We start from the raw sequence: 55,354 nt of genomic DNA, 5'->3' as shown, positions 1-55,354 counted from the left end.
CGCCCGGACGGGGGAGCCGGGCCGCCCCGCCGCTCACCCGCCGGCGGCGGCCATTCCGGCCGGCACCCCGGCGGGCCGGGGGGAGGGGGCCTGCGGGGCCGGGCCGTCGTCGGGGGAGGCCGGTTCCAGGGCGACGTCGAGCACGTCGACCATCCGGCGCAGCTTCTGCTGGACGCGCACGGCCTCGGGCCCCGGGACGCGGACGACGGCCCGCGCCGAGGCCGGGGCCACGGCGCTGAAGGCGAGGTCCAGGACCCGGTGGTTGTTGAGGGTGGAGGCGAGCCGGGCGAGCGTCCCGGTGGTGGGGCGCAGGGTGACGGTGAGCCGGGTGTGTTCCATGGCGACGGTCCTGTCTGTGGGTGGGACTGGCGGGCCGGAAAAACAGAAAGACCCCTCGCGGAGCGCGAGAGGTCTGCGTGCGGGCGGTGGGCCGGGGAGGGTCACTCCTCCCGGCGCGGTGCCGGCACGCGGCCGCTGGTAATCAGCTGCTGCTGCATGCCCCGCATGCTGGCAGAAAGCCGCCGGGGCGGGACGGGGCGTCTCAGACTGCGGGACGCGGGCGGGGCGGCCGGCCCGCCCGGCCCGCCCGGTCCGTCAACCGGCTCGTCAACCGACCCGTCAACCGGCCCGGCCGGTAAATCGGTTGGCCGGGCGCGCCGCCGGCTGCTACCGTCTGCGCAGCCGTGTAGAGAACGCAAGGAGGTGACACCCATGAAGGCTGTATCCGTGTGGGTGCTCCTCCTTTCCGCCACGGCGGGCGATTGACGCAGTGTCGCCCGGGAGCGCCTCAGACCAGGCACTCCCGAGAGGCAACACCATGAACGCTTTGCATTCCCCCTGTTCCCAGCAGTCCCCGCAGCCCCCGCACGGCGCCCCGGGCACCGACGACCCCGCGGTCGTGGTCACCCGGATCTCGGACACCGCGTGGCAGGCCGTCCAGGACGACCGCGTGGTCGGCTCCGGCGACGCCTCGCGCCGCCCCGACGGACGGCTGTTCGTCAGCGCCGACGCCTGGCACGGCCCGGTCTTCGACCGCCTCGTCGCCGCGATGGCCGCCGACCTGCCGGAACCGCTGCACACCGTCACCGACGAGACCGACCACGACACCACGGCCGCCTGGCAGCGGGCCGGCTTCACGACCGTACGCCGCGAGTGGGGCTACCTCCTGCCCACCGACCCGCAGGCCACCGGGCTCGGCCCGGTACGGCCCCCGGCGGGCGTGACGATCGTGCCCGCCGGCGAGGCCGAGGAGGGCCCGCTGCGCGCCCTGGACCGCGTCATCCACGCGGAGGTCGAGGCCGGCATCGGCTGGCCGGCGATGCCGGCCCAGGTGCTGCCCTGCCCGGCGGGCACCACCGTGCTCGACCCCACCCGCTACGCGGTGGCCCGCCGGGGCGACCACTACGTCGGGCTGCTGCGGGTGGCCCCGGTGCGCCGCCCGCGGATCGGACTGCTCGCCGTGCGCGCCGACCACCAGCGCCTCGGCATCGCCCGGGCCCTGCTGGCCCATGCACTGGAATCGATGCACCGCGGCGGCACCACCACGGCCTGGGCCGACGTGGCGGAGTCCAACACGGCCGCCACCGCCCTGGTCGAGGGCATCGGCGCCCGCCGCGCGGGTGCCACCCTCGAACTCGTCCGCCACTGACGCCCCACCATCGAACGGAGAGGTGAGAGACATGACCAAGACAACGAACGGCATCGAAGTCGAAGGCACCGTCATCGAGTGCCTGCGCAATGCCAACTTCAAGGTGGAACTCCCCAACGGGCACGTCGTGCTCGCCCACATCAGCGGCAAGGTCCGCAAGAACCACATCAAGATCCTCCCGCACGACCGGGTCCTGGTGGAGCTCAGCCCCTACGACCTCACCCGCGGCCGGATCCGCTACCGCTACCGGTCATAGCCGCCGCACCGGCGCGCGGGGCGGCCCGCGCGCCCTCCCGCGGCCCGCGTGCCCCGGGGCGGTGCAGTCATCCGTCCGTCACCCGTGCGGTGACCGGGCGTCAAGTGACCGATGTGCGTGATCGCCGGCCGGGGCCACAGTGGGTGGTGCCGGCCGCCGGTCCGCGCGGCCGGCCCACGCGAGCTGCACCACGGAGGAACGAGCATGATCGACAGGCGCACCTTCACCAGGGCCGTCGGGCTCGGGGCGGGCGCGGGCGCGCTGTCCCTGGCCGCCCTTCCGGCGTCCGCGGAGGCCACTCCCGCCGCCCCCGCCGCCCCCGCGCCGCAGGCCGGGCCGGCCGGCGCCGCCGGGCGGACCGGCTTCGCCCGGCTGGCGCAGGTCCGCGCCGGAGTGCTGGACATCGGCTACGCCGAGGACGGCCCGGCCGACGGCCCGGTGGTCATCTGCCTGCACGGCTGGCCGTACGACATCCACAGCTACGTCGACGTCGCCCCGCTGCTCGCCGCGCAGGGCTACCGCGTCATCGTCCCCTACCTGCGCGGGCACGGCCCGACGCGCTTCCTGAACGCCCGTACGCCGCGCAACGCGCAGCAGGCGGCGGTCGCGGCGGACGTCGTCGCCCTGATGGACGCGCTGGGGATCGGGCGGGCGGTGCTGGCCGGCTTCGACTGGGGCTCGCGCACGGCCGACATCGTCGCCGCGCTGTGGCCCGAGCGGGTCAGGGCGCTGGTGTCGGTCAGCGGGTACCTCGTCACCGACGTCGAGATGCAGAAGGAGCCGCTGGCGGCCGCCGCCGAGCACACCTGGTGGTACCAGTTCTACTTCGCCACCGAGCGCGGGCGCCTGGCCATGGAGGACCGGGACAAGCGGCGCGCCCTGTGTCGCCTGGTGTGGGAGACCGTCTCCCCGACCTGGGCCTTCGACGACGCCGTCTTCGAGCGCACCGCCGCAGCCTTCGACAACCCCGACTACGCGGCGATCGTCATCCACAACTACCGCTGGCGCCTGGGCCTGGCCGACGGCGAGCGCCGCTACGACCGGCTGGAGCAGCGGCTCGCCGCGCGGCCGCGCATCGCCGTCCCCACCGTCACCCTCGACGCCGGGCGCGACCCCTTCACCGCCCCCGGCGACGGCTCCGGCTACCGGCAGTACTTCACCGGCCCCTACCTCCACCGCACGCTCGCCGACGTCGGCCACAACCTGCCCCAGGAGGCGCCCGCCGACTTCGCCCGGGCGGTCCTCGACGCCGACCGGCTCTGACGCGTCCCCCGGCCCTGCCGGAGCACAACGCCGAGCCCGGCTCCCCGGAACGCCCGCGGGGAGCCGGCGGCGGCCATTGCAGACCTGTTGCACGGCGAGTGGCCCGGCTCACAGCCGTGCGGGTGCGAAGCGTGATCGACTCGGCCGATGCGCCAGTCCGAGAAGCCCGCCACCGCACTGACGGCCCGTCGGCCCGCCGCGGCCCTCACCCTCGCCGCGGTCGCCGCCCTGCTCACCGGCTGCGGCTCCCAACCGGCCGGCTCCCACCCGGCCGCAGCCGAGGCGGCCGGAGCCGGCGCACCGACGGCATCCGGCGGCGCCGCGCCGTGCGCAACGCCCCGGCCGACGCCCGCCGGCGGCACCCCGGCGCCCTCCCGGCCCGCCCGGGACGGGGTGCGGATCACCGCCGTCGGCCCGGCCTGCGCGCAGTACGAGGTGACCAACCCGAACGCCGAACCGTACGACGTCACCGTGGTGTTCAGCCGCTCCCCGGGGGCCGTCGGCGGCGCGCCGGAGAACGTGACCCGGACCGTCACGGCGCTCGCGCCCGGAGCCACCGCCACCGGGCAGCTCGACCTCCCCGGCCCCACCCCGGCCCGGCCCGGCACCACACCGCAGGTGGAGATCGTCAAGGTCCGCAGCGTGCCCAGCGTCGAGGCCCCGCAGCCCGGCGGCCCCTGCCCGCCCTCCGGCCTGCGGCTGTACGCCGACGACGGCGACGCCGCGATGGGCCTGCGCGCGGTCGGCCTGCACCTGCGCAACTGCGGCACCGCCACCGTGAACCTCGACGGCTACCCCGCACTGCAGCTGCTCGACGCCGAACACCGGCCCGTCGACGGGGTGCGGCTGCTCTCCGGCGGCGCCGGGATCGCCACCGGCACCGGCGCGGACACCCCGCCGCAGAAGATCGCGCTGCGCCCCGGCGAAGGCGCCCGCGCCACCCTGGTGTGGCGCAACACCACCGGGGACGGCGCCCCGGTGAACGCCCCCTACGCCCGGGTCCGCGCCACCGCGGACGCGGCCCCGGTGATGGTCACCCCGGAACTCGACCTGGGCACCACCGGCCGCCTGGGCATCGGCGCCTGGGCCCGCGAGGACGCCGCAGCGCAGCCCCCCGCCACCAGGCCCCCGGCCGGGGCCGGCTGACCGGCCGCCCCCACCGGGCGCGGGAGGGGCCGCGGGCGGGGGCCGTTTCCGGCCGTTCCCCGGCCCGCCGGGGTGCCCCGTCCGTCCCGGGGGCACCGCCGCGCCCCAGGACTGCGGGGGAGCGGGGGAAAGAGCGCTGCCCCCGGGCGGTGCGGTGGGTTTCCCGCCGTCATATGCGCACGGGGCGGGCGGATCCCTAGAGTCGCCGCAGCGCCGACGGACACGGTCGGCGGCCCGGCGCGACGGCACGTCACCCCGGCCACTTCGACCCCGAGGGCGGACCCACTGTGAGCACCCGGACCAGGAGCAGGATCGCCGGCTTCCTCGTGACGGCGGCCGCCGCCGCGGCCCTGGGCGTCGCGGCCCCGGCCGCCCAGGCGCAGAGCGCCGCGCCGGCCGCCGTGCTGAGCGTCAACTGCAGCACCGGCACGTTCGGCAGCGACGGCACCCAGCAGTACTTCACCATCTCCTGCTCGGCCACCGGCACCACCAAGTGGTGGGTGAACGTGAGCTGTTCGAACAACACCACGCGGACGGCCGGCCCGTACACGACCTTCCAGAACGTGCGGGTGTACTGCCCGCCGAACACCACCGCCCTGCGGGGCTGGGTCAGTTACGTCTGACCCGGCGCCGCTCCACGGCCGGGGGCCCGGCACGCTCCCCCGTGGCGTGCCGGGCCCCACGGTCCGTCGCGGTCCCGCGCGGGGCGGCCGACGGCGGCACGCCGCCGGTGTCCACCCGTGGAGGATGCCAGGGCGCGGCGCGGCCGCGTTGGCGCTGCGTCGACAGTTCCTTGGCACTGCGTCGACGGCACTGTGTCGACTCGCCGGCCACCCGTCCGCCCGGCTACCCGTCCGGCCGGTGGTTTCCGGTCCGGTGGCCTCAGCCGCCCGCGCGCCCGGACAGCGCGCGGTGGCGGTGCTCGCTGGGGGAGAGCCCGTACGCGGCGCGGAAGGCGCGGCTGAGGTCGGAGGGGCGGGTGATGCCGCAGCGCGCGGCGACGGCGTGCACCGGCAGGGCGCGCAGTGCCGGGTCCGCGAGGTCGCGGTGGGCCTTCTCCAGCCGCCGGCCGCGGATCCACGCGGCGACCGTCTCGCCCTGCGTGTGCTGGCTGAAGACGCGGTGGAGGTAGCTGACGGAGATGTGGTGCGCGGCGGCGATCACGGACGGGGTCAGCCCGGGGTCGTGGAGGTTGCGCCGGATGAAGGCGCGCACGTGCTCGACGATGGCGCGCCGGCGGGCGTCGTCGGGCACCGCCGCCTCGGCGTCCAGCTCCCGCGCCAGCCAGGCGGACACCAGGTCGACCACGACGGTCCCCAGCCGGGGCGCCTCGGCCGGTCCCAGGAGGGTGGCCTGCCGGTCCAGGCCGACGAGGAAGTCGGCGAGCAGGGCCGGGGTGCCCTCGCGCCGGGAGAAGCCGCGCCCCATCAGTTCGCGCGCGCGGTCGGGCGGCACCGGCAGCGCGGAGACGGGGAAGTCGACGCCCAGCGCCTCGACCCGGCGGGGCCCCCGGCCGGCGGTGCGCGCACCCAGGCCCCGGACGTCGTACGGCTGCGAGCTGTCGAGCGCGTACAGCTCGCCGGGGCCGAACACGGCCGTCGGGCCGCGGTCGTCGCGGGCCAGCGACAGGCCGCCGTCGAGCACCAGGGTCAGGTGGTAGACCTCCGGGTCGGACCGCCGCACCCTGGCGGCGGTGCGCCGGAACCGCGCGGGCGGGAACGAGGACCTCAGCAGGGTCACCTGGCCCAGCTCCAGGCGCCGCATCTCCGCCTGGAAGTCGGCGGCGTGCGCACTGGTCATCTCGCTGTCCCGGGTCCGCCCGATCAGCTCCCGCCAGCAGTCGAACCGCTCCTTCGCGGGCACCTCCTCGCCCCGGAACACGCCCGCCGTCCCCGTGCCCGCCGTCCCCGCGCCCACGCTCCCGCTCCCTCCTGCGCGCCCGTCGTCCGGCCCGTCCGCGAGGCCCCCGGCCCGAGGGCACCGGGCCTCGTGGCGGCTGGCCCGAGCGTAAGGGGGCGGTGACGGTGCGACGAGTGCGGGGTGGGCGGGGGAGGGCGGGGGAGGGCGGCCGGGAGGGGGCCGGCCGCCGGTTTTCCTTTTCCGATCATGAGCTGGTAACTTCTTCCTCGTCAGCAGGACAAGATCGCGAAAGCGGTCGGGATCCTGCCGGGACATGCGTCGGTGGTGCAGCGGTAGCACGCCCGCTTTCAGCGGGAGGGGTTCGTTCGATTCGGGCCCGGCGCTCCGAGGAGCAGGGGCGGAAGTCGTTTTCGACTTCCGCCCCTGCTCGTTGTGCGGGGCCTTCTCACGGCAGCGCGTCGTAGGTGTAGACCGAGGAGATGTCGAGCACGGACCCGGGCGTCGCGGAGGGGCCGAGCGGGGAGACGATCGGGTCGCCGATCCGCTCGCCCCGGTAGGTGGCCGCGGGGAAGGTCATGTCGGGCGCGTAGAGCCGGCCGTAGCGGTTCATCCAGCCCTCCCAGATCCGGTCGACGTTGCAGTGGTGCAGGAAGAACACCGGGTCGTTGGGCGAGGTGCCGGGCGCCATGTCGCCGCCGATCCAGACGTGGACCTGGTTGTGCATGTGGACCGGGCGGACGGGATCGCGCGGGATCCAGCCTTCGAGCAGGTTGCGGAAGCCCCGGGAGGAGGAGTCGAAGCCGGGGGTGTCGTAGCGGTCGGTCGGGTGGGCGGCGGGCGCCGCGGGCTGGTAGGCGAGCGTGCTCTTGACCTCGTCGCCGGTCGGCAGGGTGGGCCAGTCGGTGGCGAAGGAGCGGCGCAGGCCGCGCGGCGGGTCGCTCTGGACGGGCATCCCGTCGAGGTCGCTCTCGATGCGGACGGTGAAGGCGGCCGGATCGTCCGGGCGGTGCGCGAACGCGCCGGTGGAGACCGGGTCGCCGTCGCCGCCGAGGTAGGCCGCGGTGAAGACGGTGGCGTCCTTGGGCGAGCCGAGGTCGCCGTCGGCGGACCAGTCCCAGTAGGGGAGGGCGAAGTCGGGCTTGCCCAGGATCTGCTGGATCCTGGTCTCCAGCAGGCCGAGCATCACGCGGTGCCACGGCAGGAAGACCGGTCCGCGGTGGGCGGCGTTGCGCTTGCGGGGGCTGCCGCCCGGCGGGACGGGGGTCATCATCGTCCAGCAGTGCCAGATCACGAACTGGTCGTAGGTGAACACCGGTGCGGAGGGCCCGGGGACGCCGAGTCGGTCGGTGGTGAAGGCGGTCCGCTCCTGCTTGAGCGCGAGGACGCCCGCGAGGTAGTCGTCGCGCGCGGTCGCGTCGGCGAGGATGTTCTTCCGGACGACGGGCATCTCAGCGGCCCTCCCGGAAGCGGCCCGGGAAGTGGCGGATCAGCGCCTTCACGGTGTCCACCGCGGAGTAGAACTGGTAGGCGGGCAGGCCGTGGCAGGACAGCACGCCGTCGTCGTCCACGTCGAGCCCGGCGGGCAGCGGGTGGTCGTCCACGGTGATGTCGTAGGTGGTGACGATCCTGATCCGGTGGCCCTCGTACTCCGCGGTGCGGACGGACGAGGAACGGCCGGGGTGGTGGTCGGTGCCCATGTGGCCGGGGGCGGGGGCGATGCCCGCGAGGTAGGTGCCGAAGGTGTGCGGGTCGGCTGCGGCGGCCAGGTCGGCCGGGGTGAGGCTCGGGTCCATGTCTGCGTCCCGGGGTCGCGGCGCCGGCGCGCCGCCGGACTGCGGGCGCCGTCCGTCTCCCACCTTCCCGCCGCGGCCGGGCCCGTGCAGCTCGGCGGGCCGGCGGGCACGCAGCGCGACGGGGCGGCCGGTCAGGAGCGCCGGGGTGTACGGACGGTGACCCCGCCCCGGCCCGGCCGCCGGGGCCCGGCTGCCCTGCCCGGACGGCGGGGCCCGGACGGCGGGTCAGCCGGGTGCGGGTGGGCCGGTGCGGGGCGGCCGGGTGCGGACCGGCCGGGCGCGGGTCAGTTCGCGCGGGTGGCGGCGGCCAGGCGGGCGGCGGCCTCGGCGAGTTCGGCGGGCTCGGCCGCGGCGGCGAAGCCGAGGCGCAGGTGGGCCGCGGGCGGCTCGGCCGGGAAGTGCGGCCGGCCGGGGTTGACGGACACCCCGTGGGCCGGGGCCGCGCTCGTGACGTCCGCCTCCGAGAGGTGGGCGGGCAGCCGCAGCCACAGGTGCAGACCGCCCTCCGGGACCCGGTGGAGCGTCCAGTCGGGCAGCTCGCGGGCCAGCGCGTCGGCCAGCACGGCGCAGCGCTGCTGCAGCGCGCCCGACAGGGTGCGCAGGTGGCGCTCCCACGCGGGGGTGCTGAGCAGCTCGACGGCCGCCTCCTGCAGCGGGCGGGCGATGAAGAAGTCGTCGACGCGCCGCATCCCGAGCAGCCGCCGCATGACCGGGCCCCGGGCGATGACGGCGCCGATCCGCAGGCTGGGCGAGGCGGGCTTGGTCAGCGAGCCGAGGTGGACGACGGTGCCGTCGCCGTCGTCGGCGACCAGCGGGCGCGGCACGGGCCGGCCGTGGCCGAGCAGCCGGGCGAAGTCGTCCTCGACCAGGAAGGCCCCGGCGGCGCGCGCCACGTCCACGACCTGCCGGCGCCGCTCGGGGGCGAGGACGGTGCCGGTGGGGTTGTGGAAGGTGGGCTGGCAGTAGAGCAGGCGGGCGCCGGTCATCGCGAAGGCGTCGGCGAGCAGGTCCGGGCGCAGCCCCCGGTCGTCCATCGGCACGGGCACCGGGCGCAGCCCCGCGGAGCGGGCCGCGGCCAGCGCGCCGGGGTAGGTCGGCGACTCGACCAGCACCGGGTCGCCCGGTGCGGCGACGGCGCGGAACAGCATGGACAGCGCCCCCTGCCCGCCGCCGGTGACCAGGACGTCCTCGGGGCCGACGTCGCCGCCCACCTGCCGGGCGAAGAGCGTGCGCAGCGTCGACAGGCCCGCCGCCGGGGCGCGGTGCCAGGCGTCCGGTCGGCGGGCCGCCCGGGCCAGGGCGCCGCCGAGCAGCCGGGTGGGCTGCAGGCTCTCGTGCAGGTACCCGCCGGACAGCGCGACGGTGCCGGGCGGCAGGCGCTCCGGCTGCTCGTCGGGCGCGGCCGGCGGGACGTGACGGCCCGCCAGGGCCACCTCCTGCCAGGAGGTGTCCGGCTCGCCGCCGGCCGGGCGGGGCCGGCGCGCGGCGACGTAGGTGCCGCTGCCGGGGCGGGTGACCACCGCGCCCTCGGCGGCCAGCAGGGCGATGGCGCGGGAGACCGTGACCGGGCCGACGCCGTGACGGGCGATCAGGTCCCGGCTGCTGGGCAGGCGGTCGCCGGGGGACAGGCGGGCGACCTCGCCCCGGAGGATCGCCACCAGCGTCTCGATACTGCTACCGTCAGACATGAAGGATGACAATAGCGCTTTCGTCGGAAGTCCGGAACCGCTCCCCGGCCGTGCGGAGCCGCTCCCCGGCAGTGCGGAGCCGCTCCCCGGCAGTGCGGGCCCCCTCCTCGACATCGCCGCCCTGCGGGCCGACACCCCCGGCTGCGAGACCGTGATCCACTTCAACAACGCCGGCTGCGGACTGACGGCCCGTCCGGTCCTGCAGGCGATGCTCGACCACCTGCACCTGGAAGCCGCCGTCGGCGGCTACGAGGCCGCCGCCGCCCGCGCCGCCGAGACCGCCGACTTCCACGCCTCGCTCGCCGAACTCCTGAACACCCGCCCCGCCAACATCGCCTTCGCCGCCAGCGCGACCCACGCCTACAGCAAGGCCCTGTCCTCGATCGACTTCCGCCCCGGCGACACCGTCCTCACCACCCGCAACGACTTCGTCTCCAACCAGATCGCCTTCCTCTCCCTGCGCAAGCGCCACGGCGTGAAGATCGTGCACGCCCCCGACCACGCCGACGGCAGCGGCGTCGACGTCGACGCCATGGCCGCGCTGATGCGCACCCACCGACCCCGCCTGGTCGCCGCCACCCACGTGCCCACCAACTCCGGACTCGTCCAGCCGGTCGCCGAGATCGGCCGCCACTGCCGCGAACTCGACCTCCTCTACCTCGTCGACGCCTGCCAGTCCGTCGGCCAACTCCCCGTCGACGTCCAGGAGATCGGCTGCGACCTGCTCACCGCCACCTGCCGCAAGTTCCTGCGCGGCCCGCGCGGCTCCGGCTTCCTCTACGTCTCCGACCGCGTCCTCACGGCCGGCCACGAACCGCTCCACATCGACATGCACGGCGCCCGCTGGGTCGCCCCCGGCCACTACCGGCCGGTCGACACCGCCGCCCGCTTCGAGGAATGGGAGTTCCCGTACGCCACCGTGCTCGGCTGCGCCGCCGCCGTCCGCTACGCCCTGCGGGTCGGGCCGCAGGCCGTCGCCCGGCGCACCCCCGCCCTGGCCGCGCGGCTACGCGGGCACCTGGCCGCCCTGCCCGGCGTACGGACCCTCGACCGGGGGCCCGCCCCGGCCGCGCTGGTCACCTTCGCCGTCGAGGGCCGGCAGGCCGATCCGTTCAAGGCCGCCCTGGACGCCCGCGGCATCAACTCCGCCCTCAGCTACCGGGAGTTCGCCCAGTACGACTTCGCCGACAAGGAGGTGGAGTGGTGCCTGCGGCTGTCGCCGCACTACTACAACACCGAGGACGAGGTCGACGCGGTGGCCGCGGCCGTCGCCGAACTCGCCGGGAGCACCCGGTGACCGAGACCTCCGCCGCCGCGGCGAACGCGGGGCCGTACGACGGCGAGGCCGCCGGCTCCGTCCGGGCGGCCGGCTCCGTCGCCGGCTCCGTCGCGGAAAAGCTTGCCCTGCCCGGACTGTGGCACAACGCCGACTTCCTGCGGTTCTGGCTGGGCGAGACTGTCTCCCTGCTCGGCACCCAGGTCACCAACCTCGCACTCCCGCTGACCGCCATCGGCGCCTTCGGCGCGAGCGACGAACAGGTCGGCCTGCTGCGCTTCCTGCAGCTCGTCCCCTACCTCGGGCTCGCCCTGCTGATCGGCGTCTGGACCGACCGGGCCCGGCGCCGGCCGGTCATGCTCGGCGCCAACCTGGTGCGGCTGCTCCTGCTCACCCTCGTCCCGCTGCTCTACTGGTGGCACGCGCTCACCCTGCCCGTGCTGATGGCGATCGCCTGCGCGGTCGGCACCGCCTCGGTGGTGTTCGACGTCAGCTGGATGTCGTACGTGCCGGTGCTGGTCAGGAGCCCCGAGCACTACGTCGAGGCGGGCGCGAAGATGAGCGCCGCCTCCTCGGCCGCCGACGTGGCCGGGCCCGGGCTGGCCGGTGTCCTGGTGTCGGCCCTCGGCGCCCCGGTGGCCCTGGTCGTCGACGCCTGCTCGTACGCGGTGTCCGTCCTGTCCCTGCTGCTGATCCGCACCCCCGAGCCGCGCCCCGCACCGGCCGCCCGACGGCACCTGTGGCGCGAACTGCGCGAGGGCCTCGACTGGGTCCTGCGGGACCGGGTGCTGCGGGCGTTGGCCCTGGTCGGCTTCTGCTGCAACTTCTCGATGGTCACGGTGTGGACGATGTTCCTGCTCTACGGCACCCACGACCTGCACCTCGGCTCGACCGCCCTCGGCACCGTCCTCGCGACGGCCTCCGTCGGCGGACTGATCGGCGCCCTGGTCTCCCGGCGGGTCATCGCGCGCTTCCCGCTCGGCCGGGTCTACCTGACCGCCCAGACCGCGCTGCTGCTCGGCCCGGGCCTGATCCCCGCCGCCGCCGGGCCCCGGCCGGTGATGCTCGCGATGTTCGTGCTGTCCTTCTTCACCACCTACCTGGGCCTCGGCGTGGCCGGGGTCGTCATCGTCAGCCTCCGCCAGGCCGTCACCCCGCAGTCGATGATGGGCCGGATGACCGCGGCCTTCCGCACCCTGCTGTACGGCGGCGGCGCCCTCGGCGGGCTGTCGGCCGGCCTGCTCACCGGCCGGCTCGGCGCCCGGGGCGCCCTGACGGTGGCCGCGGTCGGCTCCGCGGCCGTCGTCGTCGCCCTGGTGCTCTCGCCGGTCAGCCGGCTGCGCAGCCTGCCGGCGGCGGCGCGGCGGCCGACGGGCACCTGAGCGCCGCGCCCGGAACACCCGGGGCCGGCCGGTCGCGCACCGGCCCGGCCCCGGCGGTTCCCGGACCGTCAGGCCGGCCAGTCCAGGCAGTACTCGTGCATCTGCCCGCCGAGGTGGTTGCGGGCGTGGGCGTGCATCCGGCGCAGGTACACCGGGTCGGCGGCGAGCGCGGAGTAGCCCCGGCCGCGGCGCACCGGCAGGCCGGCGGTGTCGGCGAGGTACACGTCCAGGCCCGGGTACATCAGCTCGATGCAGGGCAGGTCGTCGACGTCCAGCGCGAACACCGGGTACTCGCCGTGCTCGTCGGCCGCCCCGGTGGCCAGCACCCGGCGCGAGTCCGAGCCGCCGGGCAGCAGGAAGCACTCGTCGAAGCGCTCCGACAGCGCCCCGAACGGCAGGCCCCAGCCCTCGCCGAACTCCGCGGCCGCGATCTCGCCGAGCGGACGCGGCGTGAACACCAGGCCGTCCCCGCTGCGCTCGCCGTTCCCGCTGCCCCCGCCGCTCCCGCCGTCCTCGGCGAACCAGCCGAAGCGCCGCAGCAGCCCGGAGTCGAACGCCAGCCACCGCCGCAGGCTCGGCGGCAGCGGCCGCCCGCTCGGGAACACCGCCCCCGCCAGCACCCCGGGCGGCACCGGCCGCGGCTGCCCGTCCACCCACGGGCCGGCGAAGCGGTCGTGATCGAGAACGGGGCGCTGCGGATCGGCCAGGACGGCGGCGATGGCACGCTCGGTCAGGGCGACGCCGTGCTCGGCGGCGGAGGTCATCACGGTCTCCGGGGAGTGCGGTGAGTGCTGCGGCGGGCGGGGACGAGGACAACGTACGCGCCGCCTCCGACAGCCGGTGGGTCCGGCCGCGACCCCGCCCGGGGCCCTCAGCCGGCCGGCAGGGCGCAGACGAAGTCCTCCTCGACCGCCCGCAGGTGGGCCGGCAGCTCCGGGGCGACCCTCTCGTCGACTCCATCCGGGCCCGTCCCGCCCGGACGGGCCCTCGGGCGGGTGGCCCCGTCAGGCGGGCGGGGCGCCGAGGGCGAGGGTGAAGCTGAAGCGGTCGCCGCGGTAGAGGGCGCGTACCTGCTCCAGCGGGCGGCCGGCGGCGTCGAGGCTGCGACGGTGGAGCAGGAGCATCGGCAGCGCGGGCGGGGTGCCGATGAGCAGTGCCTCGCGCGGGGTGGCGAGGACGGTCTCGATGCGCTCGTCCGCGGCGCCGAGGTGGACGCCGTGGTCGCGCAGGTAGCCGTAGAAGGAGCCCTCGGGGTCGAAGTCCCGGTCCAGGTCCGGGACCCGGGCGACGGGCACGTAGGTGGACTCCAGCCCGACGCGCTCCTCGTCGGCGCGCAGCACGCGCTCCAGGTGCCACAGCGGCGCGCCCTCGGCGACGTCCAGGCGTTCGGCCAGCGCCGGGTCGGCGGGCAGGCGGTCCAGGGCGACGAGGGTGCGGCCGGGGCGCAGACCCTGGCGGGTGACGCCCTCGGTGTAGCTGGTCAGAGCCAGCGGCTGCTCGATCTTCGGCCCGGCGACGACCGTGCCGCGGCCCTGGCGGCGCAGCCGGCCCTCCAGCAGCAGCTCGCGCAGGGCCTGACGGACCGTGGCGCGGGCGACGCCGTGACGCTGCGCCAGATCGGCCTCGGTGGGCAGCCGGCCACCCGGGCCCAGGTCGGCGATGAGCTCTTCGAGCCGGGCCTTGACCAGGTAGTACTTGGGCACCCGGCCGTGCTCGGGCACGCCGGCGCGGGCGGGTTCGGCACCGGCCCGGGGGGTGGGGTGGTTCACCGCGCAAGCCTACCGAGCGGCCCGTGGACCGGCCGCGCCCGGGCGAAAGGTCACGGAACGATAACCGGTCTGGACTGAATTTCGGCGGTTGTTCATACAACCGTGGATTCGGAGAGGGCCCCGCCTCGCCCGGCCGCCCCATCCTCGGTGCCGGTGCAACTGCACCGACCCGCCGCCCAGTTGGGAGCCCCCGTTGCGCACCTCCCGCTCCACCCGCACCGCTGCCGCCATCGCGACCGTCGCCGCCACCGTCGCCGCGCTGATCCCGCTGTCCGCCGCCGCCTCGGCCGCCACCACCACCTCCGCGGCCGCGGACGGCTCGTACCAGGGCCTGCCGAACGGCACCAAGCAGGCCAAGACCCTGGTCATCGGCATCGACGGCACCCGCTACGACAAGCTGCTCACTGCCGACGCGCCCAACCTCAAGGCCCTGATGGCCGCCGGCACGACCGCCACCAGCAACCTCTACGCCAACCCGCTGGCGCCCACCCTGTCCGGCCCCGGCTGGTCGACCATCGCCACCGGCGCCTGGCCCGACAAGCACCAGGTCAAGGACAACACCTTCACCGGCGCCCGCTTCGACCTCTACCCCGACTTCGCCACCCGCCTGGAGAACGCCGACCCCGCCGCCTCCACCCTGGTCATCGGCTCCTGGAACCCCATCACCGCCAACGTCTTCAACGGCCGCGCCGACCTGCGCATCCCGGAGAGCGAGAACGACCCCAAGACCGCCTCCGACGCCGCCGACTACCTCGCCCACGGCAACCCGGACACCACCTTCCTGCACTTCGACGAGGTCGACGAGGCCGGCCACGCCCACGGCGGCGCCAGCGCCGACTACCTGGCCGCCATCCACTCCGTCGACGCCCTCGTCGGCCAGGTCGTCCAGGCCGTCAAGTCCCGCCCCACGTACGGCGACGAGGACTGGCTGATCCTCGTCACCACCGACCACGGCCACACCGACGCCGGCGGCCACGGCGGCAACAGCGCCAACGAGCGCCAGACCTTCCTGATCGCCGACGGCACCGGCTACACCCCCGGCTCGCGCCGCTACGACGTCAAGCCGGTCGACATCGCCCCCACCGTCCTCAAGCACGAGGGCGCCGCCATCGACCCCGCCTGGCAGCTCGACGGCAAGCCCATCGACGAGATCACCCCCGACGCCTTCGACGCGCTGCGCCCCAGCCTGCAGACCCGCGTCGACGAGAGCGGCATCCCGGCCACCGTGAAGGGCTGGACCCACACCCCGCCGGCCGGCTGGAGCATCGACAACTCCCGGATGCCCAGCGGCGGCGTCACCGAGTGGCGCGGCTGGGCCTTCGCCACCGACGAGTTCTGGACCGCCACCCAGCTCGGCCAGTCCCGCGAGACCAACGTGCGCGCCCGCAACGTCTTCGCCGTCGCCGACTCCGACGAGTGGGACGACAAGGCGCACGGCGCCGGCCAGTTCGACTCCACCCTGGTCAGCCCCGCCTACCCGGTGGCCGGCCCCGGCCGCGGCACGCTCTCCTTCGCGACGGACTACAAGGTCGACGGCCCGCAGACCGGCGACGTGTACGTGGTCTTCGACAACGGCGCCCCGCAGCTGGTGAAGTCCTACCGCAGCGACCTCAACACCGTCGAGCACCTGCCCGTCACCGTCCCGGCCGGCGCCACCACTGCCCGCTTCCAGTTCCGCTACACCGGCACCAACAGCGCCTTCTGGACCGTCGACCAGGTCACCTTCACCACCTCCTGACCCGGTACGGCCCACGGGCGGGGCGCGCCGGACCCGGTGCGCCCCGCCCGCCCCGGAGGTTCAGTGGAAGGACGTCGGGCCGGAGAACGTACCGGGGCACAGGGGGTGGGCGGACCCCGCGGTGCAGACGACGTGGGTGGGATAGCCGCTGGGCACCCAGCCCGGCTCCGGGGCCTGATGATCGGGGACCTGATGACCGGGGACCTGCGGGCCCGGGGACGTCAGCGGCGCCGGAGCGTCCGCCTCACCGTGCACGCCCCGGAGACCGGCGACGGCGCAGAGCACCCCGACGGCGACGACCACCAGGCCGGCGACGGCCCCCGCGACCAGGGGAGCGGTGACCCCGGACGGGTGCCGGTCGGTGGTCACCACGCGCTGCGGCCGCTCGGGCAGGTACCGCACCGGCACCCGGTCGCCCACCACGCGAAGGGCGCCGGGACGGTCCCGGAACCGGACGTCCCGGCCGTCCGCGGTGCGGAACCCCATGATCACGTGCCGTTCGGTGGACGTGTGCCGCTCGGAGCCCGTTCCCCACGTCTCCGTCGTCAGAAAGGTCTCCAGGCACCGGGCCTGGGCCGTCAGCCCCTGCGCCAGGATCCGCGCCCGCAGTCTGACCCGGAGCACCACCGCGGCCAGGGCCGCCACTCCCGCGGCCGACCCGACGACACCGAGCACCGACCAGACGACGCCGCCGTCCGACATGTCCACCCCCCGTGGAAACCGTTTGCCGTGGCTACGAACCACCGCCTGGGAGACGGTGATCGGCTCCCCGCGGTTCCGCCGGCGGAGCGGGCGCGGATGCGGGCGCGGATGCCGCCCGCCCGTCAGCCCGTCCCGTCAGCCCTCGGGCAGGTGGTCGGCGACGAGGACGGCGAAGTCGTCGGGGGTGACGATGCGGATGCCGAGCTCCTCGGCCTTGGCCCGCTTGGAGCCGGCCTTCTCGCCCGCGACCAGCAGGGTGGTGCGCTTGGAGACCGACGAGGACGCCTTGCCGCCGGCGCGCTCGATCAGCTCGTTCATCTCGTTGCGGGACAGCGCGGCGAGCACGCCGGTCATGCTGCCGGTGACGACGACGGCCTCGCCCGCGAGCGGCCCGGGCTGCGCCGCGCCCTCCTCAGCCGCGCCCTCCTCAGCCGCGCGCTCCTCCGCCGGGCCCCCGCCGGCCGGGCCCGGCACGGCCGGAGCCTGCGGCGCGCTGACGGCGGTGCCCACGCCTTGGGCTGCGAGGCGGTCCAGCAGCGGTGCGAGCTCGGCGAGTTCGGCGACGACGACCCGGGCCTTCTCCGGGCCGATGCCGTCCACCAGCGCCAGCGTCTCGGCGTCGGCGGCGCGGATCGCGGCCATCGAACCGAAGTGGGCGGCGATCCGGCGGGACATGGTGCGCCCGGTGCCGCGCACGCCGAGCGCGCAGAACACCCGGTTGAGCGGCTGCGTGCGGGCGGTCTCGATCGCGCCGAGCAGGTTGTCGGTGCTGGTGTCGCCCATCCGCTCCAGGCCGAGCAGCTGCTCGCGGGTGAGCGAGAACAGGTCGGCGACGTCGGCGACCAGGCCGGACTCGACAAGCTGGACGGCGCGGGTGCCGCCCAGGCCCTCGATGTCGAGCTGGTCACGGCCGGCCGCGTAGATCACCGAGGCGACGGCCTGGCAGTTGCGCCCCCGGGCGCAGCGCCAGCGCTGCTCGCCGGTGTCGATGGCGTCCCCGCAGCGCGGACAGGCCTCGGGGAAGACGATCGGCCGCTCCTCGCCGGTGCGCTCCTCGACCAGCGGCGCCTCGACGCGCGGGATGACGTCGCCGGCGCGGTAGACGAACACCCGGTCGCCGAGCATCAGCCCGCGGCGGGTGATGTCGGCCGGGTTGTGGAGCGTGGCGTAGGTGACGGTCACACCGTCGATGACCACCGGCTCCAGGACGGCGCGCGGGGCGATGATGCCGGTGCGCCCGACGTTCCACTCGACGTCGAGCAGACGGGTGACCTTGTGCTCGGCGGCGAGCTTGCGGGCCACGGCCCAGCGCGGCGCGCGGGAGCCGGACCCCGCCTCCTGCCGGTCCGCCGCGGCGTCGGCCTTGACCACGACGCCGTCGATGCCGAACGGCAGCTCGGCGCGGAGCGCGGCGATCTCGTCGATCCGCTGCCGGGCCTCCTCCAGCGTCGCGCAGCGCGCCGGGCGGGCGGCGGTGGTGGCGGCGGTGTTGGCCCCGAGGGCGGCCAGGCGCTCCAGCAGGGCGCTGTGGGTGAGGCCCTCGTCGAGGCCGACCGCGCCGTAACCGAAGAAGGTCAGCTCGATGCGGTACGGGCGGTCCTTGGCGCGCAGGGTGCCGGCCGCGCCGTTGCGCGGGTTGGCGAACGGGACGGCGCCGTGCGCGGTGCGCACCTCGTTGGCGTGCTCGAACTGCTCGCGGGTGAGCAGGACCTCCCCGCGCAGCTCGACGTCGACCGGCTCGGCGAGTTCGGCGGGCAGGCCCAGCACGGCGTCGGCGGCGTGACTGATGTCCTCGCCCGCGAGGCCGTCGCCGCGGGTGATCAGCCGCTCCAGGCGCCCGGCGCGGTAACGGGCGGCCACCGCCAGCCCGTCCAGCTTGGGCTCCACGCACCACGCGGCCGCCGGACGGCCCAGGCGGCGCTCCAGCCCGGCCGCCCAGTCCGCCAGCTCCTCCGCCGAGAAGACGTTGTCCAGCGACAGCATCGGCACGCTGTGCGGCACGTCGCCCCCGACCGCGCCGCCGGCGACCTTCCCGGTGGGGGAGTCGGGCAGCACCTCGCCCGGGTGCGCCTCCTCGTAGGCCGCGACGGCGCGCAGCAGGGCGTCGTACTCGTCGTCGCCGAGCGGCGTGGCGCCGTCGGTGTAGTAGGCGGCGGCCGCCCGGACGGCGGTGGCAACGGCGTCGGCGTAGTCGCCGGAGGTGAGCAGAGCGGCGTCGTTCATGGACGGCATCATCGCCGCCGGCACTGACAACCGACGCTGGAACAGGTGTCCGACCGGCCCTGCGTGCCACCGGCTCCCGCCCGGAGGGCCCGGCGGGGCGGCCGGTCCTCCGGGCGGGGTCGGATCAGGGGAGGTAGCGCTCCAGGGCGGCGGCGCCCTTGCGCTCGATCTCCTGCCGCGCCCATTCGAGCCGGCTGGGCGTGACGTCGCGGCCCGACGCCATCACGAGGTCCTCGGGGTCGAAGGGACGCTCCCCTCCGCTGTAGAGCTGCCGCTGCATCCCGGACGCCGACTCCGGCACGCCCTCGTTCATCGGTTCGCGCATGTCCATCACCTCATCGCTGGTGCCCGTACGCACGGTCCTTCGATGGTCGTTCCCGCGGCCGGACCGTGGCGGGTGGAGTACGACCAAGTTACTCCGTCCGGGTGAAACCGCCCCCCCGGGCGGACCGAGAACCGGGGAGCCGGCTCGCCCGCGCACCGGGGATCCGGGCCGTCAGCGGGGCGCTCAGAGCGGCTTGTGCGCGACGGCGGCGAACATCGTCACCGACAGGTGGAAGGCGCCCTGCCCGGCGGCCTCCTCCAGACCGGCCAGGAGCCGGTCGCGCTGCGCCCCGGTGATCAGGCCCCGCCCGGCGGCCGCGTCGGCGAGCCCGAGGACGATCGGCCGGCTGACGGTGCGGGGGTCGTGCAGCAGGACGTCGGCGCCGAGCGCGTCGACGGTCAGGCCCGCCGCGGCCAGCCAGCCCGTCAGGCGGCGCCCGGCGTCCGGGGTGGCGGCGGTGGCCAGGGCGACGGCGGCCAGCGCGGGGCGGACCTCCGGGTCGGCCGGGTGCAGGACGAAGGTGGACCAGTCGGTGTCGAGCAGGGCCACCCGGCCGCCCGGGCGCAGCACCCGGGCGATCTCCGCGACGGCCCGCGCCGGGTCGTCCAGGTGCTGCAGGACGCGCTCGCACCGGACCGCGTCCACCCCGGCGTCGGGCAGCGGCAGCGCGAGCGCGTCGCCGTCCAGGAACCGGGCCGCACTGCCCGCCTCGGCGGCGCGCCGCTCGGCGACGGCGCGCAGGCCGGGGTGGGGTTCGAGTCCGGTCGCTGCGCCGTCCGGGGCGACCGCCGCCGCGAGCACCACGGTCTCCGAGCCGGTGCCGCAGCCGACGTCCAGCGCCCGCTCGCCGGGGCGCGCGGCCAGCTGCGCGTGCGCCCACTCGCGCAGCCGCCGCACCCCGGCCGAGGCGGCCAGGACGTCCAGCACGGCGACCAGGCGGTCGGTGAGCGCGGGATCGGCGTTGGCCGCGCGGAAGGCCGAGGTGGGGCCCGGGTCGCTCATGGCGCTCACTATAGGCAGTTGCTCGGACACTCTCCGTGTCGAGCCGCCCCGGCCGCTGTTCGTGGTCGTGCGTCCGGCCGTGCTCGTGCCGGGCGGCGCGGGGTTCAGCGCAGGCCGGGCAGGGCGCGGAGCTCGGCGACGCGCAGGAGCCGGGCGAGGAGGAGGAACAGCAGGGCCATGGTGAGGGCGCCCGCCGCCGTCGGCAGGAGCGCGGCAAGCTGCGCGGACGCCGGGGCGTCGGGGACGCCGCGGGCGACGAGCCAGCCGGCCGTCCCGGCGAGCGCCGCGGCCGCGGTCAGCTTGCCGTAGGTGCGGCAGATCCGCCGCCCGTCCAGCAGCCCGCCGGTGCGCCGGCGCAGCCGCAGCGCGGTCAGCAGCAGCCCGACGCCGTAGGACAGCGCGTACGCGGCCGCCATGCCGGTGACCGCCCAGCGGGGCGGGAGCAGCAGGTGGCAGGCGGCGGCGAGGGCGACGTTCGTGCCGGCGATCCACAGGGCCAGGACGAAGGGCGTGCGGGTGTCGTCGAAGGCGTAGAAGCCGCGCAGCAGGAGGTACTGGGCGGAGAAGGGGATCAGCCCGAGTCCGAAGGCCTGGAGCATGTGGCCCAGCGGCAGGACGGCCGCGGCGTCGGTGCTGCCGTGGGCGAACAGCAGCCGGGCGATCCCGGGGCCGAGGGCGACGAACGCGAACGCGGCCGGGACGATGACGACGCCGCTGGTGCGCAGCGCGCGGGACAGGTCGGCCCGCAGGTCGCCGACGCGGTCGTCGAGGACGGCCCGGCTCATCCGCGGCAGGAGCGCGGTGACCAGGGTGACCGTCACGACGGCCTGCGGCATCGACCAGATCTGCTGGGCGTAGCTGTAGGCGGTGTAGCCGACGCCGTCGTGCGGCAGCGCGGCGTCGGCCGCGGAGGCGAAGCGGGTCACGAGCGTGCCGGCCGCCAGGTTGGTGAGGACGAACAGCAGGGTCCAGCGGGCCGCGCCGACGCTCCGGCGCAGGCCCGTGCCGCGCCAGTCGAAGCGCGGGCGCAGCCGGAACCCGGCGGCGTGGGCGTACGGGACCAGGGACAGCGCCTGCAGCGCCAGGGCCAGGGTGGTGCCGGCGCCCAGCAGGGTGACCTGCTCGGGGGTGACGGCGTCGACCCGGTCGGGGGCGTTCAGCAGGCCGAGGTAGAGGCCGAACACCGCGATGAGGACGACGTTGTTCAGGACCGGGGTCCACATCATCGCCCCGAACCGGTTCCGGGCGTTGAGGACCTGGCCGAAGATGCCGAAGAGGCCGTAGAAGAAGATCTGCGGGAGCAGGTAGCGGGCGAAGACGACGGTCAGCTCGAACGCGGCGTGCGTGCCGGGGGTGTCGTCCTGGTAGAGGCGGATGACGTCCGGGGCGGCCCACACCGCCAGGGCCGTCCCGGCGGCCAGGAGGCACAGCACGAGGGTGACCAGGCGCTGCTCGAACGCGGCGCCGCCGTCGGGGTGTGCGCTGCGCGCGCGCACCAGCTGCGGCACCAGGACGGAGTTGAGCGCGCCGCCGATCAGCAGGAAGTAGAGGCTGGTGGGGACGGTGTTGGCCTGGTTGTAGGTGGTGGCCAGCAGCCCGGTGCCCAGCGCGGCGCCCTGCAGCACCTGCCGGATCAGCCCGGTGAGCCGCGAGAGCACCGTCCCCGCCGCCATCAGCACGGACGGGTGGAGGCGCGGGCCCGTACCGGCCCTGTTCGTACCGGCCCTGTTCGTACCGGGGGCTGCCGGGTCGGCTCCGTCGGCGTCGGCCCTGCGTGCGCCGGGCACGTCCGCACCGGCCCCGCCCGTACCGGCCCCGCGCCTGCGGGCCGCGTGGCGGCCCCGTTTCCGTGTCGTCCCCTCGATCATGATCCACAATCTACGTTCCCCGGGCCGCAGTTGAGGCCCGATCAGCCGCTTCCGCATCCGGCGGGCGGGCGGGGGCTGGCGGGCTGGCGGGCGGGCCGGCGCGGTCCGGTGGGCGCTCAGACCGGGGCGAAGGTGCGGCGCAGGTGGGCCACCAGGCGGGCCGGGTCGGCGGCGGGCAGGCGGGCGGCGAGGTAGCCGTCGGGGCGGACGAGCAGGGCCTCACCGTCGCCGACCCGGTAGGCGGCGTGGAAGGCGGCGCCGGTGTCGCGGACGACGGGCAGGCGCAGGCCGTCGGCCACCGCCGGGGAGGCGGGGGATTCCTGGGCGAGGACGGCGTACACGTCGAGCAGGCCGTGGGCGGCGGCGTGGGCGGCGGCCGCGCAGGCGTGCAGGGTCTGCGCGTCGGTGGCGGGGCCCGCGGCGAGCAGCAGGGTGTGGCGGGTGCCGCGCAGCAGTTCGTGCAGGCGCTGCGGGTAGGCGGTCAGGGGGCGGGTGAGGCCGGCGCAGTCGGGGGCGCGGTCGCCGGGGGCGGGGCGGGTGCCCGGGGCGGGCTCGGTCAGCGGGCCGTCGCGGTAGCCGACCAGGAGCTGGGCCTCGCGCAGGACCGGGGCGGCGGGGTCCTCGGGGTCGCTGTCGAAGCCCGCGCGGGCGTGGCGCACGGTGCGGGAGACGACCTCCTCGCCGACGGGGTGGCGCTCGGCCTGGTAGCTGTCGAGGAGGGTGTCGGTGGCGGCGCCGCGGACGGTCAGGGCGAGCTTCCAGGCGAGGTTCCAGGCGTCCTGGATGCCGGTGTTCATGCCCTGGGCGCCGGTGGGCGGGTGGATGTGGGCGGCGTCGCCGGCCAGCAGCAGGCGCCCGGCGCGGTAGCGGTCGGCGAGGCGGTGGCTGATCCGGAACACCGAGGACCAGCGCAGCGCGGAGGCGGTGGCGGGCCGCGGGGAGAGACGGTCCAGGACCTGCTGGATGTGCCGCAGTTCGGGGGCGCGGCCGCCCTCCAGCCCGTGCGCGACCCCGGCGGCGGGGGCGGTGGCGAGCTCGGGCGGGACGTTCATGGACACCCGGTAGCGGCCGCGCCCGGGCAGCGGGACGCACACCAGCGCGTCGGTGCCGCCGTCGGCGGTCCGGCGGGTCGAGCGCACGACGTAGCCGGGCGGCAGGTCCCAGTCGAGCTCGACGTCGCCGAGCATGTACTGCTCGGGGAAGGCGTCGCCGCCGAAGCCGATCCCGGCGGCGTGGCGCACCGTGCTGTGGGCGCCGTCGCAGCCCACGACCCAGCGGGCGGTCAGCTCGCGCGGCCCCGCGGGCGTGGCCAGGGTGACGCGCACGACCTCGTCGTCCTGCTCCAGGCCGAGCACCTCGGTGCCCCGCTCGACGGCGCCGCCGCACCCGGCCAGGTGCTCGGCGAGCAGCCGCTCGGTGGTGTCCTGGGGCAGCGCGGCGAAGCGGTACGGCACCTCGGCGGGCAGGTCGAGGTCGAGGCGCGGGCCGGGTTCGCCGTCGACGAAGGCGAGCTGGCCCAGCAGCGGCACCGCCTCGTCCAGGACCCGGCCCACCAGCCCCATCGCGTCCCAGAGCTCCAGGGTGCGGGGCTGGATCCCCACCGCCTTGGCGTAGGGCTGCGGGGCGTCCAGCCGGTCGACGACCCGGCAGCGCACGCCGCGCCGGCACAGCTCGGCGGCCGCGGTCAGGCCGACCGGGCCGGCGCCCACGACCAGTACGTCGGTGTCGTCCATGCCCGCTCCTCGGCTGCCCGGCACCGGCGGTGCCGCCCGTACTCCCAGGCTGCCCTCCGCCCCGGCGTCCCGCCCGGCGGAGGCGGTGGGACGTCCCGGCGGCCGCGGCGTGCGGGTTCGGCGTGCGGGTTCGGGGCCCGGGGCCGGCGTGCGGGCCGGGGCCCGGGGCCGGCGGGAAGGTCCCCCGTACAGGTACTGCTGGTTTGCGAACGGTTGACGCCGGGCACGTCCGCTCCACAGGTCCGCAGCCTCTACGACACCTACCGTTCGCCCAACGTTCTTGTACGGTCCCTACATTCGGGCCACTGCCGGTGATCGGCCGTCGGCGGTGCGTATCCGCCCGGCCCCGTCCGGCGCGCGTCCGCACCTGAGGAAAGGCCGCCCGATGGCCCCCCGCCTGTCCGTCGTCGTCCCGATCTACAACGTCGAGCGTTACCTCGCGGAATGCCTCGACTCGATCGCGGCCCAGACCTTCCAGGACTTCGAATGCGTCCTGGTCGACGACGGCTCCACCGACGGCGGCCCCGCCATCGCCGAGGAGTACGCCGGCCGCGACCCGCGCTTCCGCCTGGTCCGCCAGGAGAACCAGGGCCTCGGCGCCGCCCGCAACACCGGCTGGCGCCACCTGACCCCCGGCACCGAGTACCTGGCCTTCGTCGACAGCGACGACACCCTGCCGCCGCACGCCTACCAGCTGATGATCAGCACGCTGGACGAGACCGGATCCGACTTCGTCACCGGCAACGCGCTGCGCCTGCGCACCAGCGGCCTCACCCCCTCGCACGGCCACCGCCGCGCCTTCCGCGAGACCCGGCTGCGCACCCACGTCAGCGAGGTGCCCGCCCTGGTCACCGACCGCACCGCCTGGAACAAGGTCTACCGGCGCTCCTTCTTCGACGCCGCGGGCATCCTCTACCCCGAGGGCATCCTGTACGAGGACGCCCCGGTCAGCGTGCCCCACCACTTCCTCGCCGAGCGGGTCGACGTGCTCGCCGAGCCGATCTACCACTGGCGGGTGCGCGAGGACGGCGACCTGTCCATCACCCAGAAGAAGACCGACCCGCGCGGCGTGGTCGACCGGGTCCGCTCGATGGAACTGGTCCGGGAATGGCTGCTCGCCCGCCCCGAGCCGGAGTTCGCCGAGCACCTGCGCGCCTACGACCACAACTGCCTGGTCGAGGAGATCCCGATGTTCTTCTGGTCCGTCCCGGACGGCGACCGCGCCTACCGGGAGGCCTACCAGCAGCACGTCAGCCGACTGCTGCGGGCCATCGGCCCCGAGCGGCTTGCCGCCCTGGGCAGCCGGCTGCGGCTCAAGTACCGCCTGACGCTGGCCGACCGGATGCACCGCTTCGTCGCCGTCCAGCGCCTGCACCGCCTCGCCCGCCGCACCCGCCAGGTCGCCACCCGGAGCTGACACCGGGCCGCCACCCGGGGCCGGCGCCGGGCCGCCACCCGGGGCCGGCGCCCGGGGCCGCCACCCGGGGCCGGCGCCCGGGGCCAGGGCCGGGCCGCCACCCGGGGCCGGCGCCGGGGCCCTCGGGCCGGAACGGCCACCGCCCGTCCTGCTCCTGCTCCTGCTCCTGCCTTTTGCTCCTGCTCGGGGTGCGGCCCCGGCTTCGGCCCGGTGCCGAGCGTGCGCAGGGTGCGCAGGAACAGGTCCGCCTCGGCCGGTGCGAGCAGCGCGAGGAAGCGGCCCTCGGCCGCCACGCGCACGCGCTCGGCCCGCGCCGGCAGCTCCCGCCCCTGCGGGGTGAGCCGGACGACGTTCCGGCGGCGGTCCTCGGGGCCGCGGGCCCCAGCCGAACCACCCGCCCAGCCGGTCACCTTCGGCATCAAGACCACCCCCGTGCGCGCCCCCTACGCCGACGTCCTCCGCGTCCGGCAGGAAGCCGACGACCTCCCCGACCTCGCCGACGCCTGGTCATGGGACCACCTCATGCCCATCGCCGACCCCGAGGACGACGTCCCGGAAGTCCGGACCCTCCTCAGCGCCCTCGCCACCTCCACCCGCCGGCTGCGCCCCGGCCTCCTGGTCACCAGCAACCGGTTCCGCCACCCCGCCCGAGCTCGTCCCGCCGGGACCAGGCGGCGGCACCCCACCAGCCGCCCGGAGCCGGCGGCACCGCCGGGCCGAACCCCGCCGCCGCCGAATACGCCGGACACGGCCTGAGCCTCGTCCCGCCCCGGCGAGGGCATCGACCGCCTCGCCGAGACCCTCACCGTGCTGCGCGGCCTGTGGACCCAGGACGTCTTCGACTTCGACGGGCGCCACAACTCCCTCCACGGGAACCGCCACCACCCCGAACCCGTCCAGCCGCCGGGCCCGCCGATCCTCATCGGCGGCCGGGGAACATGCCTGCTGCGCCTGGTGTCCGCCTGTTCGGCGACCAGGCGGCCACCAGGACCGTCCCCGGCCCGCCCCACGACACCGTCGACCACGTCCGCGAACGCAGCCGCGTCCTCGACGCCCACTGCGCGCGATCGGCCGCGACCCGCGCACGATCACCCGCTCCGTCCACTACGTCGTCTCCTGCGACGACCCGGCCCGGGACCGGGCCGTCCTCGCCGAACCGATCGCCGCGGGCTTCACCCCCCTCGTCCTCAGCCTGCGCAGCCCCGACCCGCCGGGCGTGGCGCGGTGGCTGGTCGACGAGATCGTCGGCCCGCTGCGCCACGGCTGACCCGGGGGAGCCCCGGCCGCCGTCCGGTCGTGTGGCGCGCGGTGAGGCGGTGCCCGGTCAGGTGGTGCCCGGTCGTGCGGTGCGCGGCCCGGCGGCGTCGAGCGCGGCGAGCAGCCGGGCGCGTACGGCGGCGGCGGCCTCGCGGGTGACCGGGTCCTCGCTCTCCAGCTGCGGGGCGATCAGCTCCACGGCCGCGGCCAGGAGCGGGAGGGGCACCTCGGCGGTGCGCAGGTGGAGGAGCTGCGACGCCGCGCGCTCGCCGGGCGTGGGCGGGGTGGGGGCGCCGGGGATGAGGGCGGTGATGCCCCGGGGGAGCTGGCTGTCGGTCACCCGTCCATTCTCCCGCCTGCGCACCCGTGGAGATCACCGGGCGCAGCCGTGCGGCGGGGTAAAGGACGTGCCGCCGGGCGGCCGGGGGCGGGAGGATGACCGCCATGAGTGCGATCATCAGCTTGGATCTGGCCGGCTTCGTCCCACGCGAGGACGGGAACGGCACCGGGGGCGGAGACCGGGTGTGGGACGACCCACAGGGGATGGTCCTGTCCGTCCACGACTTCGCGCTCGTGCCGGACCTGGTGGCCCCGCTCGACGCGGGCGAGCGGCTGCTGCGCGAACTGGCCCGCCACACCGCGCGGAGCGGGGCCGCGCTGATCGAGGCGCAGGTGCGCGACCTGGGCGGGGTGCCGGGCCTGTGGCAGCTCGTCAAGGTGCCCAGGGCGACCGGCCGCGGGCAGGTCTTCATCGGGGCGTGGACGGTACCGCGCGACCGGTGCAGCGTGGTGCTGAAGGTGCAGGCCGCCGAAGGCCCGGTCAGCGGCATGCGCGAGGCGGTGGTCGCCGACCGGGTCGGCTTCGACGCCTACGTCCGCCCCCACCCCTACGACCCCGACCTGCGCGGCCCGCTGCCGTACCACGCGGCCGACCTCCCGGAGTGGGACGCCCACTTCCCCACCCACCCGCTGACCCTGGTCCGGCAGACGCTGGCCCGGGTCGGCGCGAGCGCGGTGCTCGACGACCGCTTCCGGGCCCTGCCCCCGTTCCCCGGCCCCGCACCCGACGGCGGCGCATCCGGCGGCGGTGCGTCCGGCGACGGCGCCGGCGACGTCCCGGCCGCCCCCGCCCCTGCCCCGGCGGAGGCGCCGCGCCGCCGGTGGTGGCGAGGACGCTGACGGGGCCGCCCGGCCCGCGCACGGGAAGTCGAACCGGCCGACTTCCCGTGCAGCGACACCGCTCCGCGCCGCCGACTCCCAGGATCGGTGCACCACGGGGTGCCCTGCCGATCGGCAGGGCACAACACCCGCGGAGAGCAGGACTTTTATGCCGATCGGCACATGTGCGCGAGGGGGTGCGGCGGCCACGCTTGGGGACATCGAGACGGCGGCCGCCCGGGCCGTCGGAGGGAGGGAAACCCACCGTGTTCCGCATTCGTACCCGCATCCGTAGCCGCGCCTCTGCCCGCGCCTGCGCCCGCGCCTGTGTCAGTGCCCGTGCCGCCCGGGGCGTCGCCGCGGCCGGGCTGGCGCTCGTGGCGCTCACGGGCGTCGCCCCGGCCTCCGCCACCGGCGCCGCGTCCGCCACCGCTCCGTCCGCCGAGCAGGACGGCCGGGCCGCGCGCCCGGCGAGCGTCAGCGGCACGGCCCGGATCTCGTACGCCTTCTCCCCGGACGACGAGATCCGGTTCACCGTCGACGCCCTGGCGGCCCCGTACACCCACCGCTTCCCGGGCACCGGTGCGGCCGAAGGCCTGCCCACCGACGCGCGGGGCACCGTCCGCTACTCCCACCGCACGGCCGACACCGGGAAGGTCTACAGCGCCGAGGCCCAGGTGGACTGCCTGAGCACCGGTGGCCCGGTCGCCACGCTGACCGCCGTCGTCACCAGGTCGGACGTCGGCAACACCGGCGAGCGAATAGGCCTGAGCATCTACCAGGGCAGCGGCCACGGTGACGCCCGCCTCGGGTTCTCCTGGGGCGTGGCCAACATGGACGTGGGTGCGGACGGCAAGCCCTACCAGCCGGTGGTCGGCACCTGCATGGCCCCGGCTCCGTTCGCCCCGGTCCTGCGTGGCGGCTTCACCGTCCACCACACAGAACTGGAGGCCCCGGGGACGGCCGGCCGCTGACCGGGCCCGCGCGGCGGCGATCCCGCCCCACTTCCGGCCTCGGTCCCGCCTCACTTCCCGACCACGAGGCGGCCGATCGTGCGGCCGAGGAGGCGGGGTGCCAGGCGCCGGGCCGTCCACATCGCCCGGGTGCCGCGCCCGGGGAAGGCCCACAGGTGTCCGCGGGCCAGGGCGCGGTCCATCGAGTCCAGGACCACCTCCGGGTCCAACCCCCGGACGTTGCCCACCAGTTCGGGGGAGTCGGCGCGCATCCGGTCCAGCATCGGGGTCTCCACCGCGGGCGGGCAGACGCACACCACCCGGATCCCGTCCCCGCGGTGCTCGGCCGCGACGGTCTCGGCGAGGAAGTGGACCGCGGCCTTCGCCGCGCCGTACGCCCCGCCCATCGGCACCGGCACCCAGCCGGCGATGGAGCCGAACAGCACCACCTGTCCGCCGCCCCGCGCGGCCATGGCCGGCACCACCGCCCGGACCACGTGGAGCGTGCCGCCGTACACGACGTCCATCACGCGCAGGGTGTCCGCCGGGTCCTGGTCCAGCAGCCGCCCCATGGCGGCGACGCCCGCGCAGTGCACCAGTCGGCGGGGCGGGCCCAGCGCGCGGCCGATGTCGCCGACCACGGTGGCGACGGCCGACCGGTCGGCGACGTCGCAGACGAACGGGCGCACCCCGGCGGCCTCCGCGGCCAGGGCGTCGAGGCCGGCCGCGTTCACGTCCACCGCGGCCACCGCCCACCCCGCGCGGGCCAGCCGCAGCGCCGCGGCCCGTCCGATCCCGCCGGCGGCACCGGTGACCAGGGCCACCGCACCCGGTGAAGACGACATCCGCACGCTCCTCGGACTGCTCGACTGCTCGACTGCTCGACGGCTCGACTGCCCGCGCACCAGGGCCCGTCCCCGGTGCGTTCCGGCACCGGAGGTCATGCCTTCCCACCCCGCCCGGATCCCACCCGCCGGGGGCCCGCCCTGTCCGTACGGAGCCCCGCCCGTACGGTGCGCGACCGCCGCCGCCGTCAGGTGCGGCCCGGGCGCGGGCGGGGCCGCCGTGCGACGGTGAATACAGGACCGCGGCTCCCGGGCACGCGTGGCGCACCGCGTGACGGGTCCCGGCAGGCCACGGGTCGGCGCGGCCGCCGGAGGATGCACCATGCACGCGAGGGACAGGACACCGGGAGAGCCGGAGGGCGAGCACAGGGGTGAGCACGGCGACGCCCGCCCCGACGCGCTCCCCGACACCCACGGGGAGGCACGCGGGGAGGAGCCCCAGCCCCCGCCGCCGGGGTCACCGCCCCCGTCGGGCCCGCCCCCGTCGGACCCGCCGCAGGGGGCGCCCGAGCGGATGACCGCCCGGCAGGCCCGTCAGGCCCGGCGGGCGGCCGAGTGGGGCAAGGCGAAGTACCTCGGCTCCTGGGCCGAGAACCTGTGGGGGCGGCTGGACGCGGTGGACTTCCTCAGCCAGGCCATGGTGCTGGCCGCCACGCTGCTGCTGTGCGCCGTCCCGTTCATGCTGGTGGTGTCAGCCCTGGCCGGGCGGTCGGCGGTGGCCGGGCTGACGTCGCGGCTGGGCCTGAGCCCGGAGGCCTCCGCCGACGTCGGCCACCTGTTCGCCTCCTCCTCGACCACGTCCTCGGCGGTCACCGGCCTGTCGTGGGTCTTCTTCATCGGGGGCGGCCTCGCCGCCGCCGTCTCGATCCAGCAGCTGTACCAGCGGGTCTTCCAGCTGCCCAAGCACGCCTGGGACAGGCTGCGCGCGCTGGTCTGGCTGGCCGTGGTGGTGGGCTGGCTCGCTCTGGCCGCCCTGGTGGGCCACACGTTCCACGCGAGTCAGCCGGTGCTGTGGTGGATCATCAGCGTCGCCGTCTGCATCCTCTTCTGGTGGTTCACGATGTGGTTCCTGCTGGGCGGGCGTGTCGCCTGGCGCCGGCTGCTGCCGTGCGCGGTCGCCACCGGCGGGTTCTGGATCGGCATGCTGCTCGTCTTCCACTTCACCTTCTCGGGCATGGTCATCGGCAACGAGCAGGAGTACGGGCCGATCGGGGTGGTGTTCACCCTGATGTCGTTCTTCATCGCGATCGGCGTGGTGATCATCCTGGGCGCGTCCACGGGCATGATGTGGCACGACCGGGGCATGTCCTTCCGGGCGGCGGTCCGCCGAACACGCCGGACGCCGTAGCCCCCGCCCGGCTCCACCCCCCCGCCCGGGCCCGCCCCCGGTCCCCGCCGCCCCCGCCCCCCCGCTGACCTCGCCGCCCGCTACCCCGCCCCCCGCTACCCGGCCCGGCCGCCGCCCGCCCCGGCGGTGACCAGGCCGGACTCGTAGGCCGCGATGACCGCCTGGGCGCGGTCCCGGACGTCGAGCTTGCCGAAGATGCTGGTGATGTAGTTCTTCACCGTCGACAGGCTGATGTCCAGGGCCCGGGAGATCTCGGCGTTGTCGAGGCCGGTGGCCATCAGGCGCCACACCTCGACCTCCCGGGGCGTGAGCCCGCCGGTGTCGGCGACGGGCGGCGGGGCGCCGAGGGGAGCCCGGACGTAGGTGGAGATCAGCCGGGTGAGCAGGCGCGGGGCGACCACCGCCTCGCCGGTGTGCACGGTGCGGATCGCCGCGCCCAGCTCCTCCGGCGAGACGTCCTTGGGCAGGAACCCGTGGGCGCCGGCGCGCAGCGCCGCCACCACGTACTCGTCCATGTCGAAGGTGCTGAGGGCGAGGACCCGGCAGGAGGGCAGGGCGCGGGCCAGCTCGCGGGTCGCGTCGACCCCGTCCAGGACGGGCATCCGGATGTCCATCACCACGACGTCGGGGCGCAGCAGGCGGGCGGCGGCGACGGCCTGCTCCCCGTTCTCGGCCTCGCCCACCACCTCGAAGGACGGGTCGGGGGAGAGGATCAGTGACAGGCCGCGCCGCACCAGCGGCTGGTCGTCCGCGATGAGGACCCTGATGCCCGGTCCCGGTGCCGCCGCGCTCACCGGGCCGCCGCCGTGCCGTGCTGGACGGCCGCGTCGGCCGTCTCCTCCGGGGCCAGCGGCAGCTCGGCCACCACGGCGAAGCCGCCCGCCGGCCGCGGGCCGGCCTCCAGGGTGCCGCCGTGCAGGGCGACGCGCTCGCGCATGCCGATCAGGCCGTACCCGCCCCGGCTCCCGCCCGCCGCCGTGTCCCGGCCGGGCTGCGCGGTGTCTCCGTCGAGGCCGCCGCCCCTCCCGCCGCCCCTCCCGCCGTCGTCGCGCACCTCGACGGTGACCCGGTCCGCGCCGTACGTCAGGAGCACGCTCGCGCGGGCGGGCCCCGCGTACTTGCGGGCGTTGGTGAGGCCCTCCTGGACGATCCGGAACACCGTCAGGCCGACGGTCGGCGGCAGCGGGCGCCGGGGCCCGTGGACGTCGAGGTCGGTCGGCAGCCCGGCGAGGCGGGACTCGGCGACCAGCCGGTCCAGGTCCTCCGCCCCGGGCTGGGGCGAGGGCAGGCCGGCGTCCGGCTCGTCGCCGGCCCGCAGCACGTCCAGGAGCTGGCGCATCTCGCGCAGGGCCAGCCGCCCCGAGGACTCCAGGGTGACCAGGGCCTCCCGGACCACCTCCGGGTTGGCGAGGTTGGCCCGGGCGCCGCCGGCCATCAGCTGCATGGTGGTGATGTGGTGCGCCACGATGTCGTGCAACTCCCGTGCGATGCGGCGGCGTTCGTCGGCCACCGCACGGTCGGCCAGCAGCCCGCGGTTGGCCTCCACCTCCCGCTGCCAGCGCGCGATCGCGACGCCGGCGCCGGCTGCCAGCAGGGCGGCGGCCGGCGCGCTGACGGCGGCCTGCCAGGTCGGCATGCGCAGGTTGCTCTGGCCCAGCACCGTCAGCACCGACGCCACCGCCACGGCCACCGCCGTCCGCGCGACGGGGACGGCGGTGGCCACCGTGTACAGGGCGACCGCCAGGACGGCGCCGAAGTGGGGGCTCGGCGGTGGTGCGGACAGGTCGGCCGCGGTCCCCAGCACCAGGACGCCGGCCAGCGCCGCGACCGGACGCCTGCGCCGGGCGAGCAGCGGCAGGGCCGCCAGGGCGACCAGGAGGAAGCCCGGCAGGCTCGCCCCCCGGTCGACGCTCTCCCCGTTGAACACCAGGTAGCCGAGCAGGTCGATCGTGCAGGCGACGGCCGCCACCAGCGCGTCGGTGTTGCTCCACGGAGCGCCGTCGGCATCCGACGAGGGGTCCGCCGCCGCGCCGGGCCCCCGGCCGGGGGCCACCCCGTGCCCCGCGTCCGCCACGAGGCGCTGACGCCCGCCCATGTCCGTTCCCCTCCGTGTCGTTCCCGTGCCGTACCCGCGCCGCCACCGCCGGCGACCGACCGTCCGCCATCGGACGACCGTCCCGGACGACCGCCCGCCATCGGACGACCGTCCCGGACGACCGTCCGCCATCGGACGACCGTCCCGGACCGGCACTGATCAGCTGCGATGACGCCATTCTGGCATCGGTCCACCCCGCCCCCGCATGGTCCCCACGGCCGATCGCCGGCCCCGGACCAGGACCACGGTCCCGGGTCCGGCCCCGGCCGGGGACCCGGGGCCCCGGTGCGGATCGTCCCGCGCGAGGACGTCCGGGGCATGCTCCGGGTGATGGTCTGGAACCCGTCCGGGAACCCCCGGAGCCGCCCCGGGAACCCCCCCGGGAGCCGAGACCGACCTGCGGACGCTCGCGTCCACCGCCGGAGGATTTTCGTGATCCGCGCACTGACCGGATACGCCACCAGGAACCCGTGGAAGGTGATCACCCTCTGGGTGCTGCTGGGGATTTCCCTGACCCTGCTGAGCCCGATGCTGCTCTCCCGCGTCACCCAGTCCCAGACCGGGGACTTCCTGCCCCGGAGCTACGACTCGGCCGCCGCACTGCGGATCGCCGAGGAGAACTTCGGGGCGAGGCCCGACGCCACCACGGTCACGGTGCTGGTGGCCAGGACGGATGGCAAGCCCCTCGCCGCCGCCGACCAGCAGCGGATCGAGGCCGAGGCGGCGAAGCTCGCCCAGCGCCGGGTCGTCATGCCCCGGAAGAAGGACGATCCGGCCTTCCTCGTCCCCGACCGCTCGCAGACCCCCCGGATCGCCCCCGCGATGGTGGCCCCCGACCGCGGCTTCGAACTCCTCGCCGTCGAACTGACCGGGAACGCCGCCGACGAGGGCGTCCAGGGCGTCTACCGGACCTTCCGGGACGCCGCCCGGGCGCAGTTCGCCGACGCCGGGATGCGCACCGGGTTCACCGGGGGACTGGCCGACTCCGTCGACACCGCCGACGCCAACCGCACCGCCGCGACGGTCGGCGGCGCACTCGTCACCGGGCTGATCGTCCTGCTCAACGTGCTGGTGTTCCGCAGCGTCCTCGCGGCCCTGCTGCCGCTGCTCGCGGTCGCCTTCATCGGCGGCGTGGCCCAGGGTGCCGTGGCCGGCGCCGCGATGCTGACCGGCCTCAAGCTCGACGCCGGCACCCCCGGACTGGTCGCCGTGGTGCTGCTCGGCATCGGCGTCGACTACCTGCTGTTCCTGCTCTTCCGCTTCCGCGAGCAGCTGCGCGCCCGGCCCGAGCAGCCCGCCCGCGAGGCGGCCGCCCAGGTCTGCGCCCGGGTGGGCACCGCGATCACCTCGGCCGCGCTGACCATCGTCGCCGCCTTCGCCACCCTCGGCGTGGCGAGCTTCGGCCAGTTCCGCTCGCTCGGCCCGGCCATCGCCGTCGCCGTCCTGGTCATGCTGCTGGGCAGCCTCACCCTGATGCCCGCCCTGCTCGCCGCCTGCGGCCGCGGGATGTTCTGGCCCTCCCGCAGCCTGCGCCGACAGCCGCGCGAGGGCTTCGCCGCCCGCTTCGGCGCGGTGGTGGCCCGACGCCCGCTGCCGCTGCTGCTCGCCGCCGTCGCCCTGCTCGGCGCCCTGACCGCCGGCACGGCCGGGATCCGGATGGACTACGGCGTGGGCGGCGCCGGGGAGAAGACCCCGGCCGCCGTCACCGCCGCCGAGATCTCCCGCACCCTGCCGGCCGGCGTCTCCGACCCGACGAGCGTCTACGTCCTCGCCACCGACGGCACCGCCCTCACCCCCGGACGGCTCGACGACCTCGCCGGGGCGGTGGCCCGGGTCGACGGCGTCGGCACGGTGGGCGCCACCGTCCTCAACGCGGACCACCGCGCCGCCCGGATCGACCTCTACCTGAAGGCCGATCCGCAGAGCCAGCGCGCCCGCGACCTGGCCTCCGGCCCGGTGCGCGCCGCCGTCGCCGCCCACACGCCCCCCGGGACCACCGCCCACGTCGGCGGCACGGCCGCGATCTACGCCGACGTCGCCACCGCCGTCGACCACGACCTGGCGGTCGTCTTCCCGGTCGCGGCCGCCCTGATCGCGCTGATCCTGCTGCTGCTCCTGCGCAGCCTGCTCGCCCCGCTGGTCCTGATGCTCTCCGTCGGCCTCGGCTTCGCCGCCACCCTCGGCGCCGCCACCCTGCTGTTCCAGCACGGACTGGGCGAACCGGGCGTCAGCTTCACCCTCCCGCTGGTGCTGTTCCTGTTCGTCGTGGCCCTGGGCACCGACTACAACATCCTCATCACCGACCGGATCCGCGAGGAGATGCGCCACCCCGGCCCCGCCCGCGCGGCCGTCGCCCGCGCCGTGCGGCACACCGCTCCCGCCGTCGCCACCGCCGGCCTGGTCCTGGCCGGCTCCTTCGCCACCCTGGCCACCACCCCGGGCAGCGAACAGGTGGCCTTCGCGATGACGCTCGGCATCCTGCTCTCCGCCGTCGTCCTGTCCCTGGTCCTGGTGCCCGCCGTCGCCGCCCTGTTCGGCCGCGCCCTGTGGTGGCCCGTGCGCACCGCCCGCCACGAGCGCACGGCCGCCGGGGCCCCGGAGCCGGCCCGGATCCCGGTGCCCTGACAGCGGGTGCCCCCGAACCGGCGGGGGCACGGCACCGACGAGGGGGCGGGCCCTGCCCGCCCCCTCGCCCGCATTCCCCCGGCCGCCCCCGGCCGTCCTCTCGCCCGCATTCCCCCGGCCGCCCCCGGACGGCCCTGCCGCCCGTCAGTCCAGCCAGCGCCCGTCGCGCATCAGCTCACGGCCGGCCAGCTCGTCCGCCTCGCGCCAGGCCTGGACCAGGCGCGGGGTGACCAGGAACCAGCGGTACGCCGTACCGAGCCCGCGCGGGTCGAAACCGGTGCGCGCCGCGAACCGGTCGCCCCGCTCCCGGGGCAGGGCGTCCATCGCCAGCACCTCCACCGTGCCCTCGACCACCGTCACGTCACGGGTGTGCCCCAGGGTCAGCCGGGCGGTGCCGCCCGCGGCCAGGTTGCGGCCGGTCGGGCCGTCCGCCACCGTCGCCAGCAGCAGCGCCCCGCCGTCCCAGTCGAAGGACAGCGGCACCAGGTACGGGGCGCCGTCGGGCGAGGCGCTGGCGAGCCAGAGGTCGACGTCCTCGGCGAGCCGGCGTTCGGTGTCACGGCGGCGCTCGGCGCGGGAGCGCGGGCCGTGGGCCGGCTCCTGCAGCAGGCCGATCGGGTTGCCGTCCGGGTCGACGAGGGTGGCCACCAGCCGTCCGCCGCCCACGTCGTGCACGGGCTCCTTCACGGTGGCGCCCGCGGCGGTCACCGCGGCCACGGCGGCCCCGATGTCCGGCACGTGCCAGTGGGCCAGCGGCGCGGTCAGGCCCTGCGGCCCGCCGGCCGGCAGCAGCCCGATGTGCTGGCCGGCGGCCTCGAAGCCGACGTAGTACGGCTCGTCGGTGCGCGGCGGGGTTCCGAGCAGGGCCGCGTACACGGCCCTGGCCGCCGCCAGGTCGGACACCGGGTACAGGACGGTCCTGATCCCGAGGGTGGCGGAGCCGGTCACGGGTCACTCCTCTCGTCGCGGGACCGCGCCCTGATGGCCGATCGCCGTGGTCACAGCCTCGCCCGCCCGGAGTGCCCGCCGCCTCCGTGCCGACCACGGAACCCGGTACGGAACTCCGTTGGCCGGCACCGATAATGAGCCGGTGTCGACTCCACTGATCTCGCCCCGGGAAGCCGACGTGCTCGCGCTGCTCGGCGACCACCTCAGCAACGCGGAGATCGCCGCGCAGCTGTTCATCTCGGTCCGCACGGTCGAGTCCCATGTCTCCTCGCTGCTGCGCAAGTTGGAGCTGCCGGACCGCCGGGCGCTGGCCCGGAGCACGGCCGCGCCCGCCGCCGCCCGCAGCGCCTCGGCCGACTCCGCCCACCAGCCCAGCCCGGCGCCCGTCCAACCGGCGCCCGTCCAACCGGCTCCCGCCCTCCCGGCGCCGCTGACCGCGTTCGTCGGCCGGGCGCGCGAGCGCGCGGAGCTGGCCGAGGCGCTGCGGGCCCACCGGCAGGTGACCGCGGTCGGCCCGGGCGGGGTCGGCAAGACGCGGCTCGCGCTGGCCGTGGCGGGCGAACTGGCCGCCGGCTTCGCCGACGGCGTGCGGTTCGTCGACCTCGTCCCCGTCACCGACCCGCAGCGGGTGGGCGCGGCGGTGGCGGCGGCCGTGGGCGCGGGCGAGCAGCCCGGCCGGGGCGTCGACGACGCGGTGGTGGCCGCGCTGGCGGACCGCGCGGCGCTGCTGGTGCTGGACAACTGCGAGCACGTACGCGACGGCGTGGCCCCGTTCGTGGAACGGCTGCTCACCGCCTGTCCGCGGGTGCGGGTGCTCGCGACCAGCCGGGCCCGGCTGATGGTGCCCTTCGAAAGGGTCCTCGCGGTCCCGCCGCTGTCGCGGGTCGGCGGCGGCGACTCGGACGCGGTCGCCCTGTTCACGGCGCGGGCGGCCGCCGTCGGCCGGGCCCCGGACCGGGAGCGGCTCGGCGAGGTCGCGGCGCTGTGCGAACGGCTCGACGGCATGGCGCTGGCGATCGAGCTGGCGGCGGCGCGCTGGCCCACGCTCGGGCTCGACGGCCTCACGGCCGGCCTCGACGACCAGCTGCGGATCCTGGCCGGCGGCCCCCGCGCCGACGGCCGGCACCGGTCGGTGCGCGCGGTGCTGGACTGGAGCCACGACCTGCTCGAACCCCGGGACCGGGTGCTGCTGCGGCGGGTGTCGGCCTTCGTCGTGCCGTTCACCGCGCAGGCGGCGGCCGAGGTGGCCGGGTTCGCGCCGCTGGATCCGGCCGAGGTCGCCGACGGGCTGGGCCGGCTCGCCGAGCAGAGCCTGCTGGCCGTGACGCACGACGCGGCGGGCACCCGCTACCAGGCGCTGGAGACCATCCGGCAGTACGGGGCGGAACGCCTCGACGGGGCTGGGGAGTCGGCCGAGGTCCGCTCCCGCCACCTGGCGTGGTGCCTGGCCGGTGCGACCGCCCTGACGGGACGCCACCACCCGGACCAGCCGGACCAGCCGGACCATCCGGACCATCGGGACCACCCCGGTCACCCCGGCCATCCCGATCGCCCGGCTGGCCCGGACCGGCGCGCCCGGTTCGACGCTCTGGCCGAAGACCTCCGGGCCGCCCTCGCCTGGGCCGCCGACCGGCCGGAGCAGCGGGTACCGGCCCGCCGGCTCGCCCTCGCCCTGGCCGCACTCGCCTTCGACGCCAACCTGCTCGGCGAATCACAGCAGCGCTTCGAACAGGCCGCCGCACTCGCCGGCCCGACCGAGGACACCTCCGACGTCACCACCGGCACCGCCACCATCACCGCCACCGGAGACGCCACCTGCGACGCCGCCGCCGCGCTGCGCGAGGCCGCGGGGGTGGCCGGCTGCCGCAGACGCGGCGAGGACATGTTCCGCCTGCACCGCGCCGCCGCCGAGGCCGCCCTGCAGGCCGGCGACACCACCGGCGCCGCCCGCGACCTGGCCACCGCCGCCACCGTCGCGTACCGCTTCTCCAGCACCTTCGCCCGGATCCCCGGGACGCCGGAGGTGAACTCCCTGCTCGCGCAGGCGCGGGAGCTGGCCGGCCCGGCGGACCCGGCCGCGCGGGCGGCCGTCGCCCTCGCCGAGGCCGCGGTCGTCGCGGACGCCTACGGCGCCGTCCAGGGCGACGCCGACAACACCGCGCACGAGACGGTCGGGTACGCCGAACGCGCCGTCGAACTCGCCCGCCTCACCGGGGACCCGGTCGCCGAGTCCGCCGCCCTCGACGCGCTCTCCGGCGCCCGCAGCTGGGCCGGCGAACCGTTCGGCGCCGCAGCCGCCGCGAGCCGCCGGATCGACGTCCTGGCCGGCGCGCCCCGCACCCCGGCCGGGACGCACGAGCTGGTGGACGCCCTCGCCATGGCCGCCGGAAACGCCCTCGGCGTGGGGCAGTTGGCGCAGGCCCGCCGGTGGAGCGGGAAGCTCGCCGAGCACCCGCTGCTGGCCGAGGCGGGCCACCACGCCACGTCCTGGCTCCTGGTCACCGAGGCGTTCGCCGGCCGCGCCGACGCGGTGCTCCCGGGCGGCGCCACGTTCCTCGACGCGTGGGAACGGGGCGGCCGGCCACGGTCGTTCGTGCTCGGCCCGGCCGCCGCGGCGGTCGCGATGGTCCACGGGCTGCGCGGCGACCACGACGCCCGGGCGGCCTGGCTCGCCGTCGCGGACCGGGCCGGCCCCGTCCTGGACCACCGCCACGGCCACGGCGCGGTGTTCGACGCCGTCGTCCTGCTCCACCACGGCGACGCGCAGGCGGCCCTGAACCGCCTGGCACCGGAACCGGACCAGGTGTGGAAGTGGGTCTGCTGGGTCTGGCTGCACTGGTACGTCGCCCTGCGGGCGGAGGCCTCGGTGCTCGCCGGCCACCCGGACGCCCGCGAGCGGATCGCCGCGGCCCGCGCCGTGATCGACGGCAACCCGGCCGCCTCCGCCCAACTCGACCGGGCACAAGCCCTGCTGGACGGCGACCCGGCTCGACTGCCCGCCGTCGCGGCGGCCTTCGACGCGGCCGGCTGCCCCTACCAGGCGGCGCGCACCCTGCTGCTCGCCGGCGACGAGCACCGCCCCGCCGGCCGGTCGGCACTCGCCGGCCTCGGCCTCGCCCCGCCGCCCGCCGGATAGCCGCCCGCCCGCTGACGCGTCAGCCGCCCCGCCCGCCGGATCGCCGCCCACCCGCCGACGCGTCAGCCGACGGCGCGCTTCACCAGGGCGGCGATCCGCTCCTCGACCTCCGCCGTCACCTCGGTCAGCGCGTAGTAGGCCGGCCACATCGGCCCCTCGTCCAGCTGGGCCTGGTCGCTGAAACCCAGCATGGCGTAGCGGGACTTGAACTTCTCGGCGCTCTGGAAGAAGCAGACCACCTTGCCGTCCAGCGCGTACGCGGGCATCCCGTACCAGAGCTTGGGCGCGAGGCCGGGGGCGACGGCGGCGACGATGGCGTGCAGCCGCTCGGCCATGATCCGGTCGCTCGCCTGCATCTCGGCGATCTTGGCGAGGACGTCACGCTCCGCCTCGGCGGCCTTCTCCTCCTTGGACGCCTTGCGCGCGGCCTTCTTCAACTCCTGCGCGTGGTCCTTCATCGCCGCCCGCTCCTCGGCGGAGAAGCCCTCGTGCCTGTCGGTCGCACTGCTGGTCATGGTCAGCCCCTGTCGTCTCGTCAGCCCCGGTCGGACCCGATCGCCGTGATCACATCGTGCCCGGCCCGCTGTACGGACCGCCTCCGTGCTGACCACGGAAAGCACCACGGACGGCGGACCCACGGACGGCGAGCCCCGGCCCGCCCCCGGTGTGGGCCAGGCCTGACGACGGATAACCTCGCCCGATGACCACCACGTTGAACGAATCCGTCCGCGCCCTGCTCGACGCGCCGATCCCCGCCGTCCTCGCCACCCTCAACCCGGACGGCGGCCCGCAGACCTCGGTGGTCTGGATCGGCCGCGACGGGGACGACCTGCTCGTCTCCACCGCCGCCGGGCGCCGCAAGGAACGCAACCTGCGCCGCGACCCCCGGGCCAGCCTCACCGTCTACGACCCCGCCGACCCGCTGCGCTACGTCGAGATACGCGGCCTGGCCACCGTCACCGAGGACACCGGCCGCGCCGTCGCCGTCGCCCTCGCCGAACAGTACGAGGGTCCCGGTGCCGGCCGGGAGTACCTCGACCTCCCGGCGGAGGTCCTGCGCGTCGTCGTCCGCATCACCCCCACCAAGGTGCTCGGCACCGCGACCGCCTGACCGGCCGCCACCTGACCGGCCGCCACCACATGACCGCCGCCGCGGGCGCGGTCAGGCGACGAGGTCGGTACGGGCCGCGCGGTAGCGGCCGGGGGTGGTGCCGAACTGGCGGACGAAGGCGTGCGAGAGCGCGTAGGGGCTGGCGTAGCCGACCTTGCGGGCGACGGCTTCCAGCGGGTCGGCCGTGTTGCGCAGCAGGCCCGCGGCGCGGGTCATCCGCCACCAGGTGAGGTAGGCCATCGGGGGGCGGCCGGTGAGGGTGGTGAAGCGGCGGGTGAGGGTGGCGCGCGAGACGCCGGCGTGGGTGGCCAGGGTCTCGGTCGTCCAGGGGTGGGCCGGGTCCTCGTGGACGGCGGCGAGCGCGGTCGCCACCACGGGGTCGGTCAGTGCGGCGGCCCCAGCCGTCGGCGCCGCGCCGGGTGGTCCAGGCCCGCACCAGGTAGACCAGCAGCAGGTCGATCAGGCCTGGTACGGCGAGTTCGCCGCCGGGTCGGGAGGCGGTCAGTTCGCTGCTCAACAGGTCGACGGCGGCGCGTAGTTCGGGGTGCTCGCCGGTGCGGGTGGGCAGGTGGACGACCTCGGGCAGCTCGCGCATCAGCGGGTGCCCGAGCCCGTGGTCGAGGCGGTACTTGCCGCACAGCAGGTCGGCCGCACCGGGAGCGCCCGGATCGGGAGCACCCGCACCGGTCGCACCGGCACCGGCACCGGCAGCATCAGCACCGGACGCGTCCGCACCGGCGGCGTCCGGGCCGCTGCCGGGGCGCCGTCGGGGGCCGATCAGGGAGTCCAGCTCCGGCAGGCGCGCCGCCTGGGCGGCGGTCAACTCCCCGTCGGACAGGGCGTGTCCGCTGCCGTGCGGCAGCAGCACCGCGTCGCCGGGGCCCAGCCGCAGCGGCTCGCCGCCGTCGGCCAGCAGCCAGCAGCTGCCGGACAGCACCACGTGGAAGCCCGCGCCCGCGTAGGAGGGGATGCGCGCGCCCCAACGCCCCGCCACGCGCAGCCGGTTGGAGGCGGGCCGGCCCGCCCGTACGGCGGCGATCGCGTCGCTGACCACGTCCATCCGGCCATCGTAACCGCCCCGAACGCCTCCGCCGGGACGCCGGTGATGAGCCGTTCGCGTATCGGAGCGAGCCACTGGCGCATTGAGCGGCTCACCCGGCCTCCCTAGGCTCGTCACCGAAGGTCGGACGCCGAAGGTCGGACGCCGAAAGTCGAAGACCGAGACCGAAGACCGAAGACCGAACACCGAACACCGGACCGACGGACGACAGATGGAGGGGGCGAGCCGTGGAGCGGATCGTACTGGGGGACGTGGAGATCATCCGGGTGCTGGAGTTCCAGGGGCCGTTCGCGCCGGCCGCGGAGATCGTGCCCGAGCTCGGCGAACCGGCCTGGAGCGCCGACGCCGCCGCCCTGGCGCCCGAGCACTACGACCCGGCCTCCGGCGCCTACATCGGCGCGCTGCAGACCTGGGTGGTGCGCAGCGGCGGCCGGACGGTCCTGGTGGACACGGGGGTGGGCAACGGGCGCGAGCGGCCGGCGACGCCGCTGTTCCACCGGCTCGAAGGGCGTTTCCCGGAGCTTCTGGCCGCCGCGGGGGTGCGGCCGGAGGACGTGGACGCGGTGGTGAACACCCACCTGCACGCGGACCACGTGGGGTGGAACACGGTGGAGCGGGACGGGGCGTGGGTCCCGACGTTCCCGAACGCCGTGTACTACCTGCCGGCGGCGGACCGGGCGTTCTTCGACCCGGCCGCCGGGAACGGCCCCCGCGGCGGTGACGCCGCGGGGGCCGAGGACACCGCGGAGGCGGTGCGGTGGGCGGAGTGGCACCAGGTGTTCGAGGACAGCGTGGCCCCGGTGCTGGCGGCCGGGCAGGCGCAGGAGTGGTCGGGTTCGCTGCGCATCGACCCGGCGCTGGTGCTGGAGGAGGCGCCGGGGCACACGCCGGGCTCGTCCGTGCTGCGGGTGCAGTCCGGCGGTGAACGGGCGGTGTTCGTGGGGGACGTGATGCACTCGCCGGTGCAGCTGGCGCACCCCAGCTGCAGCAGCTGCTTCTGCCTGGACCCGGTGCAGGCGGCGGCCAGCCGGTTGCGGGTGCTGGAACGGGCGGCGGCGGAGAAGGAGTTGGTGATTCCGGCGCACTTCGCGGGGGCGGGGGCGGCGCGGGTCGGCCGCGCGGGGGCGGGGTTCTCGGCCGACTGGGCGCGCTGACACCCGGGCCCGCCGGGCACCGGGCCTGCGGGCCCCGGGGGGAGTGCCCGGCGGTGCCCCGGCGTCGGGTCCCGTCGGGCACCGCCGGTCCTCCGCGCGGCCCGGCCGTCAGCTGAGGGTGGCCCAGGCCTGGCTGTTGGCGCTGCCGGCCGGGTTGACGGTCACCGCGGCGCCGGCACTGACGGAGGCGCTGTCGAGGGCGTACCCGGTGGCCGGGTTGGTGATCGTGTAGGTGCCGCTGCTGTTCTGGGTGACCTTCCACTTCTGGTGCGTGTCGGTGGAGTCGAAGGCCTTCAGGGTGACCTGGGCCCCGGCGGCGCCGGGGGCGGTCAGGGTGAGCGGGGTCGGGCAGCTGTCGTAGATCCTGACCGTGCCGTCCGCGTTCGTGTCGAACTTCCACCGCTCCGAGGCGTGGGTGGAGTCGTAGGTGTTGAGGTCGGCGACCACACCGGTGGTGGCGGCGCACTGGCCGGCGTGCTCCAGGGCCAGGCCGCCGCCGTCGGTGAGGGCGTGGTACTGGTTGTCGCCGACGATCGTGGGCCCGTAGTCGATGGTGTGGGCGGCCAGGTAGGCGAGCGCGGAGGCGTTGGTGGCGAGGTTGCCGGCGGGCCGTCCGGTCGTGAAGTAGTCCGCGAAGGTGGACGGGGCGTGCGTGGTGAGCACCGCGATGGTGCCGTTCCAGCCCCCGTCGAGGTTCTTCCACAGGTCGAGCAGCGAGCCGTCCACGTTGCCCTGGACCTGGTCGCCGGTGTTCCAGCCGGTGGTGTACGTGAACGGGTAGCTGCTGCCGTCCGGCCACACGTAGCGGTTGTCGCCGAGCAGGTAGGCGGCGGCGGAGTCGGCGAAGCCCTCGGTCCAGGCGCAGCTGCCGGAGCCGGCCAGGGCGATGTAGTGCGGGCTGCAGTTGGTGACGAGCGGGAACCTGCCGTCGTACAGGCGGTGCATCAGGAAGTGGCCGGACTCGTGCAGCACGGTGTGCTCGGAGTCAGGGTCGCCGGAGGCCAGGTGGACGGTGTTGGCCAGGTCGTAGTACGGGCCGTCCGAGGAACCGTCGGTCCACTGGACGTTCAGCTCCGTGCAGGCGTTGCTGTTCGCCTCGTGGGAGGACCAGCAGTCGCTGGTGGAGTTGTTGCGGTTCCACCAGATGAGGTTGACGGTGTCGAACGCGTGCCAGGCCCGGGCGGTGGCGGCGGCCGGCTTGAGCGTGCCGAGCGAGGTGCCGGCGGAGACGTTCGTCCGGACGGGGGAGTCCAGGGTGTAGGGGGTGCCGGTGGTGTCGCTGACCTTCCACAGCTTGGTGCTCTCGGTGCGGAAGCGCACCCACATGCTGCTCATGGAGGTGGTGGTGACGGGCGTGTAGCAGAGGTTGAAGCCTCCGTCGCCGACGGCGGTGTACTGGTAGTCGGCGGTGAGCTGGCGGGCGTTGTCGGTGGACTTCTCGTTGCCCCACAGCGCGACGTTGGCGTTGCGGACCGGCTTGGTCCTGGTGGGCTTCGCGGTGCCGTCCTCGGCCGACTGGTAGTCGTACTGCAGGTTGCCGCTCAGGCAGATGGGGGAGGCCGCGGCGGCGGGGGAGGCCGTCAGCGGGACGGCGGCGGTGGCGGCGAGCAGGACGGTTCCCAGGGCGGCGAGGCCGCGGGGCAGCGGGATTCCGATGGCCAAGGACGGGTTCCTTTCGGGAGCGCGGCCCCCGGGGGTGCCGCTTGCGGTTCCCTGACAGGTCGGGGCCGTCGCGCCGTTCGCCGGGGGCGCTGTCCTCACCGGGGACGGCACCGCTCGCGCCGGGGGACGGCGCCGCGATCGCCGGGCGGCGGCAGCACCGTTCGCCGACGACCGGGCCCGCAGCCAGGATCACCGCCGGTGTCCGTCGCGGTAAGAGCGCTCGGAAGCGTGGGTGCAGGCCGGTGCTCCGCCGGAATCACTTCGGTGGCGAACCGGCCTTCGCGCGCCCTCCGTACCGGCTCGCCCCTTCCGGGGATGCAGGGGGCGTTTGAACCCGTCGGCGGTGAGTGTCCGTCAGGGGGCGTCCGGCGTCCGGGCGCTCGTGTTTTGCTCGGTCGCGCAATTTCTTGCTCGGCCGAGCAAACTGCTCTACAGTCTTGCTCGGGCAAGCAAGAACCAGCTTGCACGAGCAAGGAGGTGCGGGGATGGGGCGGACGTTCACCGAGTCGGGGCGCCGGGCACAGATCGTGCAGGCCGCGATCGAGGTGGTCGCCGAACAGGGCTACGCGAAGGCGTCGTTCAGCCGGATCGCGAAGCAGGCCGGGCTGAGCAGCACCGGGATGATCTCGTACCACTTCGCGGGCAAGGATGACCTGATGCACGAGGTCGTCGCCGAAGTGACCAGGGTGACCGGCGCGTTCATGGCGCCCAGGGTCGGCGCCGCCGAGGGTGCGCGCGCCCGGCTGCGGGCGTTCGTCGAGGCCAACGTCGAGCTGCTCGCGGTCTGGCCCCGGCACCTCAAGGCGCTGATCGAGGTGCTGCCCAACCTCGGCGGGGACGACCCGGCCACGGTGGGCTACAACGCCTCCCTGCAGCTGCTGATGGACGGCCAGGAGCAGGCCGTCCGCCAGGCCCAGGAGGCGGGCGAGTTCCGGGAGTTCGACCCCCGGCTGATGCTCGTCGCGCTGCGCGGGGCGGTCGACGCCGTGGTGATGCGCTGGGTGGGCGATCCCGCCTTCGACGTCACCGCGGCCGGACGCGAGCTGGCGGACATCTTCGACCGGGCCACCCGGGCCGAACCGTAAGCGGGACGCCGGGGCCGACGGGCCGGCGGGGCGCACAGGACAGGGGAGAGGCAGTCATGGGAGGGGCGAGTGTGATGGGGGAGACCGTGAGCAAGCCGGCCGGACAGGAGACCGATCCGCAGGGCACCACGCCCGGGTCCGCACCGAACGGGTCCGCACCGAACGGGTCCGCACCGAACGGGTCCGCACCGGACAAGGACCACAAGGCCCGGGCCGCCAAGCGGCTGCTGGCCCGGTCGCTGGTCCTCGAACTGGCGCTGCCCCTCGGCGGGTTCTACCTGCTGCACGGCCTGGGGCTCAGCCAGTGGGCCGCGCTCCTGATCAGCGGCCTGCTGCTGGTGCCGTGGCTGGTGCTCGGCATGGTGCGCAGCCGCCGCATCGAGGCGATGCCGGCCTTCACCCTGCTGATGATCGCGCTCGGCGCGCTGATGGCGACGGTCAGCGGCAGCCCCCGGGTGCTGCTGGTGCGCGACAGCTGGGTGTTCGGCGTGCTCGGGCTCTGGGTGCTGGGCACCCTGGCGACACGGCGTCCGTTCATGCTGACCGCGGCCCGGTCGATCGTCGCCGCCAAGCTCGGCGAGGCGGGCGCCGAGGAGTGGGTGGGGCGCTGGGACCACGACGCCGTCTTCCGCCGCCACCTGCGCACGCTCACCGCCGTCTGGGGCCTCGGCTTCGCCGCGGACGCCGGGATCCGGGTGACGCTGGCCTGCACCCTGCCGGTGGACGTGGTGCCCCTGGTGAACTCGCTGCAGTGGCTGGTGGTGCTGGGCGGGCTGTTCGGCTTCCACTTCTGGTACGTCAACCGCCACGGCCTCAAGGTCTGACGGCAGACCACCCCCTCGGACAGCAGCCGCGGAGCACCCCCGGGAACACCCCGGAGCACCTCGGAAGACCCCCGGGAACACCCCGGACACGCGCCGGCGGCGCGCGGTACCCGTCCCACCGGGCACCGCGCGCCGCCTTCGCCGGTCCGGGCGCAAGCGGCGACGCCGTTCACGTCGTCCGCGTCCACCGCGCCCCGGGCCCGTCCGCCGCCCGCCCGGACCCGGTCCGGGCAGGCGGCGGCCGGGCTTCGTCAGTCGTTGCTCCAGGTGGCGCCCGAGCCCGCGAACGAGCCCGAGACGCCGTTGTCGTCGGCCAGGATCCAGAAGCCCGCGTGGGAGACCCCGTCGGGGGAGACGGCGGATTCGACAGCGGCCACGCCGGCGCCGTTCTGGTTCGCCATGAACCCGCCCTTGCCGAAGTCCGCGCTCAGGCCCTCGGTGGCCGAGGCCAGACCGGCGCAGCCGATGACGAGCGGGGCGGTCAGAGCGCCGACGGCCAGAACACGCTTGAAAGCACGCATGGGAATCTCCTCCACGGAGTTCAGGATTGAAAGGGACGGCGCCGATCGGCCCGTCACGACTTCAGACAGCCATGCGCCGCGACCCCCCGCAAGCGCTGCCGCCGCCCGGGCGGACCTCACAGCTCGTCAGAAACACCGCGCCGACCTGCGGAAATACGGATCCGACGGGCACCTTCCGGGGATCAGTCGGGCGGAGCAGGCGCATGGGCCCTTCCACGTACCCGGGCAGGAGGCGGGAATCCGCCCCCGGTGCCGGCGCCCCGGACACCACCCCTGATCTGCCCGGATACCCCGGCGGCCACCCCGCCCCGCCCCCTGCCCGGGCCCCTGCCCGCCGCCACCACCCCCGCCGCCACCACCCCCGCCGCCACCACCCCCACCACCCCCGCCACCCCCACCACCGCGACCGCCCTCACCCCCGGCACCGCCCTCACCCCCGGCACCGCCACCGCCCACCCCGGGGCCCGGGTCAGGGGCCCCTCAGGGACAAGATCGGGGACGGCCCGGAGGCGCGGCCGCCGCCCCCGGCCCTAGCGTCGGCGCGGCGGGCGGCCGAGGCGCCGCCCCACCCGATGCCCCAGGGAGAAGGCGAGCGCGTGTTCCGGAACAAGGCTCTACCGGCAGGGACTTCGCACCAGGCCGACGCCGGTGCGACGACACCGGGCGACATCGTCCGCCTGACCGGCGTGCACAAGACCTACGGCCGCGGCGACAACCGGGTACGCGCGCTCGACGGGGTGGACGCCGCCTTCGCGGCCGGCACCTTCACCGCCGTCATGGGCCCCTCGGGCTCCGGCAAGTCGACGCTGCTGCAGTGCGCGGCAGGCCTCGACCGGGTCGACGCGGGCCGGGTCCTGCTCGACGGCACACCGCTGCACGAACTCTCCGAACGCGCCCTGACCGTGCTGCGCCGCGCGCACATGGGCTTCGTCTTCCAGTCCTTCAACCTGGTCCCGGCGCTGACCGCCCGACAGAACGTCGAGCTGCCGCTGCGCCTGGCCGGGCGCCCGCTCGACCCGGCCGCCATCGACCTGGCGCTGGCCCGGGTCGGCCTCGCCGAGCGCGGCGGCCACCGGCCCGCCGAGCTCTCGGGCGGCCAGCAGCAGAGGGTCGCCGTCGCCCGCGCCCTGGTGACCGGGCCCAAGGTCGTCTTCGCGGACGAGCCCACCGGCGCGCTGGACTCGCGCACCGCCCGGGAGGTCCTGGCGCTGCTGCGCGACGTCGTCGAACAGCAGGGCCAGACGGTGATCATGGTCACCCACGACCCGTCGGCCGCCTCGTACGCGCAACGGGTCCTCTTCCTCGCCGACGGCGCGGTGACCGGCGAACTGATCGGGCCCACGGCCGAGACGGTGGCCCTGCGGATGGCCGCACTGGAGCCCGGCGACAGCGGGACGCACCCGTGCTGAGGATCGCCGCCGCCACCCTGCGCCGACGCCTGACCGGCTTCCTGGGCGCCTTCGTCGCCCTCGCCCTCGGCACGACGATGGTCGGCATGATGACGCTGACCCTGGCCGCCACCTTCGGCACGCCGCACCCGGGGCCACAGCGCTTCCCGCACGCGCCGGCCGTGGTCGCACCCCAGGGCTTCGAGGGGAACCCGATGAAGGCCCCCGCGGTCCTGCCGCCCGAGCTCGTGGCCCAGGTGACCGCGGCCGGCAACGCCACCGCCGACCGCAGCTTCCCGGTCCGCCTCACCCCCGACGCAAGCCCCGACCCCACCCCCGACCCCACCCCCGGCCGCGGTGCCGGCCCCGCCGCCCCCGCGACGACCACCGGCCACCCCTGGTCCTCCGCCGCCTTCGCCGGCTACCACCTGACGGCCGGACACCCGCCCCAGGCCCCGGACGAGATCGCCGTCGGCGGCGGCGACCCCTCCCTGATCGGACGCCGGGCCGAAGCCGCCACCCCCGACGGCACCACCCGCTACCGCGTCGTCGCCGTCACCGACGCACGCTGGTTCGAGAACGCGGTCTTCTTCAGCGACACCGAGGCCCGACGCCTGTCACCCGGCGTCAACGCCCTGGTCACCGACGCCGACCCCGCCCGACTGGCCACCCTCCTGCACGGCCGCGCCGTCCTCCTCGACGGCGACGGCCGCACCCGCCTCGACCCCGACCCCACCGGCGGCGCCCAGGCACTGGCCGACGCCCAGGCGATGGCCGGCAGCACGACCGGACTCGCCGTCTGCGTCTCGGTGTTCGTCGTCATCGCCACCTTCGCCTTCGCCACCGAACAGCGCCGCCGCGAACTGGCACTGCTGCGCCTGGTGGGCGCCGCCCCCCGCCAGGTGCGGCGCATGGTGCTCGGCGAAGCACTCCTGATCGGCCTGGCCGCCGCCACCGCCGGCTGCGCCCTGGCCCCGCTGTGCACCGTGCCGCTGCGCTCCTGGATGCTCGGCCACCACGTGGCCCCGTCCTGGTTCACCGTCCCGCTCAACCCGCTGCCGCTGCTGGTCTCCTTCGTCGTCGGGGTGGCCGCGGCGCTGGCCGGCTCGGCGGCCACCCTGGTGCGGGTCTCGCTGATCCGCCCGATCGAGGTCCTGCGCGAGGACGCGGTGGAGCGCCGCACGATGACGCCCGTACGCCGCCTGCTGGGGGCCGCCCTGCTGGCCGGCGCGGTCGCCACCGGGGCCGTCATCGCCGCCACGCAGCCCTACCTGGCGGCCAGCGCCCGCAAGTACCAGGCCGTGCCGGTGCTGTACGTCGGCGCGGTGGCCCTGCTGGCCCCGGTCCTGCTGCGGCCGGTCACCGCCCTGCTGACCGGCCCGCTGCGCCGCTCGGCCAAGGCCGGCCCGATGCTGGTGCGGGCGAACGTGCTGACCTCCCGGCGGCGTACGGCCGCCACGGTGGCGCCGGTCGTGGTGGCCGTCGGCCTGGTCGCCACGCTGCTGACGACGCAGGGCTCCGGGGACGCCGCGGCGCTCGCCCGTCAGCGCCAGGAGGTCCACGCGGCGGGCGTGGTGGTGCCCGCGGGCCCGGGGATCGACGCCCGGACGCTGGAGGGGCTTGCGGCCGTGTCCGGGGTCCGGGTCACCCCGGTCACCGCGATGAACGTCCGGATCGGCACCGCCGGGGGCGAGCAGATCGACTCGCTGAGCACGGTCGCGGTGCCGGCGTCCGCGCTGGGCACCACCGTCACCCCGCCGGTGCGCTCCGGCTCGCTCGCCGCGCCGCCCGGGGACTTCCTGGTCGTCGACGAGCACGCGGCCGAGTCCGACGGCCTGGCGGTCGGGGACCGGGTGGTCGCGCTGCTGCCGACCGGCGCGCGGGTGCCGGTGGTCGTCGCGGCGGTCGTCGCCCGCGGCCTGCGCGGCGACGACGCCTACCTGTCCTCGGCGCTGACCGGCGCGGTGCCGCCGAGCCGGGTCTACCTGGACTCCGCGGCGGGCCCGGGCCGGCCGCTGGACGAGCGGCAGACCGCCGAGGTGAACCGGGTGCTGGCCGGCTCCGGCGCGCACCTGGTGCCCTACGGCGCCTACCTGGAGGCCCAGCGCGCGCACGCCGCCGAGCAGGCGGACAACGCCGCGGTGGTCATCCTGGGGACGGCGCTGGCCTACGCGCTGATCGCGGTCGCCAACACGCTGGTCATGGCGGTGGCCGGGCGGCGGCGGGAGTTCGCCCTGCTCGGGCTGGCCGGCGCGGTGCGCGGACAGGTCGTCAAGGTGGCCGCGGCCGAGACGGCCGTCGCGGTGGTCGTCGGCACCGTCCTGGCCGCCGTGGCGACCGTCCTGGCCGCGGTGACCCAGCACGCCTCGCTGGCCCGGCTGGTGGACGGCGCGGCGACGGTCGTCCCGTGGGAGCGGATCGCGGGGGCCGTCGCCCTGTGCGCCCTCGTCGCGGTGGGCACCGCGGTGGTGGCGACCGTGCGGGCGACCCGGCGGCGGCCGGTCGAGGCCGTGGGCGCCCGTGAGTAGGACCCGGCCGCGACCGCCCGCCCGGAGCCGGCGGCTACTGCTCGATGCGCACCTTGTCGGCCTGCATCCCCTTCTGGCCCTGCACGGCCTCGAAGCTGACCTTCTGTCCTTCCACCAGGGACTTGAAGCCGCTTCCCTCGACCGCACGGAAGTGAACGAACAGGTCGGGCCCGGACTCAGGGGTGATGAACCCGTACCCCTTCTCGTCGTTGAACCACTTGACCGTGCCGTTCTGACGCTCCGCCATGTCTTCCCCTAGCCGATGTGAACCATTGCCGACCACGATCCTTTCACGTTCCGTGAGGGAACGGGTGCCAAACGTCACGCGCGTCCGGTGCCGATCACCCGCCGGCGGGGCGCGGCCCGAGCCCCGCCGGTCCGGCCGGTCAGCCGCCGCCCATGCCGCCCTGCGCGGCGATCATGGTCAGGTTCAGTCCGGCCACCGCCCGGGCCAGGCCCGGGGCCGGATCCGCGAGCCGGTCGGTGAGCGCGGCGATCCGGTCGGCGTGGGCGTGGCGGTCGTGCCGGGAGAGCACCAGCCGCAGGTGTCCGTGGGCGGCCAGCGCGGCGAGGGCGGCGTCGGTGAACGGCACCCGGGCGATGGGGGCGTCGCCGCGGACCAGGGCGGCCACCCGCGCCTGGAGGTCCAGGGCCTCGCGCGGGTCCTCCACCGTCACCGGCCGGTGCGGCACGACCGGGCCGTAGGGGTCGCGGTCGGCGACGGTCACCGCGCCGAGCACCGCGAGCCGCTCCTCGACGGCCTCCAGGGTGTCCTCGCGTCCGCGCCGGATCCACGACTTCCAGCTGCGCGGCCGCTCGGCCAGCTCGGCGAGCAGCGCGTCCAGGACGGGGTCCCCGGTGGCGGCGGAGGAGAGGATCCGCACCCGGCCCGCCGCGTCCTCGGCGGCGGCGCCGCGGTGGGCGAGCTCGGCCAGGGCGGCGGTGCGCACCAGGAAGCCGGCGCGGGCGCGGTCCTGCAGGGACTGGGCCCGGGTGTCGAAGGCCAGCAGGTAGGCGTCCAGATGCAGTCCTCGGCTCATGGCACCGACGATACGGCGCGCCCCCGGCCGCCGGGGCCCGTCCGCCGGCCGGGGCAGGGCCTGCGGCCCCGGGCCTGCCCTCGCGGCCCTGTCCCGGCGGTGGCCGCCCCCGGTAGGAAGGCAGCGTTGGCTTCGCGTAGGGACGGAGACGCCCATGCACGCACACCGCAGGCCGGAGCGGACATCCTCGGCGGGACCGCGACGCGCCGCCGGGCCGGAGGCCGGCGCGGCCGGGCGGGTGCCCGGGCGTCCGCCGTCCGCCGCCGTGCTGCACGGCCTGCAGCGCAGCGTCGGCAACGCGGCGGTGGCCAGGATGCTGGCCGGCGACGGACTCCCGGCGGCCGCCGTGCAGCGCTCCGCCGTGCACGAGGTGCTGCGCGGGGCGGGGCGCCCGCTGGACGAGCGGACGCGGGCCGACATGGAGGGCCGGCTGGGCGCGGACTTCTCCGACGTCCGGGTGCACACCGGCCCCGCCGCGAAGGCGTCCGCCGCCGGGATCGGGGCCCGCGCCTACACCTCGGGCAACCACGTGGTGATCGGCGAGGGCGGCGCGGACCGCCGTACGCTCGCCCACGAGCTGACCCATGTGATCCAGCAGCGCTCGGGGCCGGTGGCCGGCACCGACGACGGATCCGGTCTGAGGATCAGCGATCCCGCGGACCGTTTCGAACGCGAGGCCGAGGCCAACGCGGTCCGGGCCCTGGCCGCGCCGGCGGGGCGGGCGGCGGGGGAGGAGCGGGAGGCGTCCGGGCACGGCGGCGTGCGGGCCGGGGCGCTCCAGCGGGCCGCCGTCGAGGTCGCCGGCGAGGACCGGCGGACGCAGGTGGAGCAGGCCGTGCAGGAAGCGCAGGCCGTCATCGAGGAAGCGATCAGCCTGCTCTACGAGCTGCGGGAGCTGGACGACCCGCTCGGCGCGCAGGTCTTCGTGCGGTACTTCGGGGAGCACGACGACGTGGGTGTTCTCGACCGCATCGAGCGCGTGTACGAAGGCGCCTCCGACATCCTCGACACGATCGTGATCGACGACCACCAGCCGAACATGATGGTCGGCAACGAGGAGGGCGTGCACGCCTACACCGTCCAGGGCGGCCCGATCAGTGTGGCCGGCAGGTTCTGGTCCGGCAGCCAGCGCCAGCGGGCGCTGACCCTGGTGCACGAGGCGACGCACGCCGTCCACGACACCCACGACGACAGCGGCTTCGGCCGCGCGGCCGCCGAGGCCTTCGCCCGGAGCTCACCGGACGAGGCCGTCGACTGCGCCTACAACTACGAGTACTTCGCCGACGACGCGGGCACGGCCTCGCTGGGCCCGGGCAGCGACTCCGAGAGCGCGTCGGACAGCGACTCCGACAGCGACTCCGACTGATCCCCCCGGCCGCCTCCTGCCCGGCCGCCCACCCCCGGCCGCAGCCTGCCCGGCCGTCCACCACCGTCAGGTCTCCGGCGTCAGGTCTCCAGGATCAGCCGCAGCAGGTCGCGCAGGGCCTCGCGCTGCGGTGCCGCGAGCCGGGCCAGCGGGTCGCCGGCGAAGGGCATCCGGGCGCGCAGGTCGGCGGCGACGGCGCGCCCGGCCGCGGTGGCGGTGACGCGTTTGACCCGGCGGTCGGTCTCGTCGGGGCCGCGTTCGACCAGGCCGCGCGATTCGAGCCGGTCGATGATCACGGTCACGTTGGACGGCTCGGCGTGCAGGCGCTCGGCGATGCGGCGGGTGGGGAGCGGTGTCTCGGCGGCGAGCAGGGCCTTGGCCTGCAGCGGGGTCAGGTCGTGGACCGCGGCGGCGGCCTCGGACTCCTGGGCGTAGCGGCGGTTGACGGCCGCGAAGAGGCCGACGACCTCCCTGGCGAGCTCATCCGATGGATCGGGCATGGGGTCCAGCGTAGCCAGGTGCTTGACAGGGTGGAATATCGGCCCACATAGTTATGGTTCATATTGGTTATGAACCATAAGCATGCGTTCCCGAACCCCCGGAGGTTCCCCCGATGAGCACCAAGACCGTCCTGATCACCGGCACGTCCTCCGGCATCGGCCTGGCCACCGCCGTCGCCGCCGCCCGCGCCGGCTGGCACGTGATCGCCACGATGCGCGACACCACCAAGGCCGACGCACTGCTGGCAGCCGCGAAGGACGCCGGCACCACCGTCGAGGTCCGGGCGCTGGACGTGACCGACCCCGCCTCCGTCCAGGCCTGCCTGGCCGGCCTGGAACGGCTGGACGCGCTGGTCAACAACGCCGGCGCCGGCCACGTCGGCACCCTGGAGCAGGAGAGCGTCGAGGACGTGCGCGCCGTCATGGAGGTCAACTTCTTCGGCGTCCTGCACGTCACCAAGGCCGCCCTGCCGCTGCTGCGCGCGAGCGGGGGCCGCGTGCTCACCGTGACCAGCGTCGGCGGCGTGATCGGCCAGCCCTTCAACGAGGCCTACTGCGCGGCGAAGTTCGCGGTCGAGGGCTTCATGGAGTCCCTGGCCCCGGTCGCGGCCACCGCCGGGGTGTCCGTCAGCGTGGTCGAGCCGGGCGCGGTGGCCAGCGAGTTCGTCGCCAACGTGGGCCTCGCGGACGACGCCCTCGACCAGGCCGGACCGTACGCCCCGGCCCTCGCCGCCTACCTGGAGCGCACCCGCGGCGCCTTCGCCGCCGCCCAGACCTCGCAGGACGTGGCGGCGAGGATCGTGGACCAGCTCGCGGCCGAGCGCCCCGCCTTCCGGCTGCTCACCTCCGACGCCGCGAGCGCCTTCGTCGCCGCCAAGCTCAAGGACCTCGACGGTTCGGCCGTCCAGGCCCTGACCGCCGCCTGGGTCGCCGGGTGACCCGTCCCCGGGCACGCGGCTGAGCGCCGCGGACCGCCGCCGCGGACCGCCGCCCCGGCCCCGCACATGACGCAGCCCCGCACCGCGCCGGTACGGGGCTGCACGCGCGGGCGGCGTGTCACAGCAGGGTGAGGACGTCCTGGTGGGCCCCGTCGAGGACGAGGCCGTTGTCCAGCCGCACCCGGACCGTCACCCGCTTGCCCCGCTCCCGGTGGGCGTCCCACTGCGGCTCCAGCGCGGCGAGCTGCGCCTCCAGCCGTTCACGGCTCGCCGTCGGCATGGTGTGCCCGTAGTCCTCGAACAGCGCCTTGAGCCGCCGGTACTCGCGGACCCCGTCGCTCTCGGGCAGTTCCCCGTCCACCCGTTCGACGGTGCCCTCGGCCCCGGCCCCCACCGAGAGGAACCCGACGGCGACGCCGGACGCCGCGGTGACCGCCTCACCGATCCCCACGTCCTCGGCCAGCCTGACGCGCCGGCCCTCCTCCAGGGTCATCCGTCCTCCGCCTCCTCGTCGAACCACCGCACCCACCGGTGCCCGGCCTGCGGTCATTATCCGCGCCCCCCTACCCCCGCTCCCGCCCCGCCCCACCTCACCCGCCGCCCCGGGCACGCCCACCCCCTCGTCCCCTCGTCCCCTCGTCCCCTCGTCCCCTCGTCCCCTCGTCCCCTCGTCCCCTCGTCCCCTCGTCCCCTCGTCCCCTCGTCCCCTCGTCCCCTCGTCCG

General features: G+C 76.0%; 49 protein-coding genes, 1 tRNA gene and 2 pseudogenes. 25 read left to right on the top strand and 27 right to left on the bottom strand.

The features are described from left to right. Nucleotides 1-33: 33 nt before the first annotated feature. Nucleotides 34-339, bottom strand: coding sequence for a hypothetical protein (locus tag ACIRST_RS22220; RefSeq protein ID WP_402803776.1), 306 nt, complete (start codon nt 337-339; stop codon nt 34-36). 478 nt (nt 340-817) lie between these two features. On the opposite strand from ACIRST_RS22220, the gene ACIRST_RS22215 reads away from it, so the two are divergent. The 5 genes from ACIRST_RS22215 to ACIRST_RS22195 all read left to right on the top strand — a co-directional run bounded on the left by ACIRST_RS22215 (nt 818) and on the right by ACIRST_RS22195 (nt 4,936). Then, nucleotides 818-1,648, top strand: coding sequence for a GNAT family N-acetyltransferase (locus ACIRST_RS22215; RefSeq protein ID WP_402803774.1), 831 nt, complete (start codon nt 818-820; stop codon nt 1,646-1,648). 31 nt (nt 1,649-1,679) lie between these two features. Beyond that, a complete protein-coding gene (gene infA / locus ACIRST_RS22210; protein WP_350519557.1) occupies nt 1,680-1,904 on the top strand; it encodes a translation initiation factor IF-1 in 225 nt (74 codons plus the stop codon). Nucleotides 1,905-2,108: 204 nt separating this feature from the next. Beyond that, complete coding sequence (locus ACIRST_RS22205; RefSeq protein ID WP_402803773.1) at nt 2,109-3,167, top strand: alpha/beta fold hydrolase; 1,059 nt, start codon at nt 2,109-2,111, stop codon at nt 3,165-3,167. Nucleotides 3,168-3,314: 147 nt separating this feature from the next. Continuing rightward, the gene (locus ACIRST_RS22200; protein WP_402803771.1) at nt 3,315-4,313 is read left to right on the top strand and encodes a DUF4232 domain-containing protein; all 999 of its coding nucleotides are present in this window, start codon (nt 3,315-3,317) and stop codon (nt 4,311-4,313) included. Nucleotides 4,314-4,600: 287 nt separating this feature from the next. Then, a complete protein-coding gene (locus ACIRST_RS22195; protein ID WP_350519560.1) occupies nt 4,601-4,936 on the top strand; it encodes a hypothetical protein in 336 nt (111 codons plus the stop codon). 259 nt (nt 4,937-5,195) lie between these two features. Here the strand turns inward: ACIRST_RS22195 and ACIRST_RS22190 are convergent, their stop codons facing one another. Continuing rightward, a complete protein-coding gene (locus ACIRST_RS22190; protein ID WP_402803961.1) occupies nt 5,196-6,194 on the bottom strand; it encodes an AraC family transcriptional regulator in 999 nt (332 codons plus the stop codon). Between the two features lie 294 nt (nt 6,195-6,488). Here ACIRST_RS22190 and ACIRST_RS22185 point away from each other — a divergent pair. Next, nucleotides 6,489-6,557 (top strand) — tRNA-Glu (locus tag ACIRST_RS22185). 61 nt (nt 6,558-6,618) lie between these two features. Here the strand turns inward: ACIRST_RS22185 and ACIRST_RS22180 are convergent. The 3 genes from ACIRST_RS22180 to ACIRST_RS22170 all read right to left on the bottom strand — a co-directional run bounded on the left by ACIRST_RS22180 (nt 6,619) and on the right by ACIRST_RS22170 (nt 9,654). Next, nucleotides 6,619-7,620 carry a tyrosinase family protein gene (locus ACIRST_RS22180; protein WP_402803769.1) on the bottom strand — a complete coding sequence of 334 codons (1,002 nt, stop codon included), beginning with the start codon at nt 7,618-7,620 and terminating at the stop codon, nt 6,619-6,621. A gap of 1 nt (nt 7,621) precedes the next feature. Further along, a complete protein-coding gene (locus tag ACIRST_RS22175; RefSeq protein ID WP_402803767.1) occupies nt 7,622-7,966 on the bottom strand; it encodes a hypothetical protein in 345 nt (114 codons plus the stop codon). Between the two features lie 284 nt (nt 7,967-8,250). Then, a complete protein-coding gene (locus ACIRST_RS22170) occupies nt 8,251-9,654 on the bottom strand; it encodes a PLP-dependent aminotransferase family protein (protein ID WP_350519564.1) in 1,404 nt (467 codons plus the stop codon). Here ACIRST_RS22170 and ACIRST_RS22165 point away from each other — a divergent pair. Together ACIRST_RS22165 and ACIRST_RS22160 are read left to right on the top strand one after the other, a co-directional pair. Beyond that, nucleotides 9,653-10,951 (top strand): aminotransferase class V-fold PLP-dependent enzyme, encoded by a 1,299-nt coding sequence (locus ACIRST_RS22165; protein ID WP_402803765.1) that lies wholly within the window; start codon nt 9,653-9,655, stop codon nt 10,949-10,951. The two genes, ACIRST_RS22170 and ACIRST_RS22165, sit on opposite strands and share 2 nt — an antisense overlap. Before the next feature lie 107 nt (nt 10,952-11,058). Beyond that, nucleotides 11,059-12,312, top strand: a complete 1,254-nt coding sequence (locus ACIRST_RS22160) for an MFS transporter (protein ID WP_402803959.1) — start codon at nt 11,059-11,061, stop codon at nt 12,310-12,312. A 68-nt stretch (nt 12,313-12,380) separates the two neighbouring features. Here ACIRST_RS22160 and ACIRST_RS22155 read toward each other — a convergent pair whose 3' ends face one another. After that, on the bottom strand, nt 12,381-13,076 hold the full coding sequence (locus ACIRST_RS22155) for a hypothetical protein (protein ID WP_402803763.1): 696 nt from the start codon (nt 13,074-13,076) through the stop codon (nt 12,381-12,383). A gap of 240 nt (nt 13,077-13,316) precedes the next feature. Beyond that, nucleotides 13,317-14,081, bottom strand: coding sequence for a GntR family transcriptional regulator (locus ACIRST_RS22150; protein WP_402803761.1), 765 nt, complete (start codon nt 14,079-14,081; stop codon nt 13,317-13,319). Nucleotides 14,082-14,274: 193 nt separating this feature from the next. Between ACIRST_RS22150 and ACIRST_RS22145 the strand changes: the two genes are divergently transcribed. After that, a complete protein-coding gene (locus ACIRST_RS22145) occupies nt 14,275-15,819 on the top strand; it encodes an alkaline phosphatase family protein (protein ID WP_350519569.1) in 1,545 nt (514 codons plus the stop codon). A 60-nt stretch (nt 15,820-15,879) separates the two neighbouring features. Here the strand turns inward: ACIRST_RS22145 and ACIRST_RS22140 are convergent, their stop codons facing one another. From ACIRST_RS22140 to ACIRST_RS22115, 6 genes are all read right to left on the bottom strand, one after another. After that, nucleotides 15,880-16,521 (bottom strand): DUF3592 domain-containing protein, encoded by a 642-nt coding sequence (locus ACIRST_RS22140; RefSeq protein ID WP_402803957.1) that lies wholly within the window; start codon nt 16,519-16,521, stop codon nt 15,880-15,882. 135 nt (nt 16,522-16,656) lie between these two features. Beyond that, a complete protein-coding gene (gene ligA, locus ACIRST_RS22135; RefSeq protein WP_402803955.1) occupies nt 16,657-18,753 on the bottom strand; it encodes an NAD-dependent DNA ligase LigA in 2,097 nt (698 codons plus the stop codon). 115 nt (nt 18,754-18,868) lie between these two features. After that, nucleotides 18,869-19,069, bottom strand: coding sequence for a hypothetical protein (locus tag ACIRST_RS22130; RefSeq protein ID WP_396552166.1), 201 nt, complete (start codon nt 19,067-19,069; stop codon nt 18,869-18,871). A gap of 183 nt (nt 19,070-19,252) precedes the next feature. Further along, nucleotides 19,253-20,071: a methyltransferase domain-containing protein gene (locus tag ACIRST_RS22125; RefSeq protein WP_402803759.1), complete on the bottom strand. Its 819-nt coding sequence runs from the start codon at nt 20,069-20,071 to the stop codon at nt 19,253-19,255. Between the two features lie 104 nt (nt 20,072-20,175). Then, nucleotides 20,176-21,744 carry a murein biosynthesis integral membrane protein MurJ gene (gene murJ, locus ACIRST_RS22120; protein ID WP_402803953.1) on the bottom strand — a complete coding sequence of 523 codons (1,569 nt, stop codon included), beginning with the start codon at nt 21,742-21,744 and terminating at the stop codon, nt 20,176-20,178. Between the two features lie 311 nt (nt 21,745-22,055). Then, nucleotides 22,056-23,672: an FAD-dependent monooxygenase gene (locus tag ACIRST_RS22115; protein ID WP_402803757.1), complete on the bottom strand. Its 1,617-nt coding sequence runs from the start codon at nt 23,670-23,672 to the stop codon at nt 22,056-22,058. Nucleotides 23,673-24,057: 385 nt separating this feature from the next. Between ACIRST_RS22115 and ACIRST_RS22110 the strand changes: the two genes are divergently transcribed. From ACIRST_RS22110 to ACIRST_RS22100, 3 genes are all read left to right on the top strand, one after another. After that, entirely contained in the window at nt 24,058-25,089 is a 1,032-nt protein-coding gene (locus ACIRST_RS22110; protein WP_350519572.1) for a glycosyltransferase family 2 protein, read from the top strand. 432 nt (nt 25,090-25,521) lie between these two features. Further along, a complete protein-coding gene (locus ACIRST_RS22105) occupies nt 25,522-25,845 on the top strand; it encodes a hypothetical protein (protein ID WP_402803755.1) in 324 nt (107 codons plus the stop codon). 51 nt (nt 25,846-25,896) lie between these two features. Then, nucleotides 25,897-26,505: a hypothetical protein gene (locus tag ACIRST_RS22100; RefSeq protein ID WP_402803753.1), complete on the top strand. Its 609-nt coding sequence runs from the start codon at nt 25,897-25,899 to the stop codon at nt 26,503-26,505. Here ACIRST_RS22100 and ACIRST_RS22095 read toward each other — a convergent pair. Beyond that, entirely contained in the window at nt 26,414-26,686 is a 273-nt protein-coding gene (locus ACIRST_RS22095; RefSeq protein WP_402803751.1) for a hypothetical protein, read from the bottom strand. The two genes, ACIRST_RS22100 and ACIRST_RS22095, sit on opposite strands and share 92 nt — an antisense overlap. Before the next feature lie 104 nt (nt 26,687-26,790). Between ACIRST_RS22095 and ACIRST_RS22090 the strand changes: the two genes are divergently transcribed. Both ACIRST_RS22090 and ACIRST_RS22085 read left to right on the top strand, forming a co-directional pair. Next, on the top strand, nt 26,791-27,525 hold the full coding sequence (locus tag ACIRST_RS22090; protein ID WP_402803749.1) for a hypothetical protein: 735 nt from the start codon (nt 26,791-26,793) through the stop codon (nt 27,523-27,525). 245 nt (nt 27,526-27,770) lie between these two features. After that, the gene (locus ACIRST_RS22085; protein ID WP_402803747.1) at nt 27,771-28,478 is read left to right on the top strand and encodes a hypothetical protein; all 708 of its coding nucleotides are present in this window, start codon (nt 27,771-27,773) and stop codon (nt 28,476-28,478) included. Between the two features lie 50 nt (nt 28,479-28,528). Here ACIRST_RS22085 and ACIRST_RS22080 read toward each other — a convergent pair whose 3' ends face one another. Beyond that, complete coding sequence (locus ACIRST_RS22080) at nt 28,529-29,302, bottom strand: SDR family NAD(P)-dependent oxidoreductase (RefSeq protein ID WP_402803745.1); 774 nt, start codon at nt 29,300-29,302, stop codon at nt 28,529-28,531. Nucleotides 29,303-29,816: 514 nt separating this feature from the next. Between ACIRST_RS22080 and ACIRST_RS22075 the strand changes: the two genes are divergently transcribed. Further along, nucleotides 29,817-30,650 carry a hypothetical protein gene (locus ACIRST_RS22075; protein WP_402803743.1) on the top strand — a complete coding sequence of 278 codons (834 nt, stop codon included), beginning with the start codon at nt 29,817-29,819 and terminating at the stop codon, nt 30,648-30,650. A 95-nt stretch (nt 30,651-30,745) separates the two neighbouring features. On the opposite strand, the gene ACIRST_RS22070 is transcribed toward ACIRST_RS22075, so the two are convergent. Further along, entirely contained in the window at nt 30,746-31,444 is a 699-nt protein-coding gene (locus ACIRST_RS22070; RefSeq protein WP_402803741.1) for a response regulator, read from the bottom strand. Beyond that, on the bottom strand, nt 31,441-32,745 hold the full coding sequence (locus ACIRST_RS22065) for a sensor histidine kinase (RefSeq protein WP_402803739.1): 1,305 nt from the start codon (nt 32,743-32,745) through the stop codon (nt 31,441-31,443). The genes ACIRST_RS22070 and ACIRST_RS22065 overlap by 4 nt, the downstream gene beginning before the upstream one ends. Before the next feature lie 432 nt (nt 32,746-33,177). Here ACIRST_RS22065 and ACIRST_RS22060 point away from each other — a divergent pair, with 432 nt between their 5' ends. Beyond that, the gene (locus tag ACIRST_RS22060) at nt 33,178-35,370 is read left to right on the top strand and encodes an MMPL family transporter (RefSeq protein ID WP_402803737.1); all 2,193 of its coding nucleotides are present in this window, start codon (nt 33,178-33,180) and stop codon (nt 35,368-35,370) included. A gap of 144 nt (nt 35,371-35,514) precedes the next feature. On the opposite strand, the gene ACIRST_RS22055 is transcribed toward ACIRST_RS22060, so the two are convergent. Both ACIRST_RS22055 and ACIRST_RS22050 read right to left on the bottom strand, forming a co-directional pair. After that, entirely contained in the window at nt 35,515-35,979 is a 465-nt protein-coding gene (locus tag ACIRST_RS22055) for a pyridoxamine 5'-phosphate oxidase family protein (RefSeq protein WP_402803951.1), read from the bottom strand. Further along, nucleotides 35,968-36,318, bottom strand: a pseudogene (locus ACIRST_RS22050) (VOC family protein); the annotation flags it as partial. The pseudogene ACIRST_RS22050 and the gene ACIRST_RS22055, both read right to left, overlap by 12 nt. A 142-nt stretch (nt 36,319-36,460) precedes the next feature. Between ACIRST_RS22050 and ACIRST_RS22045 the strand changes: the two are divergent. Next, on the top strand, nt 36,461-39,454 hold the full coding sequence (locus tag ACIRST_RS22045) for an ATP-binding protein (RefSeq protein WP_402803735.1): 2,994 nt from the start codon (nt 36,461-36,463) through the stop codon (nt 39,452-39,454). A gap of 62 nt (nt 39,455-39,516) precedes the next feature. Here ACIRST_RS22045 and ACIRST_RS22040 read toward each other — a convergent pair whose 3' ends face one another. Next, entirely contained in the window at nt 39,517-39,969 is a 453-nt protein-coding gene (locus ACIRST_RS22040) for an iron chaperone (RefSeq protein WP_402803733.1), read from the bottom strand. Between the two features lie 185 nt (nt 39,970-40,154). On the opposite strand from ACIRST_RS22040, the gene ACIRST_RS22035 reads away from it, so the two are divergent. Beyond that, nucleotides 40,155-40,565 carry a PPOX class F420-dependent oxidoreductase gene (locus ACIRST_RS22035; RefSeq protein WP_402803732.1) on the top strand — a complete coding sequence of 137 codons (411 nt, stop codon included), beginning with the start codon at nt 40,155-40,157 and terminating at the stop codon, nt 40,563-40,565. Between the two features lie 51 nt (nt 40,566-40,616). Here the strand turns inward: ACIRST_RS22035 and ACIRST_RS22030 are convergent. Continuing rightward, nucleotides 40,617-41,625: pseudogene (locus ACIRST_RS22030) on the bottom strand (AraC family transcriptional regulator). 227 nt (nt 41,626-41,852) lie between these two features. Here ACIRST_RS22030 and ACIRST_RS22025 point away from each other — a divergent pair. Beyond that, nucleotides 41,853-42,779, top strand: coding sequence for an MBL fold metallo-hydrolase (locus ACIRST_RS22025; protein WP_402803730.1), 927 nt, complete (start codon nt 41,853-41,855; stop codon nt 42,777-42,779). A 108-nt stretch (nt 42,780-42,887) separates the two neighbouring features. Here ACIRST_RS22025 and ACIRST_RS22020 read toward each other — a convergent pair whose 3' ends face one another. Further along, nucleotides 42,888-44,441, bottom strand: coding sequence for an RICIN domain-containing protein (locus tag ACIRST_RS22020; protein ID WP_402803728.1), 1,554 nt, complete (start codon nt 44,439-44,441; stop codon nt 42,888-42,890). A gap of 485 nt (nt 44,442-44,926) precedes the next feature. On the opposite strand from ACIRST_RS22020, the gene ACIRST_RS22015 reads away from it, so the two are divergent. Beyond that, nucleotides 44,927-45,526, top strand: coding sequence for a TetR family transcriptional regulator (locus ACIRST_RS22015; protein WP_350519585.1), 600 nt, complete (start codon nt 44,927-44,929; stop codon nt 45,524-45,526). Between the two features lie 74 nt (nt 45,527-45,600). Continuing rightward, on the top strand, nt 45,601-46,350 hold the full coding sequence (locus ACIRST_RS22010; protein WP_402803726.1) for a VC0807 family protein: 750 nt from the start codon (nt 45,601-45,603) through the stop codon (nt 46,348-46,350). A 251-nt stretch (nt 46,351-46,601) separates the two neighbouring features. Here ACIRST_RS22010 and ACIRST_RS22005 read toward each other — a convergent pair whose 3' ends face one another. Continuing rightward, entirely contained in the window at nt 46,602-46,871 is a 270-nt protein-coding gene (locus tag ACIRST_RS22005; protein WP_402803724.1) for a hypothetical protein, read from the bottom strand. A gap of 596 nt (nt 46,872-47,467) precedes the next feature. Between ACIRST_RS22005 and ACIRST_RS22000 the strand changes: the two genes are divergently transcribed. Together ACIRST_RS22000 and ACIRST_RS21995 are read left to right on the top strand one after the other, a co-directional pair. After that, complete coding sequence (locus tag ACIRST_RS22000) at nt 47,468-48,280, top strand: ABC transporter ATP-binding protein (RefSeq protein ID WP_402803722.1); 813 nt, start codon at nt 47,468-47,470, stop codon at nt 48,278-48,280. Beyond that, nucleotides 48,274-50,787: an FtsX-like permease family protein gene (locus ACIRST_RS21995; protein WP_402803720.1), complete on the top strand. Its 2,514-nt coding sequence runs from the start codon at nt 48,274-48,276 to the stop codon at nt 50,785-50,787. Before ACIRST_RS22000 ends, ACIRST_RS21995 begins: the two co-directional genes overlap by 7 nt. A gap of 34 nt (nt 50,788-50,821) precedes the next feature. Here the strand turns inward: ACIRST_RS21995 and ACIRST_RS21990 are convergent, their stop codons facing one another. After that, nucleotides 50,822-51,034 carry a cold-shock protein gene (locus ACIRST_RS21990; protein ID WP_350519589.1) on the bottom strand — a complete coding sequence of 71 codons (213 nt, stop codon included), beginning with the start codon at nt 51,032-51,034 and terminating at the stop codon, nt 50,822-50,824. Between the two features lie 139 nt (nt 51,035-51,173). After that, a complete protein-coding gene (locus ACIRST_RS21985) occupies nt 51,174-51,827 on the bottom strand; it encodes a GPP34 family phosphoprotein (RefSeq protein ID WP_402803718.1) in 654 nt (217 codons plus the stop codon). Nucleotides 51,828-51,981: 154 nt separating this feature from the next. Here ACIRST_RS21985 and ACIRST_RS21980 point away from each other — a divergent pair, with 154 nt between their 5' ends. Beyond that, entirely contained in the window at nt 51,982-53,193 is a 1,212-nt protein-coding gene (locus tag ACIRST_RS21980) for a DUF4157 domain-containing protein (RefSeq protein ID WP_402803716.1), read from the top strand. An 80-nt stretch (nt 53,194-53,273) separates the two neighbouring features. On the opposite strand, the gene ACIRST_RS21975 is transcribed toward ACIRST_RS21980, so the two are convergent. Continuing rightward, a complete protein-coding gene (locus ACIRST_RS21975; protein ID WP_350519591.1) occupies nt 53,274-53,693 on the bottom strand; it encodes a MarR family transcriptional regulator in 420 nt (139 codons plus the stop codon). A 113-nt stretch (nt 53,694-53,806) separates the two neighbouring features. Between ACIRST_RS21975 and ACIRST_RS21970 the strand changes: the two genes are divergently transcribed. Beyond that, on the top strand, nt 53,807-54,631 hold the full coding sequence (locus ACIRST_RS21970) for an SDR family oxidoreductase (protein WP_350519592.1): 825 nt from the start codon (nt 53,807-53,809) through the stop codon (nt 54,629-54,631). 118 nt (nt 54,632-54,749) lie between these two features. Here ACIRST_RS21970 and ACIRST_RS21965 read toward each other — a convergent pair whose 3' ends face one another. Then, a complete protein-coding gene (locus tag ACIRST_RS21965) occupies nt 54,750-55,124 on the bottom strand; it encodes a hypothetical protein (protein WP_402803714.1) in 375 nt (124 codons plus the stop codon). Nucleotides 55,125-55,354 lie beyond the last annotated feature (230 nt).

This window comes from Kitasatospora sp. NPDC101447, assembly GCF_044767225.1.
Classification (GTDB): Bacteria; Actinomycetota; Actinomycetes; order Streptomycetales; family Streptomycetaceae; genus Kitasatospora.
Note: the sequence above shows the minus strand (reverse complement) of the source record. Positions and strands in the feature narration are given on the sequence as shown.

What these genes read in the sequence shown, in the direction of transcription:
- ACIRST_RS21990 (WP_350519589.1), bottom strand. Translation starts at nt 51,034, where the DNA reads ATGGCGGAGCGTCAGAACGGCACGGTCAAGTGGTTCAACGACGAGAAG.
- ACIRST_RS22170 (WP_350519564.1), bottom strand. Translation starts at nt 9,654, where the DNA reads ATGTCTGACGGTAGCAGTATCGAGACGCTGGTGGCGATCCTCCGGGGC.
- ACIRST_RS22010 (WP_402803726.1), top strand. Translation starts at nt 45,601, where the DNA reads ATGGGGGAGACCGTGAGCAAGCCGGCCGGACAGGAGACCGATCCGCAG.
- ACIRST_RS21980 (WP_402803716.1), top strand. Translation starts at nt 51,982, where the DNA reads ATGCACGCACACCGCAGGCCGGAGCGGACATCCTCGGCGGGACCGCGA.
- ACIRST_RS21975 (WP_350519591.1), bottom strand. Translation starts at nt 53,693, where the DNA reads ATGCCCGATCCATCGGATGAGCTCGCCAGGGAGGTCGTCGGCCTCTTC.
- ACIRST_RS22005 (WP_402803724.1), bottom strand. Translation starts at nt 46,871, where the DNA reads ATGCGTGCTTTCAAGCGTGTTCTGGCCGTCGGCGCTCTGACCGCCCCG.
- ACIRST_RS22090 (WP_402803749.1), top strand. Translation starts at nt 26,791, where the DNA reads ATGAGTGCGATCATCAGCTTGGATCTGGCCGGCTTCGTCCCACGCGAG.
- ACIRST_RS22220 (WP_402803776.1), bottom strand. Translation starts at nt 339, where the DNA reads ATGGAACACACCCGGCTCACCGTCACCCTGCGCCCCACCACCGGGACG.
- ACIRST_RS21970 (WP_350519592.1), top strand. Translation starts at nt 53,807, where the DNA reads ATGAGCACCAAGACCGTCCTGATCACCGGCACGTCCTCCGGCATCGGC.
- ACIRST_RS22180 (WP_402803769.1), bottom strand. Translation starts at nt 7,620, where the DNA reads ATGCCCGTCGTCCGGAAGAACATCCTCGCCGACGCGACCGCGCGCGAC.
- ACIRST_RS21985 (WP_402803718.1), bottom strand. Translation starts at nt 51,827, where the DNA reads ATGAGCCGAGGACTGCATCTGGACGCCTACCTGCTGGCCTTCGACACC.
- ACIRST_RS22205 (WP_402803773.1), top strand. Translation starts at nt 2,109, where the DNA reads ATGATCGACAGGCGCACCTTCACCAGGGCCGTCGGGCTCGGGGCGGGC.
- ACIRST_RS22125 (WP_402803759.1), bottom strand. Translation starts at nt 20,071, where the DNA reads ATGAGCGACCCGGGCCCCACCTCGGCCTTCCGCGCGGCCAACGCCGAT.
- infA (WP_350519557.1), top strand. Translation starts at nt 1,680, where the DNA reads ATGACCAAGACAACGAACGGCATCGAAGTCGAAGGCACCGTCATCGAG.
- ACIRST_RS22040 (WP_402803733.1), bottom strand. Translation starts at nt 39,969, where the DNA reads ATGACCAGCAGTGCGACCGACAGGCACGAGGGCTTCTCCGCCGAGGAG.
- ACIRST_RS22175 (WP_402803767.1), bottom strand. Translation starts at nt 7,966, where the DNA reads ATGGACCCGAGCCTCACCCCGGCCGACCTGGCCGCCGCAGCCGACCCG.
- ACIRST_RS22015 (WP_350519585.1), top strand. Translation starts at nt 44,927, where the DNA reads ATGGGGCGGACGTTCACCGAGTCGGGGCGCCGGGCACAGATCGTGCAG.
- ACIRST_RS22075 (WP_402803743.1), top strand. Translation starts at nt 29,817, where the DNA reads ATGACCGCCCGGCAGGCCCGTCAGGCCCGGCGGGCGGCCGAGTGGGGC.
- ACIRST_RS22140 (WP_402803957.1), bottom strand. Translation starts at nt 16,521, where the DNA reads ATGTCGGACGGCGGCGTCGTCTGGTCGGTGCTCGGTGTCGTCGGGTCG.
- ACIRST_RS22200 (WP_402803771.1), top strand. Translation starts at nt 3,315, where the DNA reads ATGCGCCAGTCCGAGAAGCCCGCCACCGCACTGACGGCCCGTCGGCCC.
- ACIRST_RS22035 (WP_402803732.1), top strand. Translation starts at nt 40,155, where the DNA reads ATGACCACCACGTTGAACGAATCCGTCCGCGCCCTGCTCGACGCGCCG.
- ACIRST_RS22110 (WP_350519572.1), top strand. Translation starts at nt 24,058, where the DNA reads ATGGCCCCCCGCCTGTCCGTCGTCGTCCCGATCTACAACGTCGAGCGT.
- ACIRST_RS22165 (WP_402803765.1), top strand. Translation starts at nt 9,653, where the DNA reads ATGAAGGATGACAATAGCGCTTTCGTCGGAAGTCCGGAACCGCTCCCC.
- ACIRST_RS22215 (WP_402803774.1), top strand. Translation starts at nt 818, where the DNA reads ATGAACGCTTTGCATTCCCCCTGTTCCCAGCAGTCCCCGCAGCCCCCG.
- ACIRST_RS21965 (WP_402803714.1), bottom strand. Translation starts at nt 55,124, where the DNA reads ATGACCCTGGAGGAGGGCCGGCGCGTCAGGCTGGCCGAGGACGTGGGG.
- ligA (WP_402803955.1), bottom strand. Translation starts at nt 18,753, where the DNA reads ATGCCGTCCATGAACGACGCCGCTCTGCTCACCTCCGGCGACTACGCC.
- ACIRST_RS22080 (WP_402803745.1), bottom strand. Translation starts at nt 29,302, where the DNA reads ATGTCGTCTTCACCGGGTGCGGTGGCCCTGGTCACCGGTGCCGCCGGC.
- murJ (WP_402803953.1), bottom strand. Translation starts at nt 21,744, where the DNA reads ATGGCGGCGGGGACGGTGCTCTCGCGGCTCACCGGGCTGATCCGGCAG.
- ACIRST_RS22155 (WP_402803763.1), bottom strand. Translation starts at nt 13,076, where the DNA reads ATGACCTCCGCCGCCGAGCACGGCGTCGCCCTGACCGAGCGTGCCATC.
- ACIRST_RS22115 (WP_402803757.1), bottom strand. Translation starts at nt 23,672, where the DNA reads ATGGACGACACCGACGTACTGGTCGTGGGCGCCGGCCCGGTCGGCCTG.
- ACIRST_RS22130 (WP_396552166.1), bottom strand. Translation starts at nt 19,069, where the DNA reads ATGCGCGAACCGATGAACGAGGGCGTGCCGGAGTCGGCGTCCGGGATG.
- ACIRST_RS22065 (WP_402803739.1), bottom strand. Translation starts at nt 32,745, where the DNA reads ATGGGCGGGCGTCAGCGCCTCGTGGCGGACGCGGGGCACGGGGTGGCC.